We start from the raw sequence: 55,377 nt of genomic DNA on the forward strand, positions 1-55,377 counted from the left end.
GTATACACTAGACGTTGATAACGCGCATCCTCGTTAAAGGTGAGGAGAAGCTTTGTCTTCCGCCACTCGAAACAGAGATATGGGAAAAAACTGATGAAGATGAGGAGCGGAGGATAGAGTTTAGACTGCGTGGCAATCACGAGCGTCATCACGACGGTTGCGATGGCGACGCCCCACCCCCAACGCCAATGACTGTCATCCTGCTCCAGCAACTGCTCAATTCGCTTTTCTTTCGTCAGCATATGAACTCCTTTCATACGAGCGGTAGTGCTTCGTCACCTCATCTCGTGTCGGTTGCTCCGGGTCGGCTTGTCGCAATTGTTGGACGGTCTGATAGTGCGTCCATGCTAACATGACGATGCTTAGACCGAAAATGATCCATGCGACGGGTGCAATTTGCAGACGACTGAAGAGAACTGCTGCTGTGACCGCTCCAATCCAGTAAGAATAGAGGCGATATAAGCGTTTTGTCAGTAGGATGCCTCGACCCGCCGTGAAAATCTGTAAGACACGTCCTTCCTTGATTGTCAGTCCTATGAGTAGGAGTGCCGTGAGGACCGAACCGATTCCCCATATCCACCACGTGTCAAAACCGAGCACAAAACTGTTACAAAAAATAAAGGCTCCCGTGAGCCAAAGGTGGAGGGTTTGTCGTGACTGCCGATATCCTCCGATTACTTGAATCCGTTCTTTCTTTGTCATGACTGCTTACGACCTTTCCTTGAAATATCATCTAACGTATGTTTCAAACGTTCCCGGTTTGCCCGGGTCCATTCGCCCGATGTGACATGGTGTTCATCAAGCGCGGACTGTTTTCGGTCAATCCAAAGCGGAATCAATATGAGACACGGACCGCCAATAAGGAGCGTCCAACTTAGCCACGGTAAGATATTGACTCCATTGAAATACAACCCAATCAAAATCACAAACCAGATCAAACTGCTCAACATGACAGCAAAATCGATTCGTAATAGACGATGATAGCTTGTGGATTCGTTGAAGGATTGCTGCAGTTTCATCTTGTGCCATTCAAGCCATGTCGTATAGAGAAGTGCGACACCAGGTAAAAGAATACTATACGGACTCCATGTCGAAAGAAAATAGATGGATACTCCTAGCATGACTACGCTCACGATGATGTTGAGACGAGTATATCGTTTCTCAAACTGTTCAATTCTTTCAAATCGCTCTGCTTTGTCCACGGCATCACCTCAGTCTTTTACAAAGTCGAGTTTGATTTCACGACGCATCGGCTGTTCTTCGTCATACTGCGGCATCTGTCGGTCGAGCATTTTCTGTGCGACTTGCAATAAGATGACCCCGCCTAAGAAGACAACGAAAAGCGACCATGCCGGCCAATTGATTAGGACGATTAATGGGAAGAGAATCGCCAACAAGACGAGGAGTCCCATTTCCGATACATATTGCCAATCGATGATGCGCTTGGCTTGTTCCACATTCGTCAACTTTCTGACGAAGCGACGCTCTCGTCCGATTGCGAACAGCATGCCCACTAATGTGACCCCTAATGGAATAATATACTTTGACGCACCGTCAGACTGAAGTGCAAGAAAGACAAACATCCCAGTCAGAGCTGCCAGTCCCATTCTCCAAAAGAGCCAACGCTGTTGATAACGATAAATCGTATTGATTCGTTCTTGTTTGTTCATCTCATTCATCCTTTCAGAATCGTCGAATCTCGCGACGTGTCGGTTGTTCCGGGTCGAGCCAGCGGATTTGTTGATCGAGCTTCTCTTGAGCCCATAAGATATAAAGCAATGCCCCACCGATGAGAACCGCAGGAATCCAAGACCATTCCATGATTCGAATGGCTAGCGGATTGACGAGTCCGAGCAACGCGATGAAGAGGAATTCCAGGTGATACTGCAGTGTCACAACACGTTTCACCTGTTCCTGGTCCGACAATTGACTGATCGCGTCTGCTTCATTCGAAAAGAAGTAACGTGTCGCAAGCAACACCCCGCCGATGATAGCGAATCCGATCCAGATGTTCCCGTCCGTCCGCATTAAGAAGTAGACCGCGAGACCTGCCGGAAGCGCTAAGAGTAGGCGTTGCAAGAGTCGCTTTCGATTTGATTGTTTGATTGTATGTAGTCGTTCTTGCTTGTTCATTTTGATTCACCTCTTATTCCACTATACGGGATGAACATGAGAAAAGTTCCGTTATTTTACATTTTCGTACCAAAGTCATGTTTCTTGACGATACGAACTTCTCGCCTTATAGTTTAGTTAACTTAACTATATGTTGAAGAATGAAAGTAAGAGGTTATAAAAAATGAGTTTATTGAAGAATTCTCGGTTCGTGTTCACTTGGTTATCCGGGATGACGCTCACGCTCGGGTTTTCGATTTTCTTCTTGAGCGTCTCATGGTTGACGATCGATGTGTTGAAGCAACCGGCACTTCTCGGGATTATCTTGACGGCGGTCTCGTTGCCGCGTGTCGTCATGATGGTATTTGGCGGTGTGTTCGCCGACCGATTCCAAAAGAGTCGCTTGTTATGCTTAACGAATATCGGACAAGGCGTGTTGATGTTAATTGTCGTTTCGCTCCATTTCGCTGACGCGTATTCGGTGACAGCCCTCTTGATTATCTCCGTATTGTTTGGTCTTTTAGACGGTATGTCATACCCGGCACTGTCATCACTTATGCCTTCAATCGTATCAGGTCAACAGTTGCAACGGGCGAACTCCCTTTTCCAAGGGTCACTCGAGCTGATGTTCGTCATCGGTCCGTTCCTTGCAGGGATCCTACTGACGTGGGGAAGTTTTGGTCTCAGTTTCGGCACGTCGGCTGCATTGATTTTCCTCTCCGCGATTTTGATCATGCCACGGCTGATTCAAGACAACATTCCCGAGGTCGCTCCACTCTCAGCGAAAGATGTACTCGTTGATTTGAAAGAGGGCATTCGTTACGTATCTCAAACACCTGTGTTACGTAGTGGGACGTTCGCCATCGCTATCGTTAACTTGTTCGTCATGGGACCGCTCATCATGAGTATCCCGATTCTCGTTGGTGCGGTCAGAGGGACGGCATTTGATTTGAGTATCATCGAAGGCGGTCTCGCCGTCGGGACGTTCGTCGCAAGCTTTCTGATTCTATTCCTGCGGTCCGTTCATCGTGGACGTTTCGTCTTCCGCGCACTGTTTCTGACACTCGGCGCGTTCTTCCTCTACACGCAAGTTCAATCGATCCCGCTTCTCGCCGTCGCGGCCTCTATGAGCGGATTTATGATCATGCTCGTCTACTTGCCGACCGTCACCATCATGCAGGAACAAAGCGACTCTGACAAAATCGGTCGTGTCATGAGCATCATGTCACTCGCCGCCTCAGGCCTTGAACCGATTGCGTTCGCCATTTTATCGGTACTCGTTGCCTTGGCTGTACCGATTCAAACGCTCTTGCTGGCGTTTGGTATAATCGGATTAGTGTGTGGTGTCCTCTTATACCTCCGGAGCGAAACGTTCCGACGGACACCGTAAAGAAAGGATGAATGACACGTTGAATGAAACACGAAAGCAACAAGTCCTCACGATGTATCGCCAAATCGATGAGCTCGACTTGCTGTTCACGAAATATTTCACGGAGCTGAATCAGTTCGAATTGAGCTATCAACAAGAACAGATGCTGCTTCTCTTTAAACGCCAAGAGACATGGACGACGACAGAGATTGCTACGAAGATGTCCATTTCCAAAAGTGCCGTCAGTCAGGTGCTCAAAGTGCTCGAGCAACGCGACTTCGTCGCGCGGGAAAAGAATCCTGAGAACCTTCGAGAAAGCTTCATCCGGCTTGGTCCGAACGGCCTGGCGTACTCGAAACAAATTGACATGATTGAAGAACGCCTCGCCGAAGAGATGTTTTCCGTCCTCGAGGATGATGAGATGAAGATGATCAATCGCTCGCTCGCGTTGATGATTCAGAAATTCAAATAAAGAAAGGGATTTCCAAATCGGAAATCCCTTTCTTTTAGTTCACCATTATTTTATTTCATTCCAGATATATTGTATCCTTCGATGATATGTTTTTGGAAAATCATAAAGATAATGATAATCGGCACAACCATGAATGTGGCCCCAGCCATCTGTAAAGCGTAGTTTCCACCATGCTGCCCCTGTAGAAGCGCTAATCCAACCGACAATGTGTAAAGAGCTTCATCATTAGCGATAATAAGTGGCCACAAGAAACTGTTCCAAGCACCGATGAAAGTTAAAATTCCTTGTACCGCCAAAATCGGTTTTGACATCGGCAATATGATTGAGAAGAAAATTCGAAACTCACTCGCTCCATCCAATCGGGCCGCTTCTAACATTTCCTCAGGAATCGTCGTCATGAACTGACGGAACAAGAATACCCCGAACGCACCAACGAGACCGGGGAGGACAATCCCCATCATGGTGTTCGTCAGACCCATTTGATTGAGCATCAAATAAACGGGAATCATCGTAACCTGACCTGGAATCATCATTGTCGCCAAGACACCGATGAACAAGATGTTACTCCCCTTAAACTTATGCTTCGCAAACGCATAACCAGCCATTGCCGTGAGCAATAGACCGAAAAATGATGCGAGCACGATTAACAACGTATTCTTCAAATACGTTAAAAAGTTTAAATTCACGAATAAATCGATGTAATGCTCGAACGTCACGTTCTCAGGTAAGATTGTCAACGGTAGCGACAAGATTTCCGCATCCGTTTTAAAGGACGATATTACCATCCAGAAGAACGGCAACATGAAAGCGATACCGAGGACGGTCAAAACAAGCGCGACGAGCAACTGCGAGAGTTTGGCTTTTCGTTTATGGTTTAAGTCGGGAAGTGGCGAGAATTTCTCCCGTTTCACATTCACGGCTACCGGTTTTTCATTTGGAATCATGAATGCCCCTCCTTAATAGTTGTTTTCGTTCTTTTGAAGACGGAACTGAATGAGTGTCACCGTAATGATCAGAATGAACAGCACGACCGACCCGGCAGCCGCATAACCGAAGTTACTGAGCTGGAAGCCGTTGTTGTAGATAAACAACGCGAGCGACGTCGTCGAATTGAGCGGACCGCCCTCGGTCATGATGAGCGGTTCTTCGAAGAACTGAATCCATCCGATTAAAGTTGTCACCGTTACGAAGAAAATCGCGTATCGGAGCAACGGAATTGTAATCTTGAACATTTGCTGGAACGTACTTGCCCCATCTAACGCTGCCGCTTCATAGTACGTGCGTGGAATCCCTTGCAGTGCTGCCAAGAAAATAATCATATTGATTCCGACCGCACGCCATACGGCAAGCATGATCAACGATAACTTAGCGATAAACGGATCTTGTAGCCATGGGACGTCTGGAAGACCGACTGTATTTAATAGAAAATTGAAGAGACCATACTGTGGATTAAACAAGAAGCCCCAGACAACTGCGACTGCTACGACGTTCGTGATTGACGGCATATAAAAGACGACACGGAACCATTCGAAAACTTTACCAGTCCCGAAATTGATTGCCATCGCAATCGCGAGCGAAAGACCTATCACAATCGGTACTCCAATAACGACATAAACAATCGTGTTCAATAACGCTTGGATGAACACTTCATCTTTGAAAATTTCAATGTAATTGGTGAGTCCGATCCATTCAATGTTTGCCCAGTTCGCAATTCCCGCCAAATCCATGTCTGTAAAACTCATGAAAAAAGCAATAAATAAAGGCATGATTGAGAACATGAGTAACAAAAGAACCGTCGGCGCGACGAGCACATACGGCGCTCGATCATTAAGAAATTGTTTCATAAGGTTCTCCTTTAATTAAACGAGAGGGGGGGTACCCCTCTGTTTATTTTAAAATCGACTTCGCTTTTTCTTGGAACACCTTAACTTCATCCTCTACAGTAGCCGCACCGCGATACATTTTCTCAAAGCTCTGCAAATATGTTTGTGCTACTTTTTCCCACGTTATCATCATCGGCATCGGCTCTGCCGCTTCCATCTGCTCACCGAATGTTCTGAGTTTCTCATCGTTTTTGAGCGTCTCGTTCTCTGCCCATGTCGCTTTTGTTGATGGAAGTGACTTCGTCATCTCCATCCACTCAGTCTGTGTTTCTGGTTTACTCATATATGCGATAAACTTTGCGGCTTCGTCTTTCTTTTCACTGCTTTCAAAAATACTTAAGTTCGATCCACCAAGGAACGAGATATTATTTTCTTTCGCTGGAAGAACGGCTGTACCCCACTTCTCTTCAATGTCAGGCATTTGATCATTGATAATGTTAATCATCCATGGCCCACTGATGAACATCGGCACGTTCGGTTCTTCTGCCCCGAACGCCTGCACAACATCAAGCCCTAAATCGATTGGTGCATATCCTTCTGTGAAGTAGTTTGTTAAATATTCTGCGCTTTCGATGAATTCTGGTTGATCAAAGAGCGGCTCTTGATTTTCTGTTAACAGCTCTGAACCGTTTTGACGAGCGAACATAAACGATAGCATTTGGTCGTTCGTGTCCAACGTAATCCCGTACATGTCTTCCCCGTCACGAGCTGCAAGTTTTTTCGAAGCGTCTTCTAATTCATCCCACGTTTTTGGCGCTTCCGGGTAACCTACTTTTTCAAGTGCGTCTTTCCGATAATAAAGAACACGTGTATCGACATACCAAGGTGCCCCGTAAAGACCGTCCTCGAATTGAACCGTTTCAACCGATCCTTCATAAAAGTTTGATGGATCAAGTTCCGGGTAATCTTTTACGAAATCTTTCATATTCGCGAGTGCTCCCGCCTCTACGAATTCAGGCATCCAAGATGTTCCCATTTGGACGACATCTGGACCATTTTTCGAAGCGACCGCAGTCAACAGTTTATCGTGCGCTGTATCCCAAGGGATTGCTTGTACTTTGACGTTGACGCCTTCGTTTTCTTTTTCATACTGTTCTGCTAGTTTCGGTAAAGCTTTTCCTTCTTCACCCATTGCCCAGACCGTGATAGTATTTGCGTCATCGCCGCTCGATCCAGAAGAACATCCCGCCAATAGACCTGAAATGATTACCGTGCCCGCTACCGCTGCTAACCCTAATTTCTTCATCTGAATTCCTCCGTTTCTCGATAATCGAAACGTTTCGATTATCGTGTAAAAAAATAATGTTTATACAAAGGTTTTACTGCAAATCAACAGGTTAAACGTTTCTATAAACATTATAGTTCACAATGTATCCGCTTACAATACGTATTTTATCTTTTATTATTTTTTTTTCGAATCGAGGCGTCTTTCATGAACTTTGAAGGGATTGTCTCTTTCGAATTTTCTTTCTCTTCAATCAGATGGAGTAATGCGCGAGCCGCCTTTTTGCCCCAGTCAGGCTTCGAATAACTGACGCTCGCGATTCGGGGCTGCGTATAGTTGGTAATCTCGAGTTTATCAAAGCCAACGAGCGAAATGTCTTCCCCGATTCTGAAAGAAGAGTTTTGCAAGACGTCATAAACCCCGAGCGCCATGTCATCATTTAAACAGATAATAGCATCCCCTTCTTCGAGAACTTCAAGTAAGTCACTCGCTGCACGAATGCCTGACCGTTTCGTGAATTCACCGGTCCATTCCCGGACGGTTACCCTAGCCGCGTTCGCGCGATCAACGACAACTTTCCGTCGTTCGACAGCGTCATGATTGCCGACCGGTCCGTTCACAAGTTGGATTTGTCCAGGATTGGTCTCTAGGATGGCGTCCATCTCTTGATTCATCCCAATCTGATTATCGAGCAGCACACAACTGATGTTCGGATGCTCAATCTCACGGTCGAGCATCGTCAGCGGGTGGCCTCGGTCTGCGAACTCTAAAATCTGTTCTTGGGTGAAGCGATGCCCTAAGATGAGCGCCCCATCCACCATGCGTTCGGTCATCAGACGATGTGATTCGGGACCGTTGCAAACAATCAACTCATAGCCAGTATCAGACAGCTCTTGGTTGATGCCTTTTAATAACTCTCCATAGAACGATCCGGAATAATCGCCTAAAAAGGCTCCAATAATATGCGTCTTTCTCGTTTTTAGCGTCCTCGCCGCAGCGTTCGGCACGTAGTTCAACTCTTCAGCGATTTTAATGATGCGTTGCCTCGTCTTTTCTGTCACTTTCGGACTGCCGTTCAGCGCATATGAGACGGTCGATATCGAAACGCCAGCCTCTTTTGCGATGTCTTTAATTCCTGCCATTTCCTCACTTCCTTCTGTCAAAAATTATAACATATGAACGCTTCATACGGCCGTAGCATTGGCGCCTCAACCTTCTCTGTCGAAACTAAACGTTCCCCGCAACCACTGGGTAGCGGTAGCGTATCTTGAGACAAATTTGCGACGACAAGGAGTGGGGGCTCTCCATCGATTATGCGGCGATACACATATAGCCGCTCCTCCGTCGGGACGAGTTCATAAGCTCCGTCTCGAAGCAGTCTATTTGTCCGGCGTAACGCAATCAATTCTCGGTACAGATGAAGCAGACTCGTTTCATCTGAACGCATCGTCGCGACGTCCCTGCCTGCTTCGTCGTGAGCTGATCGAAGCCACGGTATTCCCGTGCTGAACGAGTTCGTTCCTTCGTTCCATGCCATCGGAATTCGGGCATGGTCACGTCCTTTCATGCGAACAGCATCAAGCGTTCCACCCGTCCGCAAATAATTTAGCGTCTCGATATCTTGGTACTCCTCTGTCGCAATCGTACCGTTCGTCATCCCGATCTCTTCTCCTTGATACAAAAACGGGATTCCTTTCAACCCGTACAGGAGGACTGCGAGCATCTTCGCAGCCCGCTCGTCACCATCATACCACCGTGAAATGACACGCGGTTGATCATGATTGTTCCAGAACAGGCTATTGCGTCCTTCCACCGCAAACGCTCGTTGCCACGTATCGAGAGTGGTTTTCAGTCTCGACGGCTCGAACGGAGCAAGCTCCCATTTGCCTTGCCCCGCCTGCTCATCGAGAGCACACACTTCAAAATTGAAGACGACGTCGAGCGAACCGTCCCGTTGCAAAGTTAGAATTTCGTTCGGATTCAACCCGCCCGCTTCCCCAACAAGCAACAAGGAAGAGGTGTCAACTTGCGCGACTAAATCTTTCAAGTAACGGCGCATCAACGGAAAGACAAGCCATTGCTTTCGATTGACGTCTTTACCAATTAAATCAATGACATCAAACCGAAAACCAGTCACCCCGCGCTCGACCCAAAATGCTAAGACTGCTGACATTTCCTTGCGTACTTGCTCATTCCCCCAATTCAAATCTGGTTGTTCCGGAGCGAATGCGTGGAAATAGTACTGACCCCGAATCGGTGAGTACGTCCACGTCCCACCCCCGAAGAACGATCTCCATTCATTCGGCGTATCACGCCAAATGTAGAAATCACTAAATTCTCCTTCCGGGTCACGTTCGGATTGAAGGAACCACTCATGCTGATGCGACGTGTGATTGGCGACGATGTCCATCATGATGCCGATTCCTCTGCCACGTGCTTCACGAATCAACTCGTTCATATCATCCATCGACCCGAACAGAGAATCGATTCGTGTATAGTCTGCGACGTCATAGCCGTTATCGTAACCGGGTGAGACGTAAACCGGATTCAACCAAATCATCTCTACCCCGAGCCAGCTTAAATAGTCGAGGCGACTGATCACTCCTTGTAAATCACCGACCCCGTCACCGTCGCTGTCTTGAAAACTCTTTGGATATACTTGATAGACTGTGCTCACTTTTTTTGCGTTCATATGGTCCTCCTATTAAGAAAAGGGTGACGAATTCGTCACCCCTTCACCGTAATCACTAACTCATTCTTTTCCTTGGCGTAGCGCAAAAATTCATCTTTTTCGACACGCTGTCCTGCTTCGCGGTATGGATTCGTTAGAGTGTGACCGTTCAACTTCTGACCATTCAGCGTTATACTCGGCTCACCCGTACGGAACTGGACCATCGTCTCCGCACCGAACAGGCGGATTTTCACATATGTGTCCGCATCGACAATCGGATCGAATTCGACATGATTTGTCCCGAGACGAATCCCCAGGTAATTCGAGACGAGCTGGTTGAACCAGATTCCCGGTCCACTCGAATAAATGCGCCATCCTGCTTTCACGGGTACCGCTCCATCTTTCAAACGGTTGAACTGCGCCTCCGCCGTATAGCGGTCAGCGAAATCTCCATCCGAACTACTGAAGTAGGCATTTCGTTGTCTCGGTGCGGCATTTTTCACTTCATCCATCCGGACCGGGTTAATCATATTGAAGGCCGGGCGAATTTTCTCTCGAAGCCCCGCCTTCGCGAGCGCCTCGATGTAGCGAATATGAGCATGAACGTACTGCAACCCAATCTCACGACCAAAGTTCGCGGCCTGTTCGGCCCGCATAAAGTGACGACTGACTCCGCCTTGGTACTCGGCAGGTCGGTTCATGAGACGGACTCCGTCCGGGAACGTCAAATGCGTGGCGATCAAATCAAAGTTACGTGTCATCTGGTCTTGGTCGACAAGTTCAGCGATGACACTGCGCGTCATTGGCAACAAGCGGTAGCGCATTGGCAGCGTTTCGTCGGACGGATGAAGCATCGCCTCAAAGCGTCCATCAACTTCTTTTAAGAATCCTGCGATAACCCCGTCTCGAATCATCTCGTCTGTGAACTGCTTCCGAATTGCTTGGCTCAACTCACCTAAACGATCTGCCAAATGTGACGCCGGCAACTGTTCGTGCAACTGACGGAACGTTTGGTACGTCAATGTGACCGTCCATGAACTGATGAGGTGACGTTTCAAATCCTCATCGGCTGGTTGGAGCGTGTCGTCCCAGTCTCCTCCACCGTAAGCCGAAAAGACAGAACCTTCGACAAAGTGATCTTCAATGAATCCAAGTGCTCGTTCCACGTGCGAATACAGTGAAGCTTCCGCTTCTGTCTTTCCATCACGATAGCGGAATGGAATTATTTCGTCTAGACACGTCACGTCCTCAGTTCGGGCTAAGTAATCCGACAATGCCTTGAGCGGCCAAACGATGACATCGCCATGACTATCCTCTTGTTGGATACCCTCATATTCATCGAACATGAACCATTGTGGCCAATCTCCGTCCTTAAATTGATGACTGAAAATCACGAGCAAGAGTTTTCGCGCCTCTTCAAAATGACCGGTCGCAAGCAAGAACTCCATCGGCCCTTGTGAAATGTCCCGCGTCCCCCAAGCGGCTCCACCATACTGCTCTAGACCGTGCGGTGATTGATAGTGCACCCGCATGTTTTGAACGTACCAAAACGCTTGAATATTCAACGCTTCGATGTCAGGTGTCTCACCTTCAATCGTGAGTCCGTTCATATAGCTATCCATCCACCTCCGGTAAGCGTGTCGCTCCTGATTTTCATCAAGTCCGAACGGGACGTGAGTGGCCAGTCCAAGGTGCATCGTCACACGCTCACTCGGCTCAAAAGACATCCAGACGAGATCGTCCTCAAACAGTCGGTCGAACCAATCTGACGTTTTGAGGAGCTCAAACGGCTGATTGCTTTCGATTGCGTACGCCAAATCAGGTCGTGTTCCGGCGCTGTCTGCCGTATTGTCCGCTTTGAATAGGAGCCGGTTGTCCATCTGCTCCATACGGAACGGAACGACGTACTCTTGCGTGTTCATCGCGACCTGGTGGCTCATGACGATCCGTCGCGATTGCGACGATTCGACGGTCGTCTTGATAACAGGAGCATCTGAGGCGATAACTGTACGGACGATAATCGTCTCCCCGTCTAACTCGTAGCGCCATACGGCCTCGTTCAGACGCATCTCGAACAGACTCGGCATCGTCAGCAAACGGTATGCCCCGTTCATCTCGACATAGATGCGTTGCCCTGACGTTTTCGGGACATTGAGTGGATTACGGACGTTGGTCGTCCATTTGTTGAAGTTTGTGTTGCCGTAAACGATATGCGAGTTAAAGACACCGTTCATGAATACGGTCGTCGCGAGCTTCGACTCGTCCGGCATCAGACTCCCAGCGTTCAATAAGATGTTCCCGTGACTTCGCTCAACGAGATGCTCTTTCGCCGCTAAGACGACGTGCGAACCCTCTTCGGTGAAGAAGGACATGAGCTGTCCACCCTCTATCTCTTCGAGTCGTCGCACCGGGTAGAGGCGCTCGATTTCGCTCATCGCGAGCCCGCCACCGCTGATTGGTTGGAACGATTGGTGAAGCCGCGGGCGCGGACGTACTGTTTGATCGACAGGCGTGCCCGCTTCGATTGTTGTGAAATGCTTGATTGAATTCTCTGTCAGCTTTTCAGGATGATCTTGAACGAATGATAATTCGAATGTGATTTCTCGTTCCGTCCCCATGTCTAACGTCTCTGTACGAAGTGTCGGTAAAGCGAACTCATATTGATAGACACGGGAAGGCAACGCATTGTCTAGTCCTGCGGCCCGCCCGGTCAATTTATACGATGTACCATATACATCAAAACCATCCGTCGCATATTCTGCGATAGTTCGGGACGACGTCATTCGAATCGCCGGGAACCCGGTCGACTGCTTTTGATTTTGGCGCGCCATCAGCGCCGTATCCGTCTTCATATAGTCGATATACTGGGCCATGTAAGCCTCATTCGTGCGAACACCACCTTCATCAGCAAGCCCGAGATCTTGGACGTACGTGACGTCGAATTGACCTGTCCCTTCGAATGTAGCGTCAAAGCGAACGCCGTGGTCACTGATTGTCCCTCGTACTTCATATGCGAACTCCGGATAGTGTCCTGACCAAACGATTTTTTGACCAGAGGCCGCAAAATCACTAGGTGAATGCAATCCCAGCAACGGTCGGGCAACTCCTCCCTCATGTCGGACATAAAGGTTTGCCATCGAGCCGTCAAATGGATGATGGATTAACTGATTGACCATGATCGGTCCGGTTTTAAATTGGCGGATGTCTCCCATCGGAGTGAGCGAAAGGCTCACGTCTCCGCATGTTAGTGTTGTCTGTTCGGTTAATACATTCACGTCGTACACCTCGTTTTTGTTTTTAGTTCAAAAGATTTTGCCAATACGTCACGGCTGTTCGGGCCCACAAAAAGCGTAAACGTTCCCTGATCAGCGTCAAACGAACCGTTCGGCTGAAGATAGCGGAGCATATCTCCTTCAACGGTGAACGTTACCGTCACGGATTCGCCGGCTTTGAGGGTCACTTTCTCGTACCCTTTCAATTGTTTGACCGGCCGTGAGACTTTGGCTATGTTGTCTTGGATATACCATTGGATAATTTCTTCTGCCGTCGTCGCCCCATCATTTCGAATGACGACAGTCGCCTCGACGATGCCGCCTGTTTTGTCTTTGACGATGAAATCGTTGTAGCTAAACGTTGTGTATGTCATACCATATCCGAAAGGGAAAAGCGGCTCGTTCGGTGCGTCGAGATATTTGCTCGTGTAGCGTGGGTCAGCGTGTTCGATGTCTGACGGACGCCCTGTCCGCAACGCGTCGTAGCGGATCGGTACTTGTCCGATGTTATAAGGAAACGACATCGTCAGTTTCCCCGACGGACTGACTTGCCCGTACAATAAGTTCACAAGCGCCGAACCAGCTTCAGTTCCCGGATACCAGGCCTCAAGCACCGCATCCGAATGTTCAACGACGTCGCGCAAATCGAGCGGACGGCCATTGAACAAAATCGTCACGACTGGTTTCCCGAGTGACTTTAGACGCTTAAGCCCTTCGCGCTGTGTCTTCGGAAGACGAATGTCCGTACGGCTGCCGGCTTCACCGCTCATCCACGAGGCTTCGCCAAGCGCCAGGATGACGACATCCGACTGTTCTGCGATGCGGCAAGCCTCCGTCCAATCAATTTCTTTTTCGACGGTCGATCCTTCCGCAAACACATAAGGAATTTCAGCCCGGTCAAATGCCTGCCGCAACGTCACGGCTTCTTCTCTTTTCCCATATCCGTCCCACGGACCAAGCACGTCGTTTGAGTCGGCGAACGGTCCGATGAGCGCGATGCGTTGCTTTTGTAACGGAAGGACACCATCATTTTTCAAAAGGACCGCACTCTTTTCTGCCAGACGACGCGCCTGGTCTCGATGCCCATCTGAAAGGTGGAGCGTTGTCTCTTTCGCTTGATCAATCCCTCGGTAAGGGTTGTCGAATAAACCTAATTCTTCTTTTAGCTTCAAGATCCGCAAGACCGCCTCATCCAGTAAAGCCTCATCGACCCCATCTGCAAGCACCGCTTCCAGATGATTCGTGTATGCGCCCGACATCATATCAATATCAACGCCAGCTCGGAGTGCGAGTTCACCCGCATCCTTCAGCGTCTCGGCGACGCCATGATGGATGAGTTCTTTGATTGCAGTCCAGTCCGAGATCAATACACCTTCAAAGCCCCAGTCACTGCGGAGGATATCCCGCATTAGATATTCACTAGCCGTGGCCGGAACACCATGGACGACATTGAAACTCGTCATTACCATCTTCGCCCCCTCTTCAAGGGCTCGTTTATAGGCCGGCAAATGGAACTCACGCAGCTCGCGGTCAGATACATCGACCGTATTGTAGTCGCGTCCTCCTTCCGGCGCGCCATACGCCGCGAAGTGCTTGACGCAGGCAGCCAGCGTATCGTCTCTCGTCAAATCGTCCGACTGATAACCACGGACGAATGCCGCCGCCATCTCACCGTTCAACCACACGTCTTCTCCGCTCGATTCCATGACACGCCCCCATCGTGGGTCGCGTGACAAGTCAGCCATAGGAGAGAACGTGACGTGTAGACCGGAAACGGTCGCTTCAACGGAAGAAGTGCGTGCCATTTGTTCAATTTCGTTGAGATCCCACGAACAGGCCATCGCGAGCGGGACCGGGAAAATCGTCCGGTGTCCGTGAATGATGTCCGCCATGAACAAGAGCGGGATGCCGAGTCGATTATGTCGCAAGTAACTTTCCTGCAACTTTTGCGCTTGTTTAGCGTTGCTGATCCCGATGACCGATCCGATGTTCCACCTATTCTCGTCGGTGATGCCGTCTTCTTTCAACAACTCCGCAATTGGTCCGGTGATCACATCTTGCTCATCATCCGAAAAAATGGATGGCAGTGTCTGAACAAGCTGTCCCACCTTTTCAGCTACTGTCATCTCCTGCACTAATTGTGTCGCTCTCATTCCATCCCGCCTTTAACTTTTATTTGTTAATCGAAACGTTTCACCTGTGTATACCAAAATTATAAGCGCTTACAAAAAGAGATGCAATGGTTTATCGAAACGTTTCTATAAAAATGTACTTATATTTTCCATCCAACAAGAAGAAACGACTTAAAATCAAATTGTTCTTGATTTTAAGTCGTTTTTTCTTCATTTAATTTTGACACTGTCGATAACGTTCCATGCCTCTAACCGCATACTTATGATCAATCTCCAGTGCTAAGCCTGCGACTGACACCGTACCAATCATCCCGACACCGTTCACGCGGATCGGAAGCGTTCCTCGCTGGTAACAGTGAATCTGTATCGTGTGAGAGACCCGACTCTTCAAAACGCTTTGCGATGAAGTGCGAGCTAAGTTGATAGTGGTCCGTCACCCGTTTCTTCCGAAACAACCACATGTAATTCTCTTCTGGCGTTCCTTCCATCAAATACGTGAAGACCGGGATACGGTTCTTTTCGATATGAACAGCGACGTTCACCCCGTCCTCTTTCTCCAAGTCGATGATCGTTTGACCGAGTTGAAGTGCCTCTTCGTGACCGAACGTCAAAAGTGTTAATTGTTCCTCTTGTGCTTGAAGTTGTGTTGTATTCATCATGATCTTTCCTTATACGAAACAAACCCGTCACACAGGGTGACAGGCTCGATTAATCTTCTATGTTGAATTGCTTTACAACCCGCTCCGCTGACCGTAACGCCCCTTCAATATGTCCCCCAAACTGCGCATCCGTCTCCGAACCGATCAAATGGAGACGGTCCCCGAGCTCGATTGGACGGTAAGCCGGGAATGCCGTGAGCGGCATGAGGTCATCAGATGTCGCTGTCTCTGATTCTGTCGACCAATCCATATAATGAAAAGCCAGAAAATCATTCGCTTTCGGACCATATAACTTCTCCAGTTGCTCGATGACACGCGTCTTCACTTGTCCTCCCCCCAGCGCTTCTCGTTCTCCCGGTGACAGACGGAAGAATCCGAACAGCGCACCTTGACCGTCAACCGGTGAAGCGTCATGAATCTCTTGAAGCAGACCGACCCAACTCATCCCAAAGCCAGACAAGCCCTCTTCTCGCCAGAACGGTGTCTCGTATACAATGAGTGCCTTCGCCTGGGATGCCATCCAAGTCGGTGTCGTTTTGATCGCTTTTCGCGTTTGCGCTGACAGTGCCGGTTCAATCGCTACATCTGCAACGAGACGAGGTGGAATCGCGAGGATCACGTCGTCCGTGTGGTGCACCGAACCATTTTGAAACGTCAGTTGGACTCGGTCTGACTGTCGCTCGATCGAGGTCAGGCGGTGTCCAAGTCGAACGATGTCATCGGGCAACTTCGCATGCAGAGCTTCCGCCAGACTCGTCATCCCACCGACTAAACGCTTGGATAAGACGATGCTTTCTTCCGGTAACACATGTCGTTCCGGTGCGGTCGTCGTTTGACGTTCGAGTACCATTTGTCCTGTCGTGTGTTGAACGAATGACTTGAGTCCGAGTGTATCCACGAGTTCAGAGATCGTCTTCTCCGTATCCGGCCAATACCACGTCGGACCGAGGTCGTAGCCGTCCTTCGTGAAGATACGTCCACCAACTCGGTCACGTGCCTCAAAGATTGTGACGTCATATCCGTTTTGATGAAGCTGGCTCGCGGCATAAAGCCCACTGACACCAGCTCCGATGATGGCGATTGATTTCATTGTAACTTCTCCTTTGTCGTACGTCTCTCCTCGATTATACTGAGTTAGATGGCTTTACATATGCAAGAAAGGACGACATCAATTGAAAAATATGTTCTATTATCTATTCTTCCCTTATATCGTATTGATGCGCATTTTGTACCGTTTTATTCAAACTAAGGGTCGGATGACTGTGGCGATGTGTCTCGTTTCATATCCCATATGGTCTCTATTTTTATTCGACCTCATTCAATGGCCGACCGCAGTCGAATTTGTCATCATTATGTACGTATCAAGCGCTCTATATGTCCCTCATTTTTTCTTTGACACAGATGTGAAGCGAAGACGACCGAACGGGTACATCCCAATTGCAGAACGGCATCGTTAAGTCCAATCTATTTCATTCAAATAGTCTAGAAGCTGTTGATTTGTCATGTCATCTTGTCTCAACAGTGTTTCCCCTTCCTCTACTCGCTGATCTTCCGGGAAATAGAGTTTTAGAATCGCCAAGCACGCTTCTACAGTGGTCGCAAAACTCTCATCCTTTACGTTGATTGTTAAATACCACCCTCGGATGACGCGCTTCACAATGGACCGCTTCTCTAGATGAGACATCTGTCCACGAAGCAATTTCGACTTGGCTGCTTCAATCGAGGAAACCAAGTCCTGGTTCAACGACTCACTCACACGAGCATCCGGCTTCATGTGCGGGAATCGAGTCGAGACGTCTTCCCCGTAAACACACGTACAGAGATGTCTTAGCCAGAATCCCCATTCAAATCGGTTCGTCGGATCAAGCGCCACATCTAGGCGCCCAATATCGTAGTCGATTTTGATGACTTCCGGATGTTCCGTTAGTAATTGCTCCGTCTGCTCCACCAATTCTGTGGCATCGATGTCCTCATGCACGAGCACCGTCAAATCGAGATCGGATTGCCCAGCAACGGCCGTCCCGCGCCCGATACTTCCGTAAAGGTATATGCTATGTAGCTGTTCACCGAATGCTTCTTTCACCAGTTCGATTGCTTTATAGAGGACGGTTTCAAACTCAGGCTGTATATGACGGATGGACGTCTGGTTGATGACGTAACCAGCATCGTCCGTTCCAAGTCGAGTCGGCTTGTTCATGACACACCTTGTTCGACGAACGATTGGACACCGAGCACCTGGTGAAGATGAATCTGGTCGACAATATAGTAATATTTCGTATTCGTTTCGGGATATTCCTCAACGATTGCTTCGCACCATTCACGGTCGAACATCTTCTCCCACGATGTACGCAGTTCTTCCTCGTTCTCTGCCTCACGGTCTTCAAAAGAAAGGAACCATCGATTTAAGGCGAACACCCAATATCCTGCTTCCAGTTCTAACACGGCCTCATCGGGTAGCTCGACGGTCAAGACGACACCCGGCTCCCCAACCTTTAAAAAACCACCACGCGCGACGTTGGGTGGGGTATCACTAAGCCAAACAAGATCATTCCCATTTAGTAATCGTTTCATGCGCTGCTCATATTGGTCAGCCAGCCAGTCATAGGCAGGTCGATGATTGGCATCATCCTGATCTTTAAGCATGCCGTAGTTCGGGTTGCCAAATAAAAAGCCATTTCGCTTAGCGGCTTCCCATGCATCTGCGTGCTGATATGTATAATAGATTGCCATTCCATCGACTCCTTTCAACTCTCTCTATTCAGTGTACCGAGAATAAAGGGTACAATGCCAGTGCCACTCTTTCGCTTTGGATGGATTTGGAAGTATAATGAGATGTATACGTAAAAGGAGGAAGCGCTCGTGAATATCATCATTAGTTCATTATTTGCAAGCCTTGCATTTTTCTTACCGATTATCGCTATCGTGTTCGGAATTGTATGGCTTGTCAAAGTAGTCAATCGATTTGAAAAGCGCGCAGAAGAGAAACTTGAATTGGAACGTCAAAACAATGAACAATTTCAGGTATTAATTGACCGTCTTGATCGAATCGAACAACAATTAGATCCAAATACAAAACGCAGCTGACTCATGTTAGCTGCGTTTCGCCTGATCACACTTTCCATTCAAACGACTTTGAACGAATGAGGCCGAGCTTATATCCGATACGCCACACCATCCCTCTTACTCGGTCCAATAAACTGTCTCCCCGACCGACGAATGGCATGACAGCACGAACTTGGGTCAAATCAATTCGGTGAACGACGTGTTGATACACCAATTCAACATTTGGTTGGTCCGCGACGGACGCTTCGCACCATACTTTGTCAAATATACGTTCCCACGATTGTCGCACGAACAGTTCATCCGGTTCGTCTTCTCGATCATACTCTTCTAACGTCTCATATAATGGAAAGTTACTTAGCACATGATGCCAATACGTAAACTCGGAAGCCAACACCTCTTCGTCTGGTAGTTCAACGGTCAACACCACACCTTGATTCCCTTTGCCAATATGTCCATCTCGTCCCAAGTCGGGGAACTCGTCCCAACACCAAATCGGATAGTTTCCGTTCAATGAGATTCCAATTCGTTTCTCATACTGTTCGACCATCCAATCATAGGGTGCTTTAAAATCTTCAACCCCTTCTTCCATGAATAGTGCGTGTTCGCCGTTTGCTTCAAGATACCCTTTCTTCAAAGCTTGTTGCCAAGCCCCTTCTCGTTGATGTGTATAGTAGATACCCATAACTTTTCAACCCTTTCACCATTCTTCTTCTTCTTCTTCTTCTTCTTCTTCTTCTGCTAGTTTATAAAATTTACGCAGAAACACTACGGCAAAAAAATAACCAGGTCATATTATACGATAGGTCGGAATGACACAGGCGAAGAAAGGTTGATGAGCGATGAGGGACGGCCGTATTCCATCGATTCGTCGATGAACGTCTCTAGCGTGCGTACATTCTCCGTTACCACTTTGACGAGGTAACTATACTGGCCGGCTAAGCGATGACACTCGATGACAGTCGGCTGTTGACGACAAAATTCACGGAACGCCTCACACCGATGTGTGTCATAAAGAATAAAGGCAGTCATATGCTTGTCCATCTTTTCGGGATTTACGATGGCCCGGTATCCTGTAATGACTTTACGGTCTTCAAGTCGCTTTACCCGTTCGGTCGTAGCGGGCGTAGACAATCCAATTTGTCGTCCTAATTCGGTCATCGAAATCCGGGCTTGTTGTTGCATCAATTCAAGAATATGGCGGTCTATTTCATCCATTTGGCATTCACCTTTCAAAAATAAAGTGAAACGGTACATTATCCGTTCTTTCTTAAGTCATTCGCTGAAACTTCCGTCAAACCTCTATGTATCTGTATTCCTCCGTTGCATACACTTGAAGTAACCAATTCAAGGGGGAATCAACATGCAAACAACAGTCGTTCCATTACTCATCATCGATGTCCAACAAGCCTTTCATGATCCAAGCTGGGGAAACCGCAACAATCCACAATGTGAAGAGAATATCGCGCGGTTGATTGAAGCATGGGAAGCTCAAAATCAACCAATCATCTACGTCCAACATGTCACGAACGTTCCAACCTCACTCTTCTATTTCAAAAAAGACGGTCATTTGTTCCAAGACTTCATCCAACCTCGTGAACAAGATGTCATCCTGACGAAACAGGTGAATAGCGCCTTCATCGGAACGGACTTACAGGAACGACTTGAAGCACTTGGTGCGACACAGATGGTCATCACCGGATTGATCACGAACCATTGTGTCGAGACGACCGCACGGATGGCGAGAAACTTAGGATTCAATCCAATCGTCGTCTCCGATGCGACGGCAACATTCGACCGTCAATCGATCAGCGGGACATGGATCCCCGCAGCGGTCATCCATGATGTGTCGCTCGCTAGTTTGAATGAAGAATTTGCATCGATTCAAACGACGGAAGCAACACTCCAGTTCATTCAACAAAAAGAAGTACAGCCCTTCTCATGAAGGCTGTACTTCTTTGCTGTCATCCTGCTTGATCTCGAAGGGCAGCATGAGATGTGAGAAAAGAACTTTTCTTAAAATATATACTTGAAACGAGTAACGTCAACGCTCCAATCAGATACAGGAGATTGGGATTGATCCAGTCCGCAAACATTCCTCCAAACAAATAACCGAATGGGGCCAACATTCCTTGAAGCGCATAAACGACCGTCAACGTCCGTCCTAGGTATTCAGATTGAATTTGACGTTGAAGAAGTGTCTGAAACTGAATGCCCATCATACCGATTGCAATCCAAGCTATCCCAAAACTGATCAACGTCACGCCAACGTTTCGATTCAACCAAATTGCCGATACACACCAAGCAAGCCCAGCGATTCCTGTCGCAAAAACGAAAGTCCAACGTAATGAGCGATCGCCGTAGCGAGTGGACAAACCGCTCCCGAGTAACGTCCCGACCGAAATCGCGGCAAGCCATAAGCCATACATGTTCTCAGTCGTAGCGAGAATCGGGAGTACACCAAGTGAAATCGAAACCATGAAGTTGAGACACGTGAACACAGCAATCAACGTTCGGAACGAACCGAGTTTCCAAACATATCGAAACCCGACTTTCAAATCAGTCAGATACGTCACATCCTCTGATGTACGAGTCACCGTTTCATTGATTCGAAGGAAGAAGACAATGACCGCAAATAAAAAGAGGTATAGAACTGCATTACTCATATACATGAGACCGACACCAATAAGCGCCAGCAAAAATCCCGCAATCGCATTACACAACAAATCGAGACTATGATGCGTGAACGTGAACCATGCGTTCACTTTCTGTAAGTCCGATTCTCGCACGAGTGACGGAACAAGTGCATATTCTGTCGGATAACTCAGCTCGCTCGCCAGCGTCGCGATGAACAATCCGGCGATGACAATCCCAACGCTTAACTCACCAAACGCATATAAACTCGCCAGAACGATCAAGACCATCGCTTGGATTGCCATGGCCACAAGCAACAACTTCTTTTTTGAATAGCGATCAATGAGTGGTCCATAGAGCACTTGGAATGCCACTGGTATCATCGCCGCAAACGTAGTGACACCTATCCAAAATGAGGCATCCGTTGTCTCTTTGACATACCAGACCGAGGCCAAGAAATAAAAACTGTCCGAAAAGTTTGCAATGACACGCACTACTAACAAAACCAATATATTTCGATTCATCTTATCCGCTCCTCATTTGATTTGTCGATGTCATGACAGACAAATCAGAGGGCGGTCCACGTATGCAAAGTTATATGTCGTTCAAGTAATGGTACATGGTCTTCTCCTTTTCCAATATGTTTCGAGTGCTTTCAATCAACATGACCAACTTTCCCCCGACTGTATAATCGATGGGTCACATGACTCTAATCGACTTGCTTCAATTTGCGGTCAAGATTCGAGGATGCAACGATTCCAAATAAAACTAGACTACAAGCCAACAGCAATCCCGAAGTGTATTCTTCTCTATACAAAGTCATCGTACTCAATAGTACAAACGTTCCAATCATTCCAAGACCTAAGGCACACTCATACCAGACGAGTCGGCGATATCGCACACTTTTGTTAAATGTCAAAAGAACATTCGTACGAAACGCAATCTTGATACACGCCGTGACCGGAAATAAGATGATGAACCAAGTGATTTCGGCTAACCATTGATGATCATTCCAGTAAAATAAGGCACCGCTCAAAGTAATCAAGAGTCCTACGTGAATCGCAAGACGGGTCGAGCGTTTAGCAGATGCGTACATATGATTGAAGCGTTGTTTCGTTTCACTCATCCACTCACCTCACGACATGACTTTTCGTTTCATCTGTTTCCAGTGTACAAACGCATTCGCAAACCAGATGATCGTCAACAGCGGAAACATGACGTTCATCCAGTTCGAACGTTCTATGTGGAACAAGGGGATCGCAAGAAAGAGAGCCAAACTCAATATACCTGCTCCAAGATACATGAAAAATAGTAATCGATGATTGGATTTCACCGTGAATCCTCTGTATTCAAAACCGGATACTTCACTGCGTTTTTCACGAGCTTGTCTTCAATCGCCTTTGACACATCGATGCCAGCAGCATGTGCGAACGTCAGCGCATAGATCAACACGTCTGCCAACTCCTCTTCCATCTCCGTCTTTTTCGTCTCAAGCGCTTCTTCACTCGAGATCCACTGGAATACTTCAAGTAACTCACTCGCCTCGAGGGACAGGGAAAGTGCCAAGTCCTTCGGGTTATGATGAAACGCCCAATCACGCTCATTTCTGAATCTAATGACCTCATCCATTAATCGTTGTACTTCATTCATACATGCACGTCCTCACTATTTATATTTAATCATGTTACCCACAGTAAAAACTCCACGTCTTACATACTCTTGAATCAATCGAACGGAAACCTCTTCTGATAACTCCTCTAATTCAAGCACTTGTTTCAATTCTTCATGAAATGAAGCGAACGTCGGTATTTTGTTTTCAAACTTATACGCCTTCTCGAGTCGAATCAGAAAAAATGAAACATCATGTCTCTTTCCGACTGGTAGGTCATGTTTTAATAAGACGTACTCTAATTCAGTTTTTAACTGATTATGTAGTGTTGAATCTTGCTCAATCACTCGAAGTAGAAGGGATTGAAGCATTTCAACTTGAGATTCTAACTCGAACATGCGTGTCTGCATCTCTTCGAATTGCTTATCCATTGATTAGAGTCCCTCCCCTTCACTAATTCGTTACGCATCCTATTTTACCAAAAGATGTAACTTCCATGTGTAATCATCTTCCTCTTAAGCCCTTCTCTGTAAAATGTTATACTCCATCTAAAAAGGGAGGGATTCGGTGCTTACTTTCCATAACGTCTCGGTGCGCCAACAAGACACACTCATTCTCGAAAACATTTCATTTACAATCCAACCAGGTGAGTTGGCGGCTATCCACTGTGGCGTCATTTCCCGAGAAATCATCTTCGGTCTCATCAGTCAGGAAATCATGACATTTACCGGGAACATCAACCACGCTTCAACGCTGTCTCTCTTCTCCATCCGGGACGGTTTATACGATCGACTCACCATCGAGGAGTATTTACGCTTCACCAAGCGTCTTTATGATTCAACTGACTCGGTCGACTCGGTGATTCAACAGCTCCAACTCACAACTTACCGCAAGCAACGCCTCCACCGTCTCAATCGTTCCCTTGTCAGACGCACACAGTACGCCGCGCTGCTTCTCCAGGACCGTGACCTGTATGTGTTTGAAGAACCGGATCAAGACGTGGACCAAGAAACACGCCACCTTTTACGCGATACGTTACAGACATTGACGTCGAGACAAAAAGCCGTCCTTGTGTTGACGAGCAACATGGAGAGTGCGCTCTTCATGACATCGACCGTTTATCGGATCGACCATCGTCACTTGCGTCTGTTAGATGTGGAACCAGAAGAAGCGGATGAGACAGACATCTCATCTGAGGTCATCCACGTCCGTTTCGAGAAGATTCCAACGAAAGTGAACGAAAAAATCATCTTACTCGATCCTCCTGAAATCGACTTCATCGAAAGTCAGGACGGACAGTCGATTTTACATAGTCAATCGGATCAGTTCCCGAGTGTCTTCACGATGAACGAGCTCGAGACGCGTTTGACCCCGTACGGTTTCTTCCGTTGCCATCGGTCATATCTCGTGAACTTACAACGTGTCCGCGAAGTCATCACTTATACGAAAAATAGCTTCAGTCTCGTCTTGGATGATTCAGAGAAGACAATGATTCCGTTATCTAAGACAAAAATGGCGGAATTGAAGACGATGATGGGGCTCAAATAGTCTCCATTCATAGTTCCTATCGCTTCGTTCACATCATGATAAGCGCCATTTATCGCCATTTGAATGCGGTCCTCCTTTATTCCTTATACGATAGAGGCAAGCAAGATGACATCGACAAGGAGGAACGGGAATGGAACCAATCATTCAAGTGAACGGGTTGAAGAAATTGTTTGGAAACGAAGAAGCGTTACATGATGTGACGTTTACGGTAGGAAAAGGAGAAGTGTTCGGCTTCTTGGGACCGAGTGGTTCTGGAAAGACGACGACGATTAAAATTCTGACGTCACAGCTCGCACAGACGGCTGGGGATGCTACCGTCTTCGGCGTGCCGGTCGCTGACTTGAAACAAGAACAGTACCGTAAACGCATCGGTGTGTTGACGGACAATAGTGGTCTGTATACACGACTTTCTATAGAAGAGAACCTGAGCTTATATTGCGACCTCTATGATGAACCGAAGACCCGGATTGATGAAGTATTGAACATGGTCAATCTTAGCGGGGAACGGAAAAAGCGCATCGACAAACTCTCTAGAGGGATGTTGCAACGGGTGACGCTCGCACGCGCCCTTCTTCATGAGCCAGAGCTCCTGTTTTTAGATGAACCGACATCGGCTCTCGATCCGGTCAACTCTCGACATATCTATAAAGGGATTGAACGGTTGAAGGCTAATGGGACGACCATCTTTTTAACGACACACGACATGCAAGAAGCCGAAGAGCTGTGTGACCGTGTCGCTTTCTTACATCAAGGATCGATTCAACTGCTCGATGCACCGAACGTATTGCGCAGGAAATATGCGACGGGATCGATGCTTGTCGAATTAAACAACGGTCAGACGCATGAAGTGACGCAAACCGACGAAGGCGCGGACTGGCTCCATAAACAGATGCGTGCTAAAAATATCGCGTCAATCCACTCCAATGAGCCGACACTCGGCGACATCTTTATCGAAGTGACAGGGAGGAAATTATCATGACTTTTTCAATGAAACGCGCACTCGCCATTTTCCAAAAAGACTATAAAGATTTGTCTCGAAACTTGTTCGTCTCGTCGACCTTGATCATGCCGCTCTTCTTCGCTGTCTTCTATTCGCGAATCGGTGACGGTGGCGTCGACATCACGTACTTCGTCATCAACATCACGTTCAGCCTTGTTGCCATCTTCGTGCAGTGTGCATTGATTGCAGAAGAAAAGGAGAAAAACACGCTTCGCGGGCTCATGTTGTCCCCGGCGAGCACGCTCGACATCTTGCTCGGAAAGAGTGCTCTCACATTCGTGACGACGATGATCCTCATCGTAGCCTCGTCATTTTTGATGGATTATGCCCCGCAAAATCTGGCTGTGATCGCCCTCGCGCTCATCGTCTCGACGTTCTTTTATATCGGAATCGGAACGATGTTCGGCTTGATGACGAAGACGGTCATGGAAGCTTCATTGATTGTCATGTTGCCGTTCTTTTTCTTCTCGTTCTCACCGATGTTGTTGCCACTACAAGACCGTTTCGCTATCATCGGAGTACTCGAGTATTTACCGAACGTGCTCTTGATTGATGTGGCCCATCAAGTGGAAGACGGTGCGAACTTCGGTGCCGTCGGGCTAGAGCTCGGTTTGCTCACTGCATGGGCGCTTGCCGCATTCGTCGGTAGCGTCGTGATGTATAATCGTAAGCAGACGGATTGAAAAAAGAATCGCCCGCGAAAAGGGCGATTCTTTTCGTATACACTCATTTATGTTCCGCCGGTGTCCAACGCTCCTGTTCACTCGACGCAGGGTAATCAATTCCATCCGGATAGGCAATCAGCTCGATGAGCGATCCCCATGGTGCCTTCCCATATACACCTTGGTTATCCCCATTGTCTTCGACGCCGGCTAACGGGTGTGGTTTTGATAACAACTGTCCACCCGCACGTTCAAAGCGCTGAGCCGCCTCTTGCATATCATCCACATAAATCGCGAAATGATGTAAGCCGTACGATGAGATTCCTGTCGGTTCGGTTTCATTTACTCGCGCGACTTGAAACAATTCGATAGACGGTCCTGATTTGATTTGAAGCAGTCGCATATGGATGATTTGTTGTCCGTCTGGTAAGTCCAGTTGTTGCTCCGCCTCTTCCCCTTCCATCGGCTCATCTTCTGGACGTTGCACGTCGTAGCAAATCTCAGCGTCGAACGCGTCCTTCAAAAAAGTAGTTGCCTCCTCAATAGAAGGCACCGTCATGCCGATGTGATCAATTCCTCTGTTCATGATGAGTCCCCTTCCATTGTTGACGGATCCGATCCATCCACGTCATCACATCCCGTGAATAAAGTCGCGTCTCGTCAGCTTCACCAGAAATGACACGATGCACCGCGTCAATTTCATAGCGTAATGCCTGCTCCGTCTCCCCAAGCTGAACGGTCTCAACCGAGCCATCTTTCGTGTACGTGATGGTCGCCTCCGTTGCACGAGGAAACGAATTGACGGTAATGTACCCGTCTTCTCCAGCGACTACTCCTTGCTTCGGTAACTTTGTACGCATCGCAAGGGTAATGTTCACCATTTGATCAGAACCCGTACGAAGGATCATACTCGATTGTTCATCGACCCCGGTCTTGTATGGTTTCATCGTCGTCAACACTTCCACTACTTCTTCGTCCAAGAAATTTCGAGCGAACGATAAGGCGTACGTCCCGATATCGAGCATCGCACCCCCAGCCAGTTCCGGATTGAAGAAACGATTAGACGGATCATCTTCTTTATAACTGCCAAACGTCACATGAATCATATTGACTCGTCCGATTGCACCTGCCTGAACACGCCGTCTCAACTCTTCAAATAGCGGCATATGATAAATCGTCATCGCTTCGAGCACAACTACCCCTTGATCATCAGCCAGACGTTGAATGTTCTCGAGCTCTTCACTGTTTAGTGTGATGGCTTTTTCGCAAAGGACATGCTTTCCATGTGCGATGGCTTGTTCCATCATCGAATAGTGAAGATGATGAGGCGTCGCCACATAGACGATGTCGATGTCAGGTGAAGATAACATCTCATCTAACGTTTGATAGACCTTTTTTACACTATATTTTTGCGCAAATTGTTCGGCTTTTTCTACATCTCGTCCCCACACTCCGTAGGCAATACCATCTGATTGCGCGAGTGCTTGAGCGAATTCTGTCGCAATCGTACCTGGTCCAATGATTCCCCATTGCTTCATTTCCCTTCCCCCGTTTCTGTTGAATAGACGACTGTATCGCGATGATCGTGATGCGATGCAACAATGACGTGCGTGACGACATCTGTGAACAAGGACGTATCAACCACGCCACGTACTTGAGATAACTGGTGGTTCACCTCAATTGGATCTTCAGACGGGTGGACGACCACATCGAGTAATCGGTTTCCGTTCACGGTCACCAAGGCCCCGTCACTGTTCAAACTTTGACGAACTTGTAGAGATATTACCCATGGGAGTTCTCGGACTTTCTCGCTCACATAGGTGAATGCTTGTGGAAGAACTTCTAAGACAACCGAATGATCAAACGTCAATCGTTCAACAAATTTAGAGTCATCTACTAGTAATACGTATCGCTTTGCCATCGTCGCGATGAGTTTTTCTTCTGTATGAATCCCACCTCCGCTTTTTAAGGCGTGGTGTCGAGCATCGACTTGGTCACAACCGTCAAAGGCAAGGTCGATCATTGAGACATCCCCTGTCTCGACAACCCGAATTCCTTTTTCCAAACAAGCGCGTCGTGTCACAAATGAAGGTGTCACGATAGTTACGTCCAGTTGATTCGCATGAATCCTATTGATGAGGTGTTGAATCGTACTGCCACCCCCAAGACCGATTGTCATCCCTGATTCAATCCAAGGGAGCGCGGCTTCCGCACACTTCTCTTTTACATCCATTTGTTCATTCTCCCTGTAACAGTTTTTGGGCCGTGCGATCGGTTGTCACGATGACATCAAGTAACTGATGCTCAGCGGCGACTCGAATCGCATCTACTTTCTCACTTCCATAGGCTACCCCGATTTTAAGTGGGACCTTTGCGAGTTGTTGATGCTCAATATGGACTGTTCGATCCGATAACGAAGTGGTCACGGTCTCTCCATTTTGATTATAAAAGTGCGAGCAAAGATCTCCGATGATTTGGAGTTCGTTTATTTCTTTGGTAAACGTTTGGCCATAGAAAGCCAACCAGTTGGATTCCTGGTTCAGTTGGGCCGAACCGATTCCAAACAGGGCGATGTTCATCCGCCCCCACAGCTCCACGACTTCCTGAGCATGTGTTGATTGCGTCAATGCTTGTTTGATGGCAGCATTCGGTAAAATAGCAGGAACATCGATTAGTTTAGAACGTCCACGCCATTTTCGTGAGGCGTCATACGCTAACGTGTTCGCATGGAAACGACTTTCGAGTTTTCCGTCTGGCCCACCGATGAGTGGCACACATTGGATAGTTGAATACGCCTCTTTCGGTTTGAGTGCTTCCACGACGGAAGCGAGTGCTGTCCCCCAAGAAAAGCCAATCACATCGTTGTCGGTCACCACCGACTCGACATATGTTGCGCACGCTTCCCCCATACGCTGTAACGTTTCTTCACGTTGTCCTGATTTTTCGGGCACTAAGATGACATGCTTTAGACCGAACTGCTCTTTTAGTTGAACTGCCACGTCAATTGATTGATAGCGATCATAATCGATTTGAAATTTCACAATCCCTAAATCCCGAATGCGTTTTAACATGCGGCTGATGGTTGCCCGATTGACATCGAGCGTCTCCGCAATCTGGTATTGTGTTTGATTCTGTTCGTAATACAAGTGCGCTACTTCGTAAAGCCTCTTCAGTTCTTCTGACATTCAGTCACACCCCTTTGCACAAATGTACACTTAAACGAACATTTGTGCAAATTTGGGTGCATTTGATTTCAAGAAGACACAAAAAACGCGTCACGATCGATGTCGTGACGCAGGTCTCATATTCAAACGGTTTATGGAAAAGGATTATTCTCATCGCTTAGTCGGATTCGAACTAGAAGAAATGGAACAAACAGAAGACTCAAATAGCCTAATGTAAACAGACGCTGCGTTTCACCAGAAATATATTGTGTGTGTCCACAGTTCGAACACGCCTTTCCGTCTTTTGAAAACCCGAGTGACCATACCTCTCTCGCTTTCCATCTATACCGACAATTCGTACAACGTGGCGCCATCGAAGTACCCCCCTTTCTTACTCATTACGAACAAAAGGGAGGGAAGTTTCACATTATCTAATTCTACATACGATGATTTTGTAATTTCTCTTTCTTATCTATCCTGTACAGAACAACGTATCTAAAAGAAATGACAACCAAGTAAACATACTTCCAGTCAACTTGCTATTCTTAAGGACTATAAAGATATACGCTGCTTCATATATTTTTGTAATTCAGGATCACAACAATACACGTAACACCCCTTCATCCCACGAGTCATTAATGTGCGATACGTATTTTTCACGAGCCGATTAAGAGCGTCCATTTCATTCTTTTTCGGTTTTGCCGGTCTAGCGCCACTATCTTTGAATTCTTCCCGCCGTACAATCAATTGTCTTGATTGTGGATCATAACCTAAATCAGGACCTATGATTACACCTGCATATGTCATTTCTAAGCCCTGTACTGTATGAATACATCCAATCTGTTCTCTTCCATCTGGATGGATTGCCCAGTCTAGACGTTTCGAATCATTCCAAGGCATTGCAAAATCATGTTCAGGAATTTGAACATCTGGAACAAGCTGTCCATCTATTCGTTCTTTTGTCCAACTCCATGCATAGCCTGCCGTAACGCGACCATCACGTTTCGACACGACCTCATCAATTAATTCCTGTGGTGAGTCTAGCACTTGAATGTCATATGACCCGTCTAATTCTATTATCTCTTCATTGTTAAAGATTCCATTCACCCATTCAATATAGTTACCTGAACCACCACACCGGAATTGAGAATCCAATGTTAATTCGTGAATAATTGCATTTTGTTTTTTGGCCTCCTCTTTAATCAACGAATAGGACCCAATATCTTTCTTCGAAATCATTTGCTCATCGTCAATGAAGAAAACACTCATTTTTGAACTTCGAATAATTTGAGTTGCTTGATTCTCTCCTTCAATTTTTCGTTGCATATGTCCATGATTCTTTAATCGGTGCGCCTCATCACAAACTAGTACGTCAATTTTATTCATTTGAGTATCTACGTAAGAACCAGAACCTTTAAACATATCTCGAATTTCAATCATGCTCTTTTGCCTTACCAGTTTTTTTCGTAAGACTTCTCGGAAAGCTGCATTCGGCGTAATATACTCGACTAATGCCTGTTCATTCATGAGTGCCTTTAGAGCATTTAAACCGATTACAGATTTGCCAGTTCCCGGTCCTCCCTTAATTAATACAACATACTTCTCGTCTGTATGTAACACATGCTCAGTATAGATCGTTAAAATCTGTTCATAGGCAACTTTCTGTTCATCTAACAAAATGAACTCTTCGTTCCCCTCAAACATTAGGTTTAATGTTTCTACTAATTTTTTGGAAGGTCTCAGTTTTCCTGTCTCAATTTCTGACGCGATTTCTGACCCTTGACCGGCACCGACTCGTTTAGTTACATAATCTTCCAAATGAAGGTCATCCATTTTGAAATAAATCGGTGCTTCCTTGTAATAATGGCTGTATCTATCATTCAATAAAGGTTCATTTTCATGTTTCCTTGACCGAATATAATTATGTAAATAAGCGCATGAATCAAGTGTTATATCAGACTCGATCGGATCTACCGATTCGAGATAATTTTCTAAGTACCGGCGATACGATAAAGCTTGATAAGAAGGGTGGACGGTCGATTGGGTTCTACCGTGAAATGCGGTTTGGACGATACCATCTCCGTCAGCGAGATCAGCCTTCGCCCATTGCTTTAGTTCTATAATAATTGCATTTTTTTGACCATCCGTATCTTTCCCCGCAATAATAAAATCAATTCGTTTTTGAGTTGATGGTAAATTAAACTCAAGAAGAATATTTACGTCATCAGGTATCGATTTTCCTCGAATGACTCGCATCATTTCTGAAAGTGAGTTTTCCCATGAAGTCATCTCGGAAGCACTAACGCGTCGATTCATTTTTTCTTCGATGTTTTTGCTAAGGATATAACTAATTTCTTTTTCTAAAATGTGCTCTACAAACATGTACTTCGGTTCGTTATAAATGATCATGATTTCCTCCAAGGTTAGATTTTATTCTATTTTTCAGCTGTTCAATCGTTAAGTACTCGCCACCTTCTTTTCGATGTAGCATCGCATGGCAATTTGGACAAATCGGTCTTAAGTCATTTATAGGATCTACCACATAATTCTGTCCTATGTCATGAAGTGGTTTAATATGATGCACATGAATAAAATCTCTACCGACTTCACCATATATTTGCTCGAAATCGATTTGGCAAACCTGACAGCTCACCCCGTAGTACTCCATGCATCGTTTACGTGCGAGCGGGTTACGTTCATACGTATTAACTGAAACGATTTTTCGTTTGCCTTCTTCTAAAAATTCTGGCACTTCGTCTGCATAATACCCAGCGGTTAAATCTTTGTCGAAAAACGAAGTGATGTAGTCTTTCAATTCTCCTATCAACTTCATCGACCCTTGAACATTCCCTTTCAATCCATTTTCTCGCAAATATTCTAAAGACAATAGGTCATTGTCTACTTCGTCTAACAAACGAATGCGAGACCAGTCCAATTCTTTAGAATCCTCAAACTGAACCTCACCTTTCCGAAATGTACGATCATAACTCACATCTGAAGAGCGCACAACCCCTTCAATTACTTCAACTTTATAACGTACTTTCTGAATATGGCCAGACAGATAGATAAATAGAATGTCCCCATTCTCATAGTTGAAGGACCGTCTCCAATGTAAAAAATCATATCGACCGAAAGCACTCTCTAAATCATATTCATTCGGATTTGCTGGGATGAGCCAAATCCGACGGGCATTATGATGGTCTCTCTCTTCTAATTCAATCTTTCTCTTTAATGCAATATCCTTTGGAGCAATAAATCGATACTCATCCTCTTGGTCAAAAAATGGAATGTTATATGTATAACCTCTCTCAATCGCGTTAAAGCATTTCGACTTATTTAAATTTAAAAGGTCTGAGAAGAATGTTGCTGCTAATTGAATATTCGACTCTTCCCTTAGTTTCTGATTGTTTTTAAAAATTGTAATCGGTGTGGCCATTTCAAACTCCCCTTCTCTGTTAGAAATTAAATCATGTATTAATATAGTTTCGTCGTAACTTCATACTACACGAGGCCACTGCTTGATTTTTCGTCTTTTCACTTTTGTCTGTTGAGCTTTTAACTACACCTCATAAAATATTAACCTTAGTCAATTTTATTACATACCTTATTCTCGTTCGTTTTCTAAAATCAACTTAATAACGTAGTCGAATATTTACTTTCAATTCAATGAACATTAGAAGAAGGGATGAGAAATTATGAATACTAATGAGGCGATTACAGAGTGGTCCTATTGGAAAGCAGTTGTGCGCTATGGACATGTAGGGAAAGGAAAAGAAATTAGTGTAGCAAGATATCTAGTAATGCCTGGCGGTTCGACCACGGTCGACGTGATGGAAGTCATCACTGAAATGCCAGGAACAAAAAAGCGTTCCGTCGGTTCGATTCAAAAAATTGACCATTTGGAGTATCTTCAAGGTCTTCGCTCAGAGAAGGAAAACTTTTTTCTACAACGACTTTTCGAAGGAAGACAAGCCCAATAATGTTTTAAACAATACGTCACCTATACATCTCAAGATTGAAATGTATAGGTGATTTGAATTTTCATTTAATACTCTCAAACAAACAGAGTCTGTTATCAAACACGTCATTTCGGATTCGCTTCTATACTTTGCTCTTTCTAGGCATTTTAATGATTTTATATAGTTTTTACAGCATACGTTCTATCTCGTTGCCCGCCCGTTGACGAAAGTTCAATTACGTTCTCTTCGACTAATTGATCAAGACAAGCACAGACGTCTGAGTAAATTTTGTAGCGGCCTGTATTGTAAGACTTATTTGAAGCACCATTGAGCACTAGATACTCTGCTACATCGTCAGCATTTATCAATCTTAACCTACAAGTTTTGATATATTCCAAAATTGCCGTTCGAAAATGACTTTTTGTTAGCAAATTCTTCGAGCTTACTTGGCGTTTTGATGAATCGTAACGCTTGTTTAGTAATTCAGTTCTATTTGCGTCTTCGATTTCTTTTTGTTTCGCTATATATTCATTTTTCTTCTGCTCCAATTCTTGTAGAAAGGAATCTCTTAGTTGCATTTCGATTTTAGGGTCGCTTAGTTGTAATGTTTGAGTAGTCAACAAGGCAGTAGATAGACTGATTTCGTATCCTCCATTTAAGGCAAATGCTCGAAATGGACTTTTTTGCTCATCTTCAATAAAGCGTCGAACAGAGAATTGAATACTATCTTCTTTAGATTGGATATAGTAAAGGCTTCGAACCTTATAAAGATTCGGAGTATTTTGATGATGATAATCGAAAAGTTCAAATAAGGATTGATCACGCGCTGTTTCATTCAATAATGTTTCCCACATTAAATCTTCAGGAGTCTTCATCGCAAGGTTTAACTCAGCTTCCCAAAGGTGGATCACATGACGCCCTAAATCAATCGACTGTTCTGTATTTTCAATGAACCAAATGGGTATAAGTCCCTTTTCGTTAAAGTATGTATTCCGTTTAATAATTTGGTTAGCCAATTTTTCATCTCGATTTTGTGTCACATTGGTAAGCACCGTAATCGCAATTTCTTTATCCACATTTTTTACGATAATATCAGGATAGTAACGCCACTTTTCAGTCGCTTTTGCTACAAAACCGTATTCAACTTCAAGTTCTTTATTTAGTTTTTGTTGAGCTTTCAGTTCATCATGGATAAAGTTTTTTATAACTGAATGCTGTTTCGACTCTCGTTTAATCTGCTCTTGATATTTGTCACTTTCAGTAGCAATAATAGAAAGTTCACAAGATTTTGATTGCTTGTGAGAGAAGTGATGTACCCGATCACTCCCGGCCCTTATGATAAGCGTTTCATTACAATATGGGCAACTAAACGCCCCTTTAGCCGAACTCTTTTTCAGTTCACGAATTTCTCGCTTTTCATCTAATAAAACTGATAAAGTTACGTTCTTTCCCTCATATATCGCTTCCTGCAAAATCAATCCCTCCCTAATTAAAACGGATTATTAAAATACATTATATTACTTTTTAGTTTCGTTTATTCCATTATATAACATCGATATCACTTTAAAAATATAATCCTTAGAGAAGAAAAATAGTTAACTGACTTTAATCATTTTGAATTATCACTCACAACAAAAAACCACCCACCAGCTTTCGCTGATGAATGGTTCCTGTAAAGGCGCATGACTTACATCATTCCGCCCATTCCACCCATGCCGCCCATGTCAGGCATTGCAGGGCCATCTTTTTCTGGCTTGTCTGCGATGACGGCTTCCGTTGTGAGGAACATCGCTGAGACAGATGCTGCGTTTTGGAGTGCTGAACGCGTCACTTTCGCCGGGTCGACGATCCCGTGTGCGATCATGTCGACGTATTCGCCAGTTGCCGCATTGTATCCGACACCGACTGATTCGTTCTTGAGTTTCTCGACGATGACCGAACCTTCTTCACCCGCGTTTTCCGCGATTTGACGGACCGGTGACTCAAGCGCACGAAGGACAAGTTTCACACCAGTCGCTTCATCCGCTGTCACTTCTGCAAGCAACGCACGAACGGCCGGGATAACGTTGATGAACGCCGTACCACCACCTGCGACGATTCCTTCTTCAACGGCCGCACGTGTCGCGTTGAGTGCGTCTTCGATGCGGAGTTTACGCTCTTTGAGCTCAGTCTCCGTAGCTGCACCGACTTTGACGACGGCTACGCCGCCTGCGAGTTTCGCAAGACGCTCTTGGAGTTTTTCACGGTCGAAGTCAGACGTTGTCTCTTCGATTTGGTTACGGATCGTTTGAACGCGTGCTTTGATTGTTTCTTCGTTCCCTGCACCTTCAACGATAGTCGTTGTGTCTTTTGTGACGACGACTTTCGATGCGCGACCAAGCATGTCGAGTGATGCCGATTTGAGGTCGAGACCGAGGTCTTCTGTGATGACTTGACCACCTGTGAGTGTCGCGAGGTCTTCGAGCATCGCTTTACGACGATCACCGAATCCTGGTGCTTTGACGGCTACCGCATTGAACGTACCACGGAGTTTGTTCAAGACGAGTGTCGCGAGTGCATCTCCTTCGATATCTTCTGCGACGATCAAGATCGGCTTCCCTTGTTGCACGACTTGCTCGAGCACTGGGATGATTTCTTGAATGTTTGAGATTTTCTTGTCTGTGATCAAGATGTACGGGTTGTCGAGTGACGCTTCCATCTTGTCAGAGTCTGAGATCATGTATGGTGACAGGTAGCCACGGTCGAACTGCATCCCTTCGACGACGTCGAGCTCTGTCGTGAAGCCGCGTGATTCTTCGATTGTGATGACACCGTCGTTCCCGACGCGCTCCATCGCTTCTGCGATCAATTCACCGACTTCTTCGTCCGCTGCCGAGATGGCCGCAACTTGTGCGATTGCTTCTTTTGACTCGATTGGTTTTGAAATCAATTTCAATTCTTCGAGTGCACGACGAACCGCTTTGTCGATCCCTTTACGAAGGATCATCGGGTTCGCGCCCGCTGTGACGTTCTTGAGCCCTTCACGAATCATCGCTTGTGCGAGGACTGTCGCTGTTGTCGTACCGTCCCCTGCGACTTCGTTCGTCTTCGACGCGACTTCAGCAACGAGTTTTGCGCCCATGTTTTCGAAGCGGTCTTCGAGTTCGATTTCTTTCGCGATTGTCACACCATCGTTTGTGATGAGTGGTGAACCGAATTTCTTCTCGAGGACGACGTTACGTCCTTTTGGTCCAATCGTTACTTTGACTGCGTCAGCGAGTGCGTCGACGCCGCGAAGCATCGCGTGACGTGCATCTTCTGAGAATTTAATATCTTTTGCCATCGTTCATTTCCCCCTAAAAAAGTTTTTGAATAATGGTGCTTAGCCTACGATTGCGAGAATGTCGCTCTCGCGAACGATTAAGTACTCTTTTCCATCATGCTTCACTTCGGTACCTGCGTACTTCGAGTAGATGACCAAATCATTTTCTTTCACGTCGAGATCGATGCGCTTGCCTTCGTCCGTCACGCGGCCTGTACCGACTGCGACGACTTTCCCTTGTTGCGGCTTTTCTTTCGCCGTATCAGGAAGCACGATGCCCCCGATCGTCTTTTCTTCTTTCTCCACGACTTCGATGATGACACGATCGCCTAGTGGTTTTAACATGGAAAAACCCTCCTCCGAATATGAATGATGTAATGTGTATCGTAAGGTTTTAGCACTCAGTTAAAAGGAGTGCTAACATTGTTAAGTGTAGTATGCGACGATTAAAAAATCAAGTAGGATACATTAAAAAATGCTCTTACTCGCGGTCAAGAGAACTTATTTGTTACAATGAGAAAAAGGTAGGTTTATTCTTATGATTAAGGACGTGTTGAATTGGCTACACTAAACTCAAACCAATCGATAAATACCCGTTTTTCGATGGCGCCTAACATTCGTCTCCGGCACCTCACCCCGATTTTACTCTATGCGTTCGTTCAACTATTCCCGCTCGTCCTCACTGAAGTACGACCGGAATGGTTAACGGAAACGTTCGTCGGGCTCTGGCTCGCCATCGGATTCGGTGTGACGATTGTTCTGTCAATCCTGCTCATCTGGCCGGATTTGAAGCAATACAAAGCGCAAGGCATCCAATCGAACTTGAACGACACGGTCAAATGGATCGGGCTCGGGATTTTGATGCAATACGGGCTCGTCATCGTGGCGAACTTGATTGAGACGGCCATCTCTGGTGACCTCGTCGAATCGATGAACACGCAAAACATTGCCGAGATGGTGGAAGTCATTCCACTCCTGATTTTGCCGGTTATTTTGCTCGGACCAATCATCGAAGAGATTCTCTTCCGTCACATCTTGTTCGGGAACTTGAATGCACGCTTCGGGTTCTGGATCGCCTTTGGGGTCAGTTCGATCCTATTCGCGCTCATCCACCAAGATAATCGATTCCTCGTCTATATCGCGATGAGTTTCGCGTTCTCATATGCGTATGCGAAGACAAGACGATTGATCGTTCCAATCGCCATCCACGCGTTCAACAACGCGCTCGTGATGCTCGTACTATTTTTAATGTAGAAATGAGGTGGCAGTTATGCCGCGACAACTAAAAGTGATGATGCTCTTCAGTCTCTCGTTCGGTGTGTTGTTCACCGTCCTCGCGTACTTCTCGGTACAAGAGTACGGCTTCAGCTTCTGGACGTACTTTATCATCGCCGTCGCCGCTTACGACTTTTTCAAAGTGTATCAAATCTTGGCACTCGCCCGAAAAGTCAAAAAAGAAGGCACGGACAAATCCGCATAATGAAACCCCGAGTCTTACGAGCTCGGGGTTTTCTTTATATGGATGACGTTCGTCAAATCAATCTTTTCATGGAGTACGGCACTACGAATCAACAGACCACGACGCGTCATGATAACACCAAACACGACGTACATCGTATCAAGCAACGGAACTGTCATCTCGTTAAAAAACCAGACGACGACAAAAAGGCTAAAAATTGAAAGAAAACCAATCGATGAGACGAGTTTCGAATCGATATTTTGCATCAATGACTTCACCTCCTCTTCGTCGAACTGTTCGAGTTGCTCCTGGTAAAGTGCATGGAAGATAACGCCGAATCCCGCCACTGTAATCATCACCCATTCCCCATTCCACCATCCAATCAAAAATACGATTGGATTGAATAAAAGAAATGCCAACAATAGTTTTTTCCTCATCATACCCCTCCTTACGACGGAATCCATAGTTTTGCAAAATCAAAATAACCGAACAAGTCGACACAGACGTCCTTCAGCTCGACCGGGAACGGAATGGTCCGCTCCTCGTTATAGAGCGGAATGAAGTACGACTTCTCTTTCAACTCACGTTCGATCTCTCGGTGCAGCGGCAACCAGTCCTCAAACGGCAGGTCATCATATTGTCCAACCCGTTCCGTCATCCCCTCTATATAAGGGAACACTTTATATGGCGGCGAGTATTCGTTCGTCATGAACTGTTCAAACCCGAGCGTAATGTTCCGCTCGAACACCTCACCGTGAACGACCAAATCAACATATTCATAATACGCTTTATCATGGATCGAATCTTTGAAGCTGATGGGTACGAACTCATAAGCAATGCCGTGACGCGTCAACATCTCGGCAATCCAATCGGTCGTATCGTTCGTGAAGTCCGTCTGTTTGATTCGAATCGGACGGTCGAACGTGACCGGTGTTCCTTTTGGAATGCGATACGTCTCGCTCATCGCTCCGAGAAAACCTCGATCGTTCGGCGTTCTTCGCTCATGCAACGTCCCAATCTCCGGTCGAATCTCCGCAATCAACCGATGGATATAATGTCGCGCCTCTTCATTCGCGAACACACTATTCGGATGACTGTTCAAGATGACAAGCCCGAACCCGGACGGTGTCGAGATGTGTCCGGTTTCTTTGGAATCCCTTGATGAGATGCGATACGTCGGATCGTATCCGTCCGGCACTTTGATGAACTCGACCCGGTCGAGGAGCGCCCGCACCCCAAAATAATTCTCGAAGGCGAGGAGGACCGTCTTCTCCCGATCATGCTGGTCCAATTGAAATGGTCCTGTCCCGACACTTCCTTTGGCGATGCTCGTATGAATCATCGACAGTTTCGGGATGTACGAATTCCGGCGTCGGTCGAGCGTGACATCGACGCGATACGTACCGTTCGATGCGATATGCCGGACGTGCCGGTACATATATCGATACGCATCCGACTGGACGAGCATGCGCAGACTCTTCGTCACATCTTTACTCGTCATGAGCGACCCGTCATGGAATCGGACCCCTTTCCGAAGAAACAAGACGAGCGTACTTCCCTGCCATTCATAGTGATGCGCAAGCTCCCCTGTGACCTCACCAGACGCGTCAATCATGAACAGACGATTGAAGACGTTCTGGACGAGGTGGGCACTGTGGATGTCAGCCGCCTCGAGCGGATGTGTCGTCAAAAAGTGACGGCGTCGCGGGATGATGAGCGCATCACTCGATGTCTGGACGTAACCGAACTTCTTCTCGAGTTGACGCATGAACCGACCCGCCTGTGCCGGTGACCAGTCCCACTCCAGCTGATTTGTCACTGCCTCGACCGACTCTTTCTCCATGCGTTCGAGCAGCTGTTTCGCCAAATCACGCTCGACGTGTCGTAGCCATTCGAGACGCGTCAAATTCCCCCGTCCACGTCCGCTCGTATACGTGAGCCACCCTTCCTCTTGCCACCGTGCCAAATGACGCTTCGTCTGTTTCGGGCTCAAATGAATGGCTTCCGCCATATCAGAAATCGTGTACGCCCCATCGCGACACTCTTTCCACAATCGAAATAAATACGCATCCACGTCACATCCCCCCTTAAAAGTGGACATCATTTCCCCATGTCGTCCATTTTTCAAATCCGTTGTCTTGTTTATCATACAGGTACAGAATGGAAGGTGACAAGATGAAATGGAAAGATATACCTAAACCAATAAAAGTTCGACTCGTGACATCATTTTTCAACCGTTCGGTCTCATTCGCCATCATGCCGTTCATGGCACTCCTCTTTGTCAAAGCGTTCAATGAATGGATTGCGGGTGTCTTCTTAGTCTCGCTCGTCTGTCTCGGATACGTCATCGGGTTAATCGGGGGATACCTCGCTGATCAATTCTCACGAAAACGACTCCTCGTGTTGACGGCTAGCCTCACGGCCTCAATGTTTCTCGTCATGACGCTCAGTCTTCAGTTCGACCAGATGATCGTCTTCATGATTGCCTATACAATCTTCACGGTCACGAATAACCTCGGACGTCCGGCGATGAGTGCCATCATCATCGACGCGACAACGCCTGAGAACCGAAAAGCCGTATACGCGCTCGATTACTGGTTGATCAACCTCTCAATCACGATCGGGACGGCACTCGGAGGCTGGCTCTATGTCAGCAACCAACTGTTACTGTTTTGGATTTTGACGTTCACGTCGAGCATGTTGCCGATCGCGTACGCCATCTTCCTCGAGGACACGAAACGGACGTGGACCTCGCAAAAGCTCAAGCTCGTCTTCGTCGACGTGTTCCAAAGTTACCAAATCGCCTGGCGTGACCGTCCGTTCGTCAAAGTCGTTTTCGGCTCGATGTGTATTCTCGCTGCCGAGTTCTCGATGGGCAGTTACGTCGCGGTAAGGCTCGCCGATTCATTTGAATCGCTTTCGTTCGAAGACTGGACGATTAATGGAGTACGGATGATGAGCTTGATCCAAATCGAGAACACGCTCATCGTCGTCGCGTTGACGTTCTTCATTCAACGTCTCGCTTCCCGCTTCTCGAACAAGCACACGCTACTCGGCGGGCTCGCGCTGTACACGATCGGGTACGCGGTCATCACGAGTGCGAATTCGATGATGCTCCTGCTCGGGTTCATGCTCATCGCCACGTTTGGTGAATTGTTGTACTCACCGGTATTGAATACGGAGAAGGCGAACATGATGCCAGAAGACCGACGTGGTGCGTACTCGGCGTTTGCCGGAACGTCGTTCGCCGGTGCCGACTTCTTATCACGTTCGACGATTTTAATCGGGTCGCTTCTCACACCGTTCATGATGAGCGTCTACATCGGACTGTTGGTCAGCTTCGGCTGCTTCCTCGTCTATAGCGGCATTTATGTAAAAGAAAAGCTCGTCCTACGACGAGCGGCTTCCTAAATCAAAACCATCCTTTCTCACGCGAAGGGATGGTTTTTAGTCGATCTGTTCTTGGTGCATCGCATAGATCAAGGTCAACGCTCGGATACAAAAGATTGTCGAGAAGCCATAAATGCTCAGTTCGAGCAACGAAACAGAAGGATATTGTAGGCCAAGCGAGACGGCATAGCCCACTAAACAAAGCAAGACGACAAGTGTGATCGTCCACTCATCCGACTTCCGCTTCATCTTCTCGGCTAACCCCTTCTCTTCTTTCTCAACACGTTCACGCTGCCAAAAGTAAAAGAGCAACGCATACATCGCAAACGAGATTCTCGGAACGTCGCCTAAGAGTAAATCAAAAATGATGAGACCTAAAAATAAGTATGTCCCTAATTGATAACCGCTCTTCATGTGAAGACGCGAACGCAGTGGTCTGTTCGTCATAATCCAATCACAGCTACGGTCAACCCACCGTAGACGAATCCGAGTACGATGGCACTGATGGCCATACGTTTATATTGCGGATATTGATAAAGGGCAATCGCCCCACCAACGACGTGTACGAAGGCGACGATGAACGTCAAAATCGCTAATACCATCTAAATTCTCCTCTTTGTTATAAATATCTTTTAGTAATTCGTGGGAATCACTTTATTTTCCGATACAATGAAACCTGCATTCATTATAACAATTTCAAATTAAGAAAGTAGGAAATCATGATGAGTTATTCTACTTCAAATCTGACAACAGAAGAGTTGCTGTATGTAAACAGCGAAGTCGAAAAGCGAAAACCAAACCTTCTCGTGGCGTATTTGCTTTGGTTCTTCCTTGGCGGATTCGGCGGACACCGTTTTTACTTCAAGAAGACCGGTTCTGCTGTAGCGATGATTCTTTTAATCGTTGCATCATTTGTTTTAACTTTTATTTTTATTGGAATCTTTGGTTTTCTAATCTCTGGCATCTGGGTTCTTGTCGACGCCTTCCTGATTCCAGGTTGGCAACAACGAGAAGTTGAAGCCATCGAACGGGAGACCATTGCAAGACTCGAAGCACGTGAAGAACGTCAAGCTGGATTCTAATCAAAAAGACGATCGAGGCATTTGCCCCGATCGTCTTTTAGCTTTCTGTTAAGTAGAATGCGAAGTCTCGTGTTTTCCGTTCTTTCACCGCGTAATGAATCCACAACCACGCCAACCCTTCGAGCTCTCGAGCAAGCTTCAGACCGTGGAGCGGATGCGTATCGAAGCCGATCTTGTTCGATAGCTCGACGACAAGCCGCACTGCTTCCTCATCTTCACCTGCGACGAACATGACGGACCCATTCGGATCGCCTAAATTCTCGACCCCCGTCTGATTGAACGCCTTCACCACTTTCGTATCAGGAATGAGTCGCTGCAAATACTCCGCACCTGACACTCCGTCTGGGCGCTCGACTTCGTTAAACTCGATGGCAATTGGATTCGTCACATCAATCAATACTTTCCCATCCAGTCCGTCGAGTGTCGGTAACAGGTCGACCGCTGCCGCGAACGGTGTACATAGCAGAAGCACATCGCTCGCTGAGGCGACTTCTTGTAAGGTCAATGTGCCCTCCCGTTCCGTCCGTGTCCCGTACAGCACCTCATAGCCAGCTTGTTCGAACTGCTCCCCGAGCGTGCGTCCGACTTTCCCGGCACCTAAGATTCCGAGTTTCATGTCTCACAGCTCCTCGTCTGTCCGCGTGACCGTCCCTCCGAACTCTTCTGCAAGCCCGTCTAAAATTGATGGATCGAATTCATCCCCGATGGCCATGACGCCTGTCTGACCCGGCTCGATGTTACCGACTGTCCGCTTGAACGTGTCTTGAATGCCTTGCATATGCTTCACGTCTTTCGTGCCGCCGATGAGACCACCTGTGAGTGTCCCGAACAGGATGCCGAACGGACCGCCGAGGATTCCAACGGCCATCCCGATGAGCGCACCTTTCGTCGACTTGTTGACGGGTGCGAGCTGTGCCGCATCCTCAAACGAAAACGCCCCGTTCTCTTCACGCTTGATGACGACAAGCTGTTCAAAACCGACAAGCCCATCCGCATGGTACTTTTTCAGCTTACTGAACGCCTGATACGAAATCGCCTCTTCCGGGAACGTGAACGTGACGATATGATACGGTTGTTTTTCCTTTTTAGCCATGAAAAATTCCTCCTTCAAGGTAGACAACATGACGCGCACTTACCTATCCTATTTCCCCGAGTAACTTGTAAATAATCTACATTAACAAATCAATCGATGAGGATGTTTATGCACTTATTATGGTAAAATTTACATATCAACCCATAAGGAGCTTTGCTATGCAACGTACACTTCGTAAGTCGGCGACCGACCGCTCTCTGTCTGGAGTATGCGGTGGGATTGCTGAATACTTTGGTATTTCATCAATCGGAGTTCGACTCATCTTTTTGATCCTACCTGGGAGTTTCCTGCTTTATATGATTTTGACGAATTCCATGAAAGATGCCCCACGCTATCTATAAAAAACGCAGAAGCTGTTAGCTTCCGCGTTTTTTGTTAGGCATTCACTTTGTCTTTCATCGCTTCAAGCGCTCCGCTGTTCAGGAAGTGCCATGGCTTGTTGTAGTGTGGTTGGAAGAAGAAGTCTACATAGGCGAGCTCTTCGATCGTCATCTCGTTTTGGATGGCTAGCGAGAGCGTGTTGACCGCTTGCGTCAAATCCGCTTTCGATAACACTTGTCCACCGACAATGCGATGTGTCCCTTTTTCATAGACGAGTTTGAATTCGACTTTCTCTGCGGTCGGCATGAACTCCGGACGATACGCGTCCTCAATGACGACACTTTCCACTTCGAGTCCAAAGAGCGCTGCCGCTTCTTCCGTCAAACCAGAAGACGCGATATTCCAGTCATAGAGTCGAAGTCCTGACGTTCCTTGTGTCCCTTGGTAGCGGACGCGTGGTTGCATCATGTTCTCCGCAATGAGCGTTCCCATGCGGACAGCGTTCGTCGCAAGTGGGATATAGGCGTGTGTGCGTGCCGGGTTGTAGTAGACGGCACAGCTGTCCCCCGCCGCAAAGATATCCGGGTTGCTCGTGCGCATGTATTCATCGACGATGATGGCGCCGTTCCCGAGCATGTCGACCTGTCCTTCTAGGAGTCCTGTATTCGGACGGAATCCGACGCACAAGATGACGAGATCCGCTTCGAATTCACCTTTGTCTGTCACGACATGTGTGACGTTCCCATCTGTTCCACGGAACGCTTCAACCGTCTGACCGAGTTCAAGATCGATCCCGCGACTGGTCATGTCCGCTTCTAATGGATCTGTGAACGACTTATCGAGATATTTGTTCAAGATGCGGTCGGCACTATCGATAAATGTGACATGTTTTCCGTATGCTTCGAACGCTTCGACGAGTTCGACCCCGATATAGCCCGCCCCGATGACGGCAATCTTCGTCGCATCCGTCGCACGCTCGATAATGCGTTGGGCATGCGCGTAGTTTTTACAGAGCTCGATTCCATTCATTTCGATTCCTGGGAGCGTTGGGACGATCGGCCATGAACCCGTCGTGACAATCAAACGGTCATACGTGTCATGCACGTCTTCCCCGGTTTCAAGATTTTTGGCGTGGACCGTCTTCGCTTCGGTGTCAATCGACAAGACGTCATGTTTCATGCGCATCGTCGCACCGAGTTCTTCAAGTTCACGTGGAGAGGAGTAGAACAACTCTTCCGCACGTTGGACGACCCCACCGACGTGGAGCGCAATCCCACACGAGAGGAAGCTGACGTTGTCGTTCCGCTCGTAAACGGTGATTTCGAGATTGTCGTGCTTGGCAAGTAATCCTTTAACAGCTGCTGTTCCTGCGTGTGTACATCCGATGACTGCGATTTTCATATGATTGTCTCTCCTTTAGGTGTTAGGCAAGTTAGCGTTTGTGATAAAAATCACATTCACTTTCTGAACTTAGTGTACTATTTCACAAGAAGGTTTGACAATCCTTTTGCTCACTATTTCACGTAAAAGTGTCTAAAATTTGAACTCCATGCGTGACAACAAAACCGTCCCGCAACCGGAACGGTTCACTTACGAATTCGTCGTGCGTCGTGCTTTGATCCAGTGATAGATGACGACGCCGATATAGGTGACAAGACCGATCACGTATAAACTGAAGCCGATCATGCTCCAGCCCAGACCATCCCATCCGCGAACAAAGACGAGACCAATCAAGATCAGCGTGTATCCTACCACGAGCAGCATCAACGAAAAGACGAGTCTTCGCTTAAATTTCGACTTCAAAAAGTTCAGCATGGCAATCAATAAAATCGTCGTCAACACACCGATGATGATGATTGCATCCCCGTAGTACTCCCAAATCATCGCTTCTCCCCCTGGCATCCAACTGAGTAGCTTTATTTTATCATGTCAGTCATGTGTTTTCGTGTTGTTGAAAAACGTTCGTTACCAAAAATCAAAAAAGCACCGTCTCCCTGGAAGGAACGATGCTCATTTCTCATTCATCTGTTTCATTAAATCCATCTGTTCTTGCACCATCGCTTCTTTCTCCCGGCGCAGCACCCCTTTATAGGTGATACGTGAAATCGATAAGCTGATCTCATATAGGAAGAAGAGCGGTAGTGACACCATGAGGTGCGACGTCAAGTCCGGTGGTGTGATGAACGCCGCGACCACGAATAGCGCAAAGTACGCGTACTTTCGAATCTTCGATAAGAAGTACGGGGTCACGACACCGATCCGGGTGAGGAACATCGTCACGACCGGTAATTGGAATAATAGACCGAACGGAATTGTCAGCTGCAACAAGAACGCGAAGTAATTATTGGCCCCGATGAGTTGTTCGAGTCCGAGGTCTTGCCCGAGGTCCGTCGAGATATCGAGGACGAGCGGGAACAACCAATAGTAGGCGAACGCAAGACCAATCAAGAACAATCCGAAGATGATCGGGATATAGGCAAGCGTGCCTTTCCGCTCATTCGGATGCAGACCGGGTGCGACAAACGCCCACACTTGATACAGTAGGAATGGGCTCGCCGCAATCAGGCCGATGACGAGCGCCAAGTTCAAGTAAATCATGAGTGGGTCCGCGACCCCAAAGGCGTTCAGTTCGAGCCCACGTTCGATGAGATCTTCTTGCAAGTACGCGAGTACATATTTGACACTCGGCAAAGCCATCAAAAAGAAGGCAAAGACGACAAATGCAGATAGCATCAGTCGTCTCCGCAGCTCTGTCAAGTGATCGGTGAGTTCCCGCTCTTGATCAGGTTGATGATTCATGGCTTACTGCTCTTTCTTTTCGATAGCTTTCTTGTCGTTCTTGTCGTTCTCGTCGTGCTCGTTCATCATGCCGTTCGTTGCATTTTTGAACTCACGAAGCGTCTGCCCGGCCGCGCGACCAAACTCCGGTAATTTCTTCGGTCCGAAGAGAATGAGTGCGATGATGGCGATGACAAATAGACTCACCCCACCTGGCATCCCGACGACGAGTGATGATGCTAGTAATTCCATTATTGATGGACCCCCTCAGCGGTTGGATAGTGTTGCATAAAGTAAATGAGTGACTGCAGCTCAATCGACAAATCGATGTGATGGACGCGAACGGTGTCCGGTACAGTGAGTCGTGCCGGTGTGAAGTTCAAGATACCCTTGATGCCGAATCGCACCAAGTCGTCTGCGACGGGCTGCGCATAGGCAGAAGGTACCGTCAAAATGGCGACGTCGATCTTGTTTTGCTTCATAATCTGTTCCATCTCATCGACGTGATGAATTGGGACGCCTGACATCGTCGTGCCGACTTTTGTCTCGTCTGCGTCGAACCCGACGACGATATGTGTGTTATTGTTTTTAAGGAAGTTATAGTTGACGAATGCCGTCCCAAGGTGACCGACCCCGACCAAGGCGACATTCGTAATCTCGTCTTGATTCAGTGTCTTTCGGAAAAAGTCTAACAGATACTGCACGTTATAGCCATATCCCTTTTTACCGAGCGCACCGAAGTACGAGAAATCACGGCGAATCGTAGCCGAATCGACCTTGACCGCCTCACTCAGTTCTGCTGAAGAGACACGTTGTTTCCCTGACGCATGCAGGCTTTGAATAAATCGATAGTATAGTGGCAACCGTTTGGCTGTCGCTTGTGGAATCTTTGGTTCGTTTTGACTCAACGGAAAGAGCCTCCTTTTTACGACACGTTACAAACGAATCTGAATTTCATACACCTTGATTGTAAACGAATTCACATGACCACTCAACGAATATACCTAAAATCGCTGAAAAATACAGTATACTAAATAGAGAGAAAGGGGTTTTTTCACTTGATCCTACTGCAAGTCAACAACTTATCCAAATCCTTCGGCGTCGAGCCGATTTTAGAAAACGTAAAACTCGAAATCCAGGAAGGTGAACGTGTCGCCCTCGTCGGTCGGAACGGTGCCGGTAAGTCCACACTTTTGAAAGTCATCGCTGGTGAATACAACTATGATTCCGGGGACATCATGAAGCCAAAAGACGTCACCATCGGCTATCTCGCCCAAGACTCAGGGCTCGAATCCGACGAGACAATCTGGAACGAGATGCTCACCGTCTTCACGGACTTGATCGAGCAGGAGAAGACGCTCCGTCGCATGGAAGCCGACATGGGATCCGAACGAATCCTAAATGACGCCGCTGCGTACGAACGTCTCCTCTCTTCTTACGATGAAGAGCAGCATACGTTCAAAGAGCGTGGCGGTTACCAGTATGAAGCGACCATCCGCTCGGTCCTCCATGGGATGCGCTTCTATCCGGATGACTTCGAACGTCGCATCGACACGCTATCCGGGGGACAACGGACGCGTCTCGCCTTGGCGAAGATGCTCCTTCAAAGTCCTGACCTGCTCATCTTGGATGAGCCGACGAACCATTTGGACATCGAGACGCTCGCCTGGCTCGAGAAGTACTTGGGCGGCTATAAAGGAGCTGTCCTCATCGTCTCCCACGACCGGTACTTCCTCGACCGTGTCGTTTCGGTCGTCTATGAGCTGTCACGTCATCGGAGCCGTCGCTTCGTCGGGAACTACACGAAGTATCTCGAACAGAAGGCCGCCATTTACGAGCAAGAGAAGAAGCAGTTCGAGTCGCAGCAAGAAGAGATTGCCAAGATGCAGGATTTCATTCAGCGAAACATCGCCCGAGCGACGACGACGAAGCGTGCACAAAGCGTGCGGAAGCGTCTCGAGAAAGTCGACCGACTCGATGCCCCGGACGGTGACGAACGCAGCGCCGTCCTCTCGTTCTCCATCAAACGCCAGAGCGGGAACGATGTGTTGAGCGCGAGCGACCTCGCCATCGGGTACGAAGAACCAATCGCCCAGCATCTCCGCTTCCAACTGCAACGCGGTGAATCCGTCGCCCTCGTCGGTCCGAACGGGGTCGGGAAGTCGACATTACTCAAAGTATTGACGAAACAACAAACCGCCCTCACCGGTGAGATCCGTTACGGGACGGGCGTCGAAATCGGTTACTACGACCAGGAGCAACAGAACTTGTCTGACACAAACCGCGTCATCGATGAGATTTGGAACGACTGGCCGCTCATGCGCGAACAGGAAGTGCGGAGTCTTCTCGGTCAGTTCCTCTTCAGCGGCGATGACGTCACGAAACGTGTCCTCGAACTATCGGGTGGTGAACGGGCACGTCTTACGTTGGCCAAGCTGAAGCTCGAGCAACCGAACCTCCTCATCTTAGACGAGCCGACGAACCACTTGGATCTCGACTCGAAGATGATTTTAGAGAATGCCCTCCTCGACTATCCGGGCACGATCCTTTTCGTCTCGCATGACCGCTACTTCATCGACCGTCTCGCGACACGTGTATTAGAGATCACGCCGAACGGCATCGATGAGTATCTCGGGGACTATTCGTACTACGTCGAGAAGAAAGAAGAGCTCGAAGAACTCGCACGACTCGCTCGTGAGGAGACGAAGCAGGTCGTCGTGAAAAAACAACGCGCCGACAAGGAACAGCAACGGGAAGAGCGCCGGATCAAACAGCGCATCGAAGAGATCGAGCTGGCGATCGAGCAACATGAGAAGCGTCTCGACGAGATCGAACAGTTGCTGTGTGAGCCGGACGTCTTCAACGACTTCGCCCGTGCCCAAGAACTATCGACCGAATCGGACGCAGCGAAAGAATCGATCACCGCACTTTATGCGGAATGGGAGGAACTCCATACATGATGCGTACCCGTGCCATGCGAATCGAGTTCATTCAAGCGTTCCTCACGGGACTCGCCTACATCGTGCCGACCGGGACCGAGTTCGTATCTGAACTCATCCGCGGTGAGCCGACGATCGTCCCGTCTATTCTCTTTTACTTTTTGCCTGTCGTCATCGGCTTCATCATTCAGACGTGGCCAGGGATCTTGCTCAGTCTTTTCAGTGGATTGCTCATGAGCACGCTCTTCATTCGCATCGTCGTCTGGCCGGTCGACGTGACCGTTCATACGTTCTATGCGCCAGGCTCGGTATGGGCCCACTTCTACGAAGAGACACTCTTCATGTGGATTCTCGCCCTTCTCGTGTTCATCGTGAGTCGTATCAACACATGGCATCGAGAGAATTATCGACAACCAAAAGCGTAAACAGTAAAAAGAGAGGTCAGCGTTGTCATACGCCGGCCTCTCTTTATATTAGAAATATCGTAACGGCTGGAATCCTACCGTATGGAAGTCGAGCTTCGTCCCGTCCTCAGCGATGAAGAAGACGGCCTCGTTCGTATCGACGTCACGTGTGAACACCTTATAGAACGTCATCGGCTTTTCGCCATTCGTCACATAGCGTGCCTCATGCGTCGAGATGACTTGCGCGAACAGTTGCTGTTCATCGAGTTCCTCGATCAAATCCTCAAACTTCGCCGCCTCTTCTTCCGTCGCCTCGCGACCCCGCTCGATTTCATAATAAGCATCGCTCGCTTTTGGCTGTACCCCGAGATTGCGATCGACGACGATCACACGCTCCGGCTCTTGGTCGACGACACTCGTGTAGCCATATAGTGACTCGATGAGCGTATTCTCTCCGGTCACGCGACCGATGCCTTCTAATGACTCTTCTCCAGTGAGTGACTTCACTCGTGTCTCTTCTGGAACAATCTCCTCTTGGTAGGCGATATTGTAAGCGCGGATGATCTCACGTACTTGTAAGAACGTCGCAACGACGAGTAGTACGATGAGTCCTCCGATGATGATGCGTTTCGTCATGTCTCTATTTCCCCCTAGACTGTCATGCTCTCTTCTAAGGATAACCCAGGAACCGCGTTCATCGCTAGTGTATCGCGCTTACCGCGCACATACGCGTGATGTGCCGCCACCCCGATCATGCCCGCGTTGTCCCCACAGAGGTCAAGCGGTGGAATGACGAGTTGAATCCCTTCAGCTGTAGCAGCCTCTTGAAGCGCTGCGCGGAGGCCACGGTTCGCCGCGACACCACCGGCGACGAGCAATTGCTTCGCCCCTTTTTCCTTCACGGCACGAATCGCTTTCTCGACGAGTACTTCGACGACACTCGCTTGGAAGCTCGCCGCCAAATTTTCTGGGATGACCGTCTCTCCACGTTGCTCCGCATTGTGTACGGCGTTGATGACCGATGACTTCAAGCCACTGAAACTGAAGTCAAAGCTACCTGGTTCGAGACGAACGCGTGGGAAGTTATACGTGTCTTCCCCGAGCGCAGCCAAGCGGTCAATCGCAGGTCCACCCGGATAGGGGAGACTGAGCGTGCGCGCGACCTTATCGTATGCCTCACCCGCCGCGTCATCACGTGTCTCACCGATGACTTCGAAGACACCATGTTCTGGCATATAGACGAGTTCCGTGTGGCCTCCTGAGACGACGAGACAGACGAGCGGGAATTGCATCTCTTCGACGAGTTCATTCGCGTAAATATGTCCCGCGATATGATGGACGCCGATGAGCGGTTTTTGATGGGCGAACGCCAATGCTTTGGCTGCACTGATGCCGACGAGAAGGGCACCGACGAGACCCGGTCCTTGTGTGACTGCGACCGCGTCCACATCTTCCATCTTCACGCCTGCTTCGCTTAACGCGTCGTCAATGACATACGTGATACGCTCGACATGATGACGGGACGCCACTTCAGGGACGACGCCACCAAATCGTTTATGACTCTCGATTTGAGAAGAGACGACGTTTGACAATAACGTCTTTCCGTCTTTGACGAGCGCAACGGACGTCTCGTCACAGCTCGACTCGATTGAGAGGATCAGTGATGTGTTCATTCTGATTCACTTCCTAACTTCGCCCAATAAATATAGGCGTCTTCATTATTATCCTGATAGTAGCGCCTTCTCCGTCCAGCTTGCATAAAACCGAACTGTTCATACAGTTTTTGCGCGCCGACGTTTGACACACGGACTTCTAACGTCAATCCGACAAGTCCTTTCGACTTGGCGAATGTGACGAGTTCCGCTAACAGTTGATTGCCAATCCCTTGCCCCCGAAATTCAGGTAAGACGGCAATGTTCGTGATATGTCCTTCATCGACGATTTGCCATACCCCGACAAAACCGACGACCCGTTTGTCATGGACCGCGACAAAATAAATCGCTTGTTCATTTCGGAGCATTTCATTCATGAACGCTTCTTTTGTCCATGGAATAGAGAACGACGCTTTCTCGACTTTTGTCACTTCTTCGACATCGAGCCACGTCATCCGACGAATTTTCACGTCAGCCATTGTTTTGTCCCTCTAACCATTTCGCTTCTGCTTCGGCGAGACGCAAATACTCTGGTTCAAACGCATGGACGTCGCTCGTCTCATCGCTGAATACGACCAAATCACTCGCGCGCCCGTATCGATGGGCAGCCGGTGCTTCGATATAGTCGTATTCGCTTAACACGTCACGGAACGGCCCCACGTCTCCGACGACGAGGAAACGCCCTTGGCTATTCAATCGTAACCAGTCCGCGACCGAGGCGTGCTGATCGTGTGTCAGTGCCTTGTTGTGCTGATAGTATCCGATATACGCGTTGCCACGGCGCGCGTCAATCAACGAGACGACCGGCAAGTCCGTATTCGGGGCCGCTGCCATAAGCTTTAGGGCAGATACCCCGATGAGCGGAAGATTGAGCGTATAGGCGAGTGTTTTCGCCGTCGTCACTCCAATCCGAATTCCCGTGTACGACCCAGGCCCTGTCGTGACAACGATGCGCTCGAGCATGTTCGGTGTCCATTTGACTGCTGCCATGAGCTGTTCGATCATCGGCATGAGGGTGACCGCATGATTTTTTGAGACCATGACCGTCGCTTCGGCTTGAATCTCTCCAGCCTCACTTAACGCGACAGATAAACGTGTCGTCGCGGTATCAATCATCAATTGCTTCATACGAGCACCTCCTTGGCGATTTGAACGTAACGCTCACCCGTCGGAGCGAGTGTCAGTTTCCGTTCTTCGTCACTTACCCGTTCAATCGTGATGGCCAAGCGTTCTTCCGGAAGCGAGGACTCGATCAAGTTCGACCACTCCACGATGGCGACACCGTCACCGTTGATATATTCCTCAAGACCGATGTCATCCCCCGTATCCTCGAGTCGATAGACATCCATATGATAGAGCGGCAAACGCCCTTTGTATTGTTTCATAATGGTGAATGTCGGACTGTTGACGTTCCGCGTGACACCGAGTCCTTTTGCGAACCCTTGTGTGAACGTCGTCTTGCCGGCACCGAGGTCACCGTTTAATGTGATGACCGTTCCTGCATCGACGAGCGTAGCCAAACGTTCTGCCACCGCCTGCGTCTCTGCCGCAGAATGCGTAATCAATGTATACATGAATGGTTCTCCTTTTATCACTTCTCATTACGTACTCATTGTACACTTCATTTTAAGCAAAAAAAAACACGAAACGCTATCGTTTCGCTATCTCATTTAAAAATTGGTTGCGGGGGCTGGATTTGAACCAACGACCTTCGGGTTATGAGCCCGACGAGCTACCAGACTGCTCCACCCCGCGACGACATATGAAATTAAATAAAAATTGGTTGCGGGGGCCGGATTTGAACCGACGACCTTCGGGTTATGAGCCCGACGAGCTACCAGACTGCTCCACCCCGCGATGGTTTGAATTGTTTCGACATCCTCTATAATAAGTGAGACAGTTATAAAAAGCAACCTTTTTCTCTATGTTTTTTGAAAAAAGGAATCGGGAACAGATATAACAGCATATAATTTAGAGAAAAGGGGCGCGACCGCCATGTCTAAATGGGGAAACCGATTCAAAAAATGGTTCTTTTCGGAGATTGAAGCTGATATCACGTTTGACCCTGCGGCACTCATTCCGAAGCAGGAAGTGACCGGGACGTTGCACGTATCTAACCCGACGACCAATGTCGTCCGACTGCAAGAATTGACCCTAAACTTTTTGACGACGTTCAAAGACATCACTATAGAAGGAAACGAGTTCAATCGAGAATCTGACATTCAAGAGATACCAATCCCACTGTCTGTCGTGTTGGGACCCGGAGATAAAGAGGATATTCCTTTTTCGTTCGAGTTGACGATGTATGCTCCCTCGTCTGCCGGGGCTCCCTATAGTGTGGAAGCAACGTTATGGGATAAAGATATGAAACGTGTCTGGTTTGACGTGATGGAACACATCGAAATCGAACCGATGCCTGAGTTAACACGCTTACTCGAAGCGACCGCTCATGCCGGTCTTGAGCCGATGTTCGTCCGAAATGTGATCGACCCGCTCGGGGAAGAACGTCCTTATCCGTTCGTTGAAAAGTATGGATTCAAGCCGGTCGGAGAATGGGCCGATGAGTTCGAGGTCGTCAAATCGTTTTGGCGCCTACATGAAGACGGGATTGACCTCTACTACTGGCTCGACAATATCGAGACCCAACGAACGCTCGAATCGATGGCGACCGACGTCGAATTGCGTCACCGTTCCCTCACATGGGAGCAACTCGAGCGCGAACAAGAACAGCTCGGTCTCGGAATTCAAGAAACGTTACGCAGTCACCGCTCCTCGTGAGCGGTTTTTTCAATTTGAATTTCATCCTTACTCGTATTGACGATGGTTTGGAAGCGATGGCGATACGGATGCATAAACAACTCATATTGAAGACGTCGCTCGGCATGGGATGAACGCAAGTAATCCAGTTCCATTCCCCGTTCCTGGATATCACGTTGTGAGCGTCGCTTGAACTCCGTCTCCCCATCCGTATAAAGATATATTGATTGGTCAAAAGATGAAAGATCCAGGAATGCGACGCTCATCCCTTCAATAATCGTGATTGGCTTCTCCGGGTCAATCCATGTCCGCTCTAAATAGGGGACATCGATTGTGTAAAAGTCGATTCCCTCTCGAGTCATACGAACGTCACGCTCGAGTGACAGCAGATGATGCGCAGCCGGATGACAAGCCGTCATCTTATAATGATGAGTTATTCCATTCTGTTCATAGGTGAGTATCGTTTGTTTCCGTAACTGTGAATCTATGATGTACGGGTCCGTATGAAGCAGGTTGACATCCCCTAGTCTTTCTCTTAATCGTTCGGCCAACGTCGATTTCCCTGCTGCCCCATGACCGGAGATGGCAATCAGCGTTCGTTGTCCTGTTTGCACATTTTGCACGATTTCATCGATGAGTCGTTCCATGATTCTCCCCCTTTGGTACACTTGATATAGAAAGGAAGTGTACCAATCCAATGTCCACCTGTCCATTTTGTCACCCTACACTCGATCCACATCAAACCATTATTGCCGAGAATGACTCTTGTT

Annotated in this window: 67 protein-coding genes, 2 tRNA genes and 1 pseudogene (2 of these 70 running past the window's edge); 18 read left to right on the forward strand and 52 right to left on the reverse strand. The window is 47.6% G+C overall.

Annotated features, from left to right (window positions below; all coding sequences use genetic code 11):
• The 5 genes in view from KNO95_RS12820 to KNO95_RS12840 are tightly spaced (at most 13 nt apart) and all read right to left on the reverse strand, a layout consistent with a single transcriptional unit that may run on beyond the window.
• Window positions 1-242 carry the 5' portion of a hypothetical protein gene (locus tag KNO95_RS12820; protein ID WP_214704087.1) on the reverse strand. Its footprint begins 241 nt before the window's first position, so the window shows 242 of its 483 coding nt (coding positions 1-242); its start codon is at window positions 240-242; its stop codon lies off the left edge, out of view.
• Window positions 217-702, reverse strand: coding sequence for a hypothetical protein (locus tag KNO95_RS12825; protein ID WP_214879182.1), 486 nt, complete (start codon window positions 700-702; stop codon window positions 217-219). The genes KNO95_RS12820 and KNO95_RS12825 overlap by 26 nt, the downstream gene beginning before the upstream one ends.
• Window positions 699-1,202: a hypothetical protein gene (locus KNO95_RS12830; RefSeq protein WP_214879185.1), complete on the reverse strand. Its 504-nt coding sequence runs from the start codon at window positions 1,200-1,202 to the stop codon at window positions 699-701. Before KNO95_RS12830 ends, KNO95_RS12825 begins: the two co-directional genes overlap by 4 nt.
• 9 nt (window positions 1,203-1,211) lie before the next feature.
• Entirely contained in the window at window positions 1,212-1,670 is a 459-nt protein-coding gene (locus KNO95_RS12835) for a hypothetical protein (protein WP_214879186.1), read from the reverse strand.
• A gap of 13 nt (window positions 1,671-1,683) precedes the next feature.
• Window positions 1,684-2,133, reverse strand: coding sequence for a hypothetical protein (locus KNO95_RS12840; protein WP_214879189.1), 450 nt, complete (start codon window positions 2,131-2,133; stop codon window positions 1,684-1,686).
• A gap of 163 nt (window positions 2,134-2,296) precedes the next feature.
• Between KNO95_RS12840 and KNO95_RS12845 the strand changes: the two genes are divergently transcribed.
• Together KNO95_RS12845 and KNO95_RS12850 are read left to right on the forward strand one after the other, a co-directional pair.
• A complete protein-coding gene (locus tag KNO95_RS12845) occupies window positions 2,297-3,502 on the forward strand; it encodes an MFS transporter (protein ID WP_214879191.1) in 1,206 nt (401 codons plus the stop codon).
• Window positions 3,503-3,521: 19 nt separating this feature from the next.
• The gene (locus KNO95_RS12850; protein WP_214879193.1) at window positions 3,522-3,953 is read left to right on the forward strand and encodes a MarR family winged helix-turn-helix transcriptional regulator; all 432 of its coding nucleotides are present in this window, start codon (window positions 3,522-3,524) and stop codon (window positions 3,951-3,953) included.
• A gap of 50 nt (window positions 3,954-4,003) precedes the next feature.
• Here the strand turns inward: KNO95_RS12850 and KNO95_RS12855 are convergent, their stop codons facing one another.
• The 10 genes and pseudogenes from KNO95_RS12855 to KNO95_RS12895 form a co-directional block, all read right to left on the reverse strand.
• Complete coding sequence (locus KNO95_RS12855) at window positions 4,004-4,897, reverse strand: carbohydrate ABC transporter permease (protein ID WP_152538858.1); 894 nt, start codon at window positions 4,895-4,897, stop codon at window positions 4,004-4,006.
• Window positions 4,898-4,909: 12 nt separating this feature from the next.
• Complete coding sequence (locus KNO95_RS12860) at window positions 4,910-5,797, reverse strand: carbohydrate ABC transporter permease (RefSeq protein WP_026824413.1); 888 nt, start codon at window positions 5,795-5,797, stop codon at window positions 4,910-4,912.
• A gap of 43 nt (window positions 5,798-5,840) precedes the next feature.
• Window positions 5,841-7,082, reverse strand: a complete 1,242-nt coding sequence (locus KNO95_RS12865) for a sugar ABC transporter substrate-binding protein (RefSeq protein ID WP_214701259.1) — start codon at window positions 7,080-7,082, stop codon at window positions 5,841-5,843.
• Between the two features lie 146 nt (window positions 7,083-7,228).
• Entirely contained in the window at window positions 7,229-8,203 is a 975-nt protein-coding gene (locus tag KNO95_RS12870; RefSeq protein WP_214704099.1) for a LacI family DNA-binding transcriptional regulator, read from the reverse strand.
• Between the two features lie 17 nt (window positions 8,204-8,220).
• The gene (locus tag KNO95_RS12875) at window positions 8,221-9,753 is read right to left on the reverse strand and encodes an alpha-glucosidase (RefSeq protein WP_214879195.1); all 1,533 of its coding nucleotides are present in this window, start codon (window positions 9,751-9,753) and stop codon (window positions 8,221-8,223) included.
• Between the two features lie 35 nt (window positions 9,754-9,788).
• On the reverse strand, window positions 9,789-13,007 hold the full coding sequence (locus tag KNO95_RS14560; protein ID WP_214879197.1) for a GH36-type glycosyl hydrolase domain-containing protein: 3,219 nt from the start codon (window positions 13,005-13,007) through the stop codon (window positions 9,789-9,791).
• The gene (locus tag KNO95_RS12885) at window positions 13,004-15,157 is read right to left on the reverse strand and encodes a glycoside hydrolase family 3 N-terminal domain-containing protein (protein WP_251125198.1); all 2,154 of its coding nucleotides are present in this window, start codon (window positions 15,155-15,157) and stop codon (window positions 13,004-13,006) included. Before KNO95_RS12885 ends, KNO95_RS14560 begins: the two co-directional genes overlap by 4 nt.
• A gap of 193 nt (window positions 15,158-15,350) precedes the next feature.
• A complete protein-coding gene (locus KNO95_RS14565; protein ID WP_161634142.1) occupies window positions 15,351-15,461 on the reverse strand; it encodes a heme-degrading domain-containing protein in 111 nt (36 codons plus the stop codon).
• Between the two features lie 67 nt (window positions 15,462-15,528).
• A pseudogene (locus tag KNO95_RS12890) lies at window positions 15,529-15,795 on the reverse strand (heme-binding protein); the annotation flags it as partial.
• Window positions 15,796-15,844: 49 nt separating this feature from the next.
• Entirely contained in the window at window positions 15,845-16,885 is a 1,041-nt protein-coding gene (locus KNO95_RS12895) for a flavin monoamine oxidase family protein (RefSeq protein ID WP_214879201.1), read from the reverse strand.
• Between the two features lie 82 nt (window positions 16,886-16,967).
• On the opposite strand from KNO95_RS12895, the gene KNO95_RS12900 reads away from it, so the two are divergent.
• Window positions 16,968-17,252: a hypothetical protein gene (locus tag KNO95_RS12900; protein ID WP_214879203.1), complete on the forward strand. Its 285-nt coding sequence runs from the start codon at window positions 16,968-16,970 to the stop codon at window positions 17,250-17,252.
• Here KNO95_RS12900 and KNO95_RS12905 read toward each other — a convergent pair.
• Together KNO95_RS12905 and KNO95_RS12910 are read right to left on the reverse strand one after the other, a co-directional pair.
• The gene (locus tag KNO95_RS12905; RefSeq protein ID WP_214879205.1) at window positions 17,249-17,992 is read right to left on the reverse strand and encodes a nucleotidyltransferase domain-containing protein; all 744 of its coding nucleotides are present in this window, start codon (window positions 17,990-17,992) and stop codon (window positions 17,249-17,251) included. The two genes, KNO95_RS12900 and KNO95_RS12905, sit on opposite strands and share 4 nt — an antisense overlap.
• The gene (locus KNO95_RS12910) at window positions 17,989-18,525 is read right to left on the reverse strand and encodes a DUF3841 domain-containing protein (RefSeq protein ID WP_026824422.1); all 537 of its coding nucleotides are present in this window, start codon (window positions 18,523-18,525) and stop codon (window positions 17,989-17,991) included. Before KNO95_RS12910 ends, KNO95_RS12905 begins: the two co-directional genes overlap by 4 nt.
• Before the next feature lie 129 nt (window positions 18,526-18,654).
• Between KNO95_RS12910 and KNO95_RS12915 the strand changes: the two genes are divergently transcribed.
• Window positions 18,655-18,879, forward strand: a complete 225-nt coding sequence (locus KNO95_RS12915) for a hypothetical protein (RefSeq protein ID WP_214879207.1) — start codon at window positions 18,655-18,657, stop codon at window positions 18,877-18,879.
• 25 nt (window positions 18,880-18,904) lie between these two features.
• On the opposite strand, the gene KNO95_RS12920 is transcribed toward KNO95_RS12915, so the two are convergent.
• Together KNO95_RS12920 and KNO95_RS12925 are read right to left on the reverse strand one after the other, a co-directional pair.
• Window positions 18,905-19,540: a DUF3841 domain-containing protein gene (locus KNO95_RS12920; protein WP_214879209.1), complete on the reverse strand. Its 636-nt coding sequence runs from the start codon at window positions 19,538-19,540 to the stop codon at window positions 18,905-18,907.
• Window positions 19,541-19,650: 110 nt separating this feature from the next.
• Window positions 19,651-20,073: an Lrp/AsnC family transcriptional regulator gene (locus KNO95_RS12925; protein ID WP_214879211.1), complete on the reverse strand. Its 423-nt coding sequence runs from the start codon at window positions 20,071-20,073 to the stop codon at window positions 19,651-19,653.
• 145 nt (window positions 20,074-20,218) lie between these two features.
• Between KNO95_RS12925 and KNO95_RS12930 the strand changes: the two genes are divergently transcribed.
• On the forward strand, window positions 20,219-20,800 hold the full coding sequence (locus tag KNO95_RS12930) for a cysteine hydrolase family protein (RefSeq protein WP_214879213.1): 582 nt from the start codon (window positions 20,219-20,221) through the stop codon (window positions 20,798-20,800).
• A gap of 19 nt (window positions 20,801-20,819) precedes the next feature.
• Here the strand turns inward: KNO95_RS12930 and KNO95_RS12935 are convergent, their stop codons facing one another.
• From KNO95_RS12935 to KNO95_RS12955, 5 genes are all read right to left on the reverse strand, one after another.
• Window positions 20,820-22,013 (reverse strand): MFS transporter, encoded by a 1,194-nt coding sequence (locus tag KNO95_RS12935; protein WP_214879215.1) that lies wholly within the window; start codon window positions 22,011-22,013, stop codon window positions 20,820-20,822.
• Between the two features lie 185 nt (window positions 22,014-22,198).
• A complete protein-coding gene (locus KNO95_RS12940) occupies window positions 22,199-22,615 on the reverse strand; it encodes a hypothetical protein (protein ID WP_214879217.1) in 417 nt (138 codons plus the stop codon).
• Window positions 22,616-22,624: 9 nt separating this feature from the next.
• Window positions 22,625-22,822, reverse strand: a complete 198-nt coding sequence (locus tag KNO95_RS12945; protein WP_214879218.1) for a hypothetical protein — start codon at window positions 22,820-22,822, stop codon at window positions 22,625-22,627.
• Window positions 22,819-23,139, reverse strand: a complete 321-nt coding sequence (locus tag KNO95_RS12950) for a nucleotide pyrophosphohydrolase (protein ID WP_214879219.1) — start codon at window positions 23,137-23,139, stop codon at window positions 22,819-22,821. Before KNO95_RS12950 ends, KNO95_RS12945 begins: the two co-directional genes overlap by 4 nt.
• A gap of 15 nt (window positions 23,140-23,154) precedes the next feature.
• Window positions 23,155-23,529 carry a hypothetical protein gene (locus KNO95_RS12955; RefSeq protein WP_214704117.1) on the reverse strand — a complete coding sequence of 125 codons (375 nt, stop codon included), beginning with the start codon at window positions 23,527-23,529 and terminating at the stop codon, window positions 23,155-23,157.
• A 136-nt stretch (window positions 23,530-23,665) separates the two neighbouring features.
• Between KNO95_RS12955 and KNO95_RS14570 the strand changes: the two genes are divergently transcribed.
• The 3 genes from KNO95_RS14570 (at window position 23,666) to KNO95_RS12970 (ending at window position 26,329) form a co-directional block, all read left to right on the forward strand.
• On the forward strand, window positions 23,666-24,646 hold the full coding sequence (locus KNO95_RS14570) for a LytTR family transcriptional regulator DNA-binding domain-containing protein (RefSeq protein ID WP_214704119.1): 981 nt from the start codon (window positions 23,666-23,668) through the stop codon (window positions 24,644-24,646).
• 130 nt (window positions 24,647-24,776) lie between these two features.
• Window positions 24,777-25,625, forward strand: a complete 849-nt coding sequence (locus KNO95_RS12965; protein WP_214704122.1) for an ABC transporter ATP-binding protein — start codon at window positions 24,777-24,779, stop codon at window positions 25,623-25,625.
• Window positions 25,622-26,329 carry an ABC transporter permease gene (locus KNO95_RS12970; RefSeq protein ID WP_211781819.1) on the forward strand — a complete coding sequence of 236 codons (708 nt, stop codon included), beginning with the start codon at window positions 25,622-25,624 and terminating at the stop codon, window positions 26,327-26,329. Before KNO95_RS12965 ends, KNO95_RS12970 begins: the two co-directional genes overlap by 4 nt.
• 43 nt (window positions 26,330-26,372) lie before the next feature.
• On the opposite strand, the gene KNO95_RS12975 is transcribed toward KNO95_RS12970, so the two are convergent.
• From KNO95_RS12975 to KNO95_RS13000, 6 genes are all read right to left on the reverse strand, one after another.
• Window positions 26,373-26,894, reverse strand: a complete 522-nt coding sequence (locus KNO95_RS12975; RefSeq protein ID WP_214879220.1) for a VOC family protein — start codon at window positions 26,892-26,894, stop codon at window positions 26,373-26,375.
• Window positions 26,878-27,846, reverse strand: coding sequence for a Gfo/Idh/MocA family protein (locus KNO95_RS12980; protein WP_214879221.1), 969 nt, complete (start codon window positions 27,844-27,846; stop codon window positions 26,878-26,880). The genes KNO95_RS12975 and KNO95_RS12980 overlap by 17 nt, the downstream gene beginning before the upstream one ends.
• Window positions 27,843-28,541 carry a ribose 5-phosphate isomerase A gene (rpiA, locus tag KNO95_RS12985; protein ID WP_214879222.1) on the reverse strand — a complete coding sequence of 233 codons (699 nt, stop codon included), beginning with the start codon at window positions 28,539-28,541 and terminating at the stop codon, window positions 27,843-27,845. The genes KNO95_RS12980 and rpiA overlap by 4 nt, the downstream gene beginning before the upstream one ends.
• Window positions 28,542-28,545: 4 nt before the next feature.
• Window positions 28,546-29,493 (reverse strand): sugar-binding transcriptional regulator, encoded by a 948-nt coding sequence (locus KNO95_RS12990; protein ID WP_214879223.1) that lies wholly within the window; start codon window positions 29,491-29,493, stop codon window positions 28,546-28,548.
• Window positions 29,494-30,024: 531 nt separating this feature from the next.
• On the reverse strand, window positions 30,025-31,881 hold the full coding sequence (locus KNO95_RS12995) for a DUF2075 domain-containing protein (protein ID WP_214879224.1): 1,857 nt from the start codon (window positions 31,879-31,881) through the stop codon (window positions 30,025-30,027).
• Window positions 31,868-32,908: an HNH endonuclease gene (locus tag KNO95_RS13000; protein WP_214879226.1), complete on the reverse strand. Its 1,041-nt coding sequence runs from the start codon at window positions 32,906-32,908 to the stop codon at window positions 31,868-31,870. The genes KNO95_RS12995 and KNO95_RS13000 overlap by 14 nt, the downstream gene beginning before the upstream one ends.
• A 259-nt stretch (window positions 32,909-33,167) precedes the next feature.
• Here KNO95_RS13000 and KNO95_RS13005 point away from each other — a divergent pair, with 259 nt between their 5' ends.
• Window positions 33,168-33,452 (forward strand): hypothetical protein, encoded by a 285-nt coding sequence (locus KNO95_RS13005; RefSeq protein ID WP_214879228.1) that lies wholly within the window; start codon window positions 33,168-33,170, stop codon window positions 33,450-33,452.
• A 155-nt stretch (window positions 33,453-33,607) separates the two neighbouring features.
• Here KNO95_RS13005 and KNO95_RS13010 read toward each other — a convergent pair whose 3' ends face one another.
• From KNO95_RS13010 to groES, 3 genes are all read right to left on the reverse strand, one after another.
• Entirely contained in the window at window positions 33,608-34,903 is a 1,296-nt protein-coding gene (locus KNO95_RS13010) for a competence protein CoiA family protein (RefSeq protein ID WP_214879230.1), read from the reverse strand.
• A gap of 215 nt (window positions 34,904-35,118) precedes the next feature.
• The gene (gene groL / locus KNO95_RS13015; RefSeq protein ID WP_214879232.1) at window positions 35,119-36,753 is read right to left on the reverse strand and encodes a chaperonin GroEL; all 1,635 of its coding nucleotides are present in this window, start codon (window positions 36,751-36,753) and stop codon (window positions 35,119-35,121) included.
• A 39-nt stretch (window positions 36,754-36,792) separates the two neighbouring features.
• A complete protein-coding gene (groES, locus tag KNO95_RS13020; protein ID WP_015880602.1) occupies window positions 36,793-37,077 on the reverse strand; it encodes a co-chaperone GroES in 285 nt (94 codons plus the stop codon).
• Between the two features lie 213 nt (window positions 37,078-37,290).
• Between groES and KNO95_RS13025 the strand changes: the two genes are divergently transcribed.
• Entirely contained in the window at window positions 37,291-37,986 is a 696-nt protein-coding gene (locus KNO95_RS13025) for a CPBP family intramembrane glutamic endopeptidase (RefSeq protein WP_026824438.1), read from the forward strand.
• Between the two features lie 16 nt (window positions 37,987-38,002).
• On the forward strand, window positions 38,003-38,212 hold the full coding sequence (locus tag KNO95_RS13030) for a YdiK family protein (RefSeq protein WP_015880600.1): 210 nt from the start codon (window positions 38,003-38,005) through the stop codon (window positions 38,210-38,212).
• Between the two features lie 14 nt (window positions 38,213-38,226).
• On the opposite strand, the gene KNO95_RS13035 is transcribed toward KNO95_RS13030, so the two are convergent.
• Both KNO95_RS13035 and KNO95_RS13040 read right to left on the reverse strand, forming a co-directional pair.
• Window positions 38,227-38,628, reverse strand: a complete 402-nt coding sequence (locus KNO95_RS13035) for a hypothetical protein (RefSeq protein WP_214879234.1) — start codon at window positions 38,626-38,628, stop codon at window positions 38,227-38,229.
• 11 nt (window positions 38,629-38,639) lie between these two features.
• Entirely contained in the window at window positions 38,640-40,265 is a 1,626-nt protein-coding gene (locus KNO95_RS13040) for an ABC transporter substrate-binding protein (RefSeq protein WP_214879236.1), read from the reverse strand.
• A gap of 101 nt (window positions 40,266-40,366) precedes the next feature.
• On the opposite strand from KNO95_RS13040, the gene KNO95_RS13045 reads away from it, so the two are divergent.
• The gene (locus tag KNO95_RS13045; RefSeq protein ID WP_214879238.1) at window positions 40,367-41,602 is read left to right on the forward strand and encodes an MDR family MFS transporter; all 1,236 of its coding nucleotides are present in this window, start codon (window positions 40,367-40,369) and stop codon (window positions 41,600-41,602) included.
• A gap of 36 nt (window positions 41,603-41,638) precedes the next feature.
• Here KNO95_RS13045 and KNO95_RS13050 read toward each other — a convergent pair whose 3' ends face one another.
• Both KNO95_RS13050 and KNO95_RS13055 read right to left on the reverse strand, forming a co-directional pair.
• The gene (locus KNO95_RS13050) at window positions 41,639-42,028 is read right to left on the reverse strand and encodes a hypothetical protein (protein WP_214879240.1); all 390 of its coding nucleotides are present in this window, start codon (window positions 42,026-42,028) and stop codon (window positions 41,639-41,641) included.
• Complete coding sequence (locus KNO95_RS13055; protein WP_026824443.1) at window positions 42,025-42,183, reverse strand: hypothetical protein; 159 nt, start codon at window positions 42,181-42,183, stop codon at window positions 42,025-42,027. The genes KNO95_RS13050 and KNO95_RS13055 overlap by 4 nt, the downstream gene beginning before the upstream one ends.
• Window positions 42,184-42,303: 120 nt before the next feature.
• On the opposite strand from KNO95_RS13055, the gene KNO95_RS13060 reads away from it, so the two are divergent.
• Window positions 42,304-42,663, forward strand: coding sequence for a TM2 domain-containing protein (locus KNO95_RS13060; RefSeq protein ID WP_034770675.1), 360 nt, complete (start codon window positions 42,304-42,306; stop codon window positions 42,661-42,663).
• A 37-nt stretch (window positions 42,664-42,700) separates the two neighbouring features.
• Here the strand turns inward: KNO95_RS13060 and KNO95_RS13065 are convergent, their stop codons facing one another.
• Window positions 42,701-43,279, reverse strand: coding sequence for an NADPH-dependent F420 reductase (locus KNO95_RS13065; RefSeq protein ID WP_214879242.1), 579 nt, complete (start codon window positions 43,277-43,279; stop codon window positions 42,701-42,703).
• Window positions 43,280-43,282: 3 nt separating this feature from the next.
• Window positions 43,283-43,756 (reverse strand): hypothetical protein, encoded by a 474-nt coding sequence (locus KNO95_RS13070; protein WP_214701212.1) that lies wholly within the window; start codon window positions 43,754-43,756, stop codon window positions 43,283-43,285.
• Between the two features lie 158 nt (window positions 43,757-43,914).
• Between KNO95_RS13070 and KNO95_RS13075 the strand changes: the two genes are divergently transcribed.
• Window positions 43,915-44,097 (forward strand): PspC domain-containing protein, encoded by a 183-nt coding sequence (locus KNO95_RS13075; protein WP_074032578.1) that lies wholly within the window; start codon window positions 43,915-43,917, stop codon window positions 44,095-44,097.
• A 34-nt stretch (window positions 44,098-44,131) separates the two neighbouring features.
• On the opposite strand, the gene KNO95_RS13080 is transcribed toward KNO95_RS13075, so the two are convergent.
• The 5 genes from KNO95_RS13080 to KNO95_RS13100 all read right to left on the reverse strand — a co-directional run bounded on the left by KNO95_RS13080 (window position 44,132) and on the right by KNO95_RS13100 (window position 47,763).
• Window positions 44,132-45,478, reverse strand: a complete 1,347-nt coding sequence (locus KNO95_RS13080) for an FAD-dependent oxidoreductase (RefSeq protein ID WP_214704145.1) — start codon at window positions 45,476-45,478, stop codon at window positions 44,132-44,134.
• Between the two features lie 189 nt (window positions 45,479-45,667).
• Window positions 45,668-45,961 carry a YesK family protein gene (locus KNO95_RS13085; protein ID WP_026824452.1) on the reverse strand — a complete coding sequence of 98 codons (294 nt, stop codon included), beginning with the start codon at window positions 45,959-45,961 and terminating at the stop codon, window positions 45,668-45,670.
• A 126-nt stretch (window positions 45,962-46,087) separates the two neighbouring features.
• On the reverse strand, window positions 46,088-46,876 hold the full coding sequence (gene tatC, locus KNO95_RS13090; RefSeq protein ID WP_214704146.1) for a twin-arginine translocase subunit TatC: 789 nt from the start codon (window positions 46,874-46,876) through the stop codon (window positions 46,088-46,090).
• Between the two features lie 3 nt (window positions 46,877-46,879).
• Window positions 46,880-47,074: a twin-arginine translocase TatA/TatE family subunit gene (locus KNO95_RS13095; protein ID WP_214701348.1), complete on the reverse strand. Its 195-nt coding sequence runs from the start codon at window positions 47,072-47,074 to the stop codon at window positions 46,880-46,882.
• 32 nt (window positions 47,075-47,106) lie between these two features.
• Window positions 47,107-47,763: a redox-sensing transcriptional repressor Rex gene (locus tag KNO95_RS13100; RefSeq protein WP_026824455.1), complete on the reverse strand. Its 657-nt coding sequence runs from the start codon at window positions 47,761-47,763 to the stop codon at window positions 47,107-47,109.
• 150 nt (window positions 47,764-47,913) lie between these two features.
• Here KNO95_RS13100 and KNO95_RS13105 point away from each other — a divergent pair, with 150 nt between their 5' ends.
• A complete protein-coding gene (locus tag KNO95_RS13105; RefSeq protein ID WP_026824456.1) occupies window positions 47,914-49,815 on the forward strand; it encodes an ABC-F family ATP-binding cassette domain-containing protein in 1,902 nt (633 codons plus the stop codon).
• Window positions 49,812-50,219, forward strand: coding sequence for a hypothetical protein (locus KNO95_RS13110; protein WP_026824457.1), 408 nt, complete (start codon window positions 49,812-49,814; stop codon window positions 50,217-50,219). Before KNO95_RS13105 ends, KNO95_RS13110 begins: the two co-directional genes overlap by 4 nt.
• A 48-nt stretch (window positions 50,220-50,267) precedes the next feature.
• Here KNO95_RS13110 and KNO95_RS13115 read toward each other — a convergent pair whose 3' ends face one another.
• From KNO95_RS13115 to KNO95_RS13145, 7 genes are all read right to left on the reverse strand, one after another.
• Entirely contained in the window at window positions 50,268-50,834 is a 567-nt protein-coding gene (locus tag KNO95_RS13115; RefSeq protein WP_214704149.1) for a hypothetical protein, read from the reverse strand.
• Between the two features lie 14 nt (window positions 50,835-50,848).
• Window positions 50,849-51,871: a tRNA (adenosine(37)-N6)-threonylcarbamoyltransferase complex transferase subunit TsaD gene (gene tsaD / locus KNO95_RS13120; RefSeq protein ID WP_214704150.1), complete on the reverse strand. Its 1,023-nt coding sequence runs from the start codon at window positions 51,869-51,871 to the stop codon at window positions 50,849-50,851.
• Complete coding sequence (gene rimI / locus KNO95_RS13125; protein WP_214701202.1) at window positions 51,868-52,329, reverse strand: ribosomal protein S18-alanine N-acetyltransferase; 462 nt, start codon at window positions 52,327-52,329, stop codon at window positions 51,868-51,870. The genes tsaD and rimI overlap by 4 nt, the downstream gene beginning before the upstream one ends.
• Window positions 52,322-52,978, reverse strand: coding sequence for a tRNA (adenosine(37)-N6)-threonylcarbamoyltransferase complex dimerization subunit type 1 TsaB (gene tsaB / locus KNO95_RS13130; protein WP_214879244.1), 657 nt, complete (start codon window positions 52,976-52,978; stop codon window positions 52,322-52,324). The genes rimI and tsaB overlap by 8 nt, the downstream gene beginning before the upstream one ends.
• Window positions 52,975-53,424: a tRNA (adenosine(37)-N6)-threonylcarbamoyltransferase complex ATPase subunit type 1 TsaE gene (gene tsaE, locus KNO95_RS13135; protein WP_214879247.1), complete on the reverse strand. Its 450-nt coding sequence runs from the start codon at window positions 53,422-53,424 to the stop codon at window positions 52,975-52,977. The genes tsaB and tsaE overlap by 4 nt, the downstream gene beginning before the upstream one ends.
• A gap of 104 nt (window positions 53,425-53,528) precedes the next feature.
• Window positions 53,529-53,605, reverse strand: a tRNA-Met gene (locus tag KNO95_RS13140).
• 25 nt (window positions 53,606-53,630) lie between these two features.
• Window positions 53,631-53,707: transfer RNA gene (locus tag KNO95_RS13145), tRNA-Met, on the reverse strand.
• A 138-nt stretch (window positions 53,708-53,845) separates the two neighbouring features.
• Here KNO95_RS13145 and KNO95_RS13150 point away from each other — a divergent pair.
• Window positions 53,846-54,628 (forward strand): sporulation protein, encoded by a 783-nt coding sequence (locus KNO95_RS13150; protein WP_214879248.1) that lies wholly within the window; start codon window positions 53,846-53,848, stop codon window positions 54,626-54,628.
• Here the strand turns inward: KNO95_RS13150 and KNO95_RS13155 are convergent.
• Window positions 54,613-55,254, reverse strand: a complete 642-nt coding sequence (locus tag KNO95_RS13155; RefSeq protein ID WP_214879251.1) for a uridine kinase family protein — start codon at window positions 55,252-55,254, stop codon at window positions 54,613-54,615. The genes KNO95_RS13150 and KNO95_RS13155 overlap by 16 nt on opposite strands.
• 50 nt (window positions 55,255-55,304) lie before the next feature.
• On the opposite strand from KNO95_RS13155, the gene KNO95_RS13160 reads away from it, so the two are divergent.
• On the forward strand, window positions 55,305-55,377 hold the 5' portion of the coding sequence (locus KNO95_RS13160) for an HIT family protein (RefSeq protein WP_214879253.1). The gene runs 305 nt beyond the window's last position; only the first 73 of its 378 coding nucleotides appear in the window; the start codon lies at window positions 55,305-55,307; the stop codon falls past the right edge of the window.

Source organism: Exiguobacterium sp. ERU653, from assembly GCF_018617775.1.
In the GTDB taxonomy this organism is placed as follows: domain Bacteria; phylum Bacillota; class Bacilli; order Exiguobacteriales; family Exiguobacteriaceae; genus Exiguobacterium; species Exiguobacterium marinum.

Coding starts and splice junctions, on each gene's coding strand:
- KNO95_RS13045 (WP_214879238.1), top strand. CDS start 40,367: ATGAAATGGAAAGATATACCTAAACCAATAAAAGTTCGACTCGTGACA.
- groL (WP_214879232.1), bottom strand. CDS start 36,753: ATGGCAAAAGATATTAAATTCTCAGAAGATGCACGTCACGCGATGCTT.
- KNO95_RS13070 (WP_214701212.1), bottom strand. CDS start 43,756: ATGGCTAAAAAGGAAAAACAACCGTATCATATCGTCACGTTCACGTTC.
- KNO95_RS13110 (WP_026824457.1), top strand. CDS start 49,812: ATGATGCGTACCCGTGCCATGCGAATCGAGTTCATTCAAGCGTTCCTC.
- KNO95_RS13030 (WP_015880600.1), top strand. CDS start 38,003: ATGCCGCGACAACTAAAAGTGATGATGCTCTTCAGTCTCTCGTTCGGT.
- KNO95_RS13115 (WP_214704149.1), bottom strand. CDS start 50,834: ATGACGAAACGCATCATCATCGGAGGACTCATCGTACTACTCGTCGTT.
- KNO95_RS12845 (WP_214879191.1), top strand. CDS start 2,297: ATGAGTTTATTGAAGAATTCTCGGTTCGTGTTCACTTGGTTATCCGGG.
- KNO95_RS12955 (WP_214704117.1), bottom strand. CDS start 23,529: ATGGATAAGCAATTCGAAGAGATGCAGACACGCATGTTCGAGTTAGAA.
- KNO95_RS12835 (WP_214879186.1), bottom strand. CDS start 1,670: ATGAACAAACAAGAACGAATCAATACGATTTATCGTTATCAACAGCGT.
- rimI (WP_214701202.1), bottom strand. CDS start 52,329: ATGGCTGACGTGAAAATTCGTCGGATGACGTGGCTCGATGTCGAAGAA.
- KNO95_RS12865 (WP_214701259.1), bottom strand. CDS start 7,082: ATGAAGAAATTAGGGTTAGCAGCGGTAGCGGGCACGGTAATCATTTCA.
- KNO95_RS12920 (WP_214879209.1), bottom strand. CDS start 19,540: ATGGGTATCTACTATACACATCAACGAGAAGGGGCTTGGCAACAAGCT.
- KNO95_RS12870 (WP_214704099.1), bottom strand. CDS start 8,203: ATGGCAGGAATTAAAGACATCGCAAAAGAGGCTGGCGTTTCGATATCG.
- KNO95_RS13080 (WP_214704145.1), bottom strand. CDS start 45,478: ATGAAAATCGCAGTCATCGGATGTACACACGCAGGAACAGCAGCTGTT.
- KNO95_RS13065 (WP_214879242.1), bottom strand. CDS start 43,279: ATGAAACTCGGAATCTTAGGTGCCGGGAAAGTCGGACGCACGCTCGGG.
- KNO95_RS13075 (WP_074032578.1), top strand. CDS start 43,915: ATGCAACGTACACTTCGTAAGTCGGCGACCGACCGCTCTCTGTCTGGA.
- KNO95_RS12930 (WP_214879213.1), top strand. CDS start 20,219: ATGCAAACAACAGTCGTTCCATTACTCATCATCGATGTCCAACAAGCC.
- KNO95_RS13000 (WP_214879226.1), bottom strand. CDS start 32,908: ATGGCCACACCGATTACAATTTTTAAAAACAATCAGAAACTAAGGGAA.
- KNO95_RS12980 (WP_214879221.1), bottom strand. CDS start 27,846: ATGAAGCAATGGGGAATCATTGGACCAGGTACGATTGCGACAGAATTC.
- KNO95_RS13085 (WP_026824452.1), bottom strand. CDS start 45,961: ATGATTTGGGAGTACTACGGGGATGCAATCATCATCATCGGTGTGTTG.
- KNO95_RS12995 (WP_214879224.1), bottom strand. CDS start 31,881: ATGATCATTTATAACGAACCGAAGTACATGTTTGTAGAGCACATTTTA.
- KNO95_RS13150 (WP_214879248.1), top strand. CDS start 53,846: ATGTCTAAATGGGGAAACCGATTCAAAAAATGGTTCTTTTCGGAGATT.
- KNO95_RS12925 (WP_214879211.1), bottom strand. CDS start 20,073: ATGGATGAAATAGACCGCCATATTCTTGAATTGATGCAACAACAAGCC.
- KNO95_RS12905 (WP_214879205.1), bottom strand. CDS start 17,992: ATGAACAAGCCGACTCGACTTGGAACGGACGATGCTGGTTACGTCATC.
- KNO95_RS12990 (WP_214879223.1), bottom strand. CDS start 29,493: ATGTCAGAAGAACTGAAGAGGCTTTACGAAGTAGCGCACTTGTATTAC.
- KNO95_RS12935 (WP_214879215.1), bottom strand. CDS start 22,013: ATGAATCGAAATATATTGGTTTTGTTAGTAGTGCGTGTCATTGCAAAC.
- KNO95_RS12825 (WP_214879182.1), bottom strand. CDS start 702: ATGACAAAGAAAGAACGGATTCAAGTAATCGGAGGATATCGGCAGTCA.
- KNO95_RS12950 (WP_214879219.1), bottom strand. CDS start 23,139: ATGAATGAAGTACAACGATTAATGGATGAGGTCATTAGATTCAGAAAT.
- KNO95_RS13035 (WP_214879234.1), bottom strand. CDS start 38,628: ATGAGGAAAAAACTATTGTTGGCATTTCTTTTATTCAATCCAATCGTA.
- rpiA (WP_214879222.1), bottom strand. CDS start 28,541: ATGGATGTAAAAGAGAAGTGTGCGGAAGCCGCGCTCCCTTGGATTGAA.
- KNO95_RS13005 (WP_214879228.1), top strand. CDS start 33,168: ATGAATACTAATGAGGCGATTACAGAGTGGTCCTATTGGAAAGCAGTT.
- KNO95_RS12910 (WP_026824422.1), bottom strand. CDS start 18,525: ATGGCAATCTATTATACATATCAGCACGCAGATGCATGGGAAGCCGCT.
- KNO95_RS13060 (WP_034770675.1), top strand. CDS start 42,304: ATGAGTTATTCTACTTCAAATCTGACAACAGAAGAGTTGCTGTATGTA.
- tatC (WP_214704146.1), bottom strand. CDS start 46,876: ATGAATCATCAACCTGATCAAGAGCGGGAACTCACCGATCACTTGACA.
- KNO95_RS12965 (WP_214704122.1), top strand. CDS start 24,777: ATGGAACCAATCATTCAAGTGAACGGGTTGAAGAAATTGTTTGGAAAC.
- KNO95_RS12970 (WP_211781819.1), top strand. CDS start 25,622: ATGACTTTTTCAATGAAACGCGCACTCGCCATTTTCCAAAAAGACTAT.
- KNO95_RS13055 (WP_026824443.1), bottom strand. CDS start 42,183: ATGGTATTAGCGATTTTGACGTTCATCGTCGCCTTCGTACACGTCGTT.
- KNO95_RS12975 (WP_214879220.1), bottom strand. CDS start 26,894: ATGAACAGAGGAATTGATCACATCGGCATGACGGTGCCTTCTATTGAG.
- KNO95_RS13095 (WP_214701348.1), bottom strand. CDS start 47,074: ATGCCAGGTGGGGTGAGTCTATTTGTCATCGCCATCATCGCACTCATT.
- KNO95_RS12860 (WP_026824413.1), bottom strand. CDS start 5,797: ATGAAACAATTTCTTAATGATCGAGCGCCGTATGTGCTCGTCGCGCCG.
- groES (WP_015880602.1), bottom strand. CDS start 37,077: ATGTTAAAACCACTAGGCGATCGTGTCATCATCGAAGTCGTGGAGAAA.
- tsaD (WP_214704150.1), bottom strand. CDS start 51,871: ATGAACACATCACTGATCCTCTCAATCGAGTCGAGCTGTGACGAGACG.
- tsaE (WP_214879247.1), bottom strand. CDS start 53,424: ATGTATACATTGATTACGCATTCTGCGGCAGAGACGCAGGCGGTGGCA.
- KNO95_RS12885 (WP_251125198.1), bottom strand. CDS start 15,157: ATGAGAGCGACACAATTAGTGCAGGAGATGACAGTAGCTGAAAAGGTG.
- KNO95_RS12840 (WP_214879189.1), bottom strand. CDS start 2,133: ATGAACAAGCAAGAACGACTACATACAATCAAACAATCAAATCGAAAG.
- tsaB (WP_214879244.1), bottom strand. CDS start 52,978: ATGAAGCAATTGATGATTGATACCGCGACGACACGTTTATCTGTCGCG.
- KNO95_RS12875 (WP_214879195.1), bottom strand. CDS start 9,753: ATGAACGCAAAAAAAGTGAGCACAGTCTATCAAGTATATCCAAAGAGT.
- KNO95_RS12895 (WP_214879201.1), bottom strand. CDS start 16,885: ATGAAATCAATCGCCATCATCGGAGCTGGTGTCAGTGGGCTTTATGCC.
- KNO95_RS13050 (WP_214879240.1), bottom strand. CDS start 42,028: ATGACGAACAGACCACTGCGTTCGCGTCTTCACATGAAGAGCGGTTAT.
- KNO95_RS12855 (WP_152538858.1), bottom strand. CDS start 4,897: ATGATTCCAAATGAAAAACCGGTAGCCGTGAATGTGAAACGGGAGAAA.
- KNO95_RS12940 (WP_214879217.1), bottom strand. CDS start 22,615: ATGAGTGAAACGAAACAACGCTTCAATCATATGTACGCATCTGCTAAA.
- KNO95_RS13155 (WP_214879251.1), bottom strand. CDS start 55,254: ATGGAACGACTCATCGATGAAATCGTGCAAAATGTGCAAACAGGACAA.